The 56,550-nt window shown below is 68.4% G+C and carries 51 protein-coding genes (2 of these 51 cut by a window edge); 36 read left to right on the forward strand and 15 right to left on the reverse strand.

Annotation, left to right across the window (positions count from 1 at the left end):
* Positions 1–327, forward strand: the 3' portion of a protein-coding gene (locus AC1DNF_RS06125; RefSeq protein WP_478147657.1) for a penicillin-binding protein 1A. Its footprint begins 2,079 nt before the window's first position; only the last 327 of its 2,406 coding nucleotides appear in the window; its start codon lies off the left edge, out of view; it ends in the stop codon at positions 325–327.
* Here the strand turns inward: AC1DNF_RS06125 and cyaY are convergent.
* Positions 324–656 (reverse strand): iron donor protein CyaY, encoded by a 333-nt coding sequence (cyaY, locus tag AC1DNF_RS06130; protein ID WP_478147658.1) that lies wholly within the window; start codon positions 654–656, stop codon positions 324–326. The two genes, AC1DNF_RS06125 and cyaY, sit on opposite strands and share 4 nt — an antisense overlap.
* Positions 657–668: 12 nt before the next feature.
* Between cyaY and lptM the strand changes: the two genes are divergently transcribed.
* Together lptM and lysA are read left to right on the forward strand one after the other, a co-directional pair.
* Positions 669–965, forward strand: a complete 297-nt coding sequence (gene lptM / locus AC1DNF_RS06135) for an LPS translocon maturation chaperone LptM (RefSeq protein WP_478147659.1) — start codon at positions 669–671, stop codon at positions 963–965.
* Positions 962–2,245, forward strand: coding sequence for a diaminopimelate decarboxylase (gene lysA, locus AC1DNF_RS06140; protein WP_478147660.1), 1,284 nt, complete (start codon positions 962–964; stop codon positions 2,243–2,245). Before lptM ends, lysA begins: the two co-directional genes overlap by 4 nt.
* Positions 2,246–2,260: 15 nt before the next feature.
* Here the strand turns inward: lysA and AC1DNF_RS06145 are convergent, their stop codons facing one another.
* The 5 genes from AC1DNF_RS06145 to AC1DNF_RS06165 all read right to left on the reverse strand — a co-directional run bounded on the left by AC1DNF_RS06145 (position 2,261) and on the right by AC1DNF_RS06165 (position 8,282).
* Positions 2,261–2,905: a protein-methionine-sulfoxide reductase heme-binding subunit MsrQ gene (locus AC1DNF_RS06145; protein WP_478147661.1), complete on the reverse strand. Its 645-nt coding sequence runs from the start codon at positions 2,903–2,905 to the stop codon at positions 2,261–2,263.
* A gap of 7 nt (positions 2,906–2,912) precedes the next feature.
* Positions 2,913–3,923 carry a protein-methionine-sulfoxide reductase catalytic subunit MsrP gene (gene msrP, locus AC1DNF_RS06150; RefSeq protein WP_478147662.1) on the reverse strand — a complete coding sequence of 337 codons (1,011 nt, stop codon included), beginning with the start codon at positions 3,921–3,923 and terminating at the stop codon, positions 2,913–2,915.
* A gap of 123 nt (positions 3,924–4,046) precedes the next feature.
* Complete coding sequence (ccsB, locus tag AC1DNF_RS06155; protein ID WP_478147663.1) at positions 4,047–5,363, reverse strand: c-type cytochrome biogenesis protein CcsB; 1,317 nt, start codon at positions 5,361–5,363, stop codon at positions 4,047–4,049.
* Positions 5,360–7,501, reverse strand: a complete 2,142-nt coding sequence (locus tag AC1DNF_RS06160) for a cytochrome c biogenesis protein ResB (protein WP_478147664.1) — start codon at positions 7,499–7,501, stop codon at positions 5,360–5,362. Before AC1DNF_RS06160 ends, ccsB begins: the two co-directional genes overlap by 4 nt.
* 106 nt (positions 7,502–7,607) lie before the next feature.
* Positions 7,608–8,282, reverse strand: coding sequence for a c-type cytochrome (locus AC1DNF_RS06165; protein ID WP_478147665.1), 675 nt, complete (start codon positions 8,280–8,282; stop codon positions 7,608–7,610).
* Positions 8,283–8,352: 70 nt separating this feature from the next.
* On the opposite strand from AC1DNF_RS06165, the gene yihA reads away from it, so the two are divergent.
* Both yihA and AC1DNF_RS06175 read left to right on the forward strand, forming a co-directional pair.
* Positions 8,353–9,096, forward strand: coding sequence for a ribosome biogenesis GTP-binding protein YihA/YsxC (yihA, locus tag AC1DNF_RS06170; RefSeq protein ID WP_478147666.1), 744 nt, complete (start codon positions 8,353–8,355; stop codon positions 9,094–9,096).
* Between the two features lie 60 nt (positions 9,097–9,156).
* Positions 9,157–10,089: an alpha/beta fold hydrolase gene (locus AC1DNF_RS06175; protein WP_478147667.1), complete on the forward strand. Its 933-nt coding sequence runs from the start codon at positions 9,157–9,159 to the stop codon at positions 10,087–10,089.
* Between the two features lie 34 nt (positions 10,090–10,123).
* Here AC1DNF_RS06175 and AC1DNF_RS06180 read toward each other — a convergent pair whose 3' ends face one another.
* Both AC1DNF_RS06180 and AC1DNF_RS06185 read right to left on the reverse strand, forming a co-directional pair.
* Positions 10,124–11,014 (reverse strand): LpxL/LpxP family acyltransferase, encoded by an 891-nt coding sequence (locus tag AC1DNF_RS06180; protein ID WP_478147668.1) that lies wholly within the window; start codon positions 11,012–11,014, stop codon positions 10,124–10,126.
* A complete protein-coding gene (locus AC1DNF_RS06185) occupies positions 11,011–11,913 on the reverse strand; it encodes a lysophospholipid acyltransferase family protein (RefSeq protein ID WP_478147791.1) in 903 nt (300 codons plus the stop codon). The genes AC1DNF_RS06180 and AC1DNF_RS06185 overlap by 4 nt, the downstream gene beginning before the upstream one ends.
* Positions 11,914–12,071: 158 nt before the next feature.
* On the opposite strand from AC1DNF_RS06185, the gene metK reads away from it, so the two are divergent.
* On the forward strand, positions 12,072–13,253 hold the full coding sequence (gene metK, locus AC1DNF_RS06190) for a methionine adenosyltransferase (RefSeq protein WP_478147669.1): 1,182 nt from the start codon (positions 12,072–12,074) through the stop codon (positions 13,251–13,253).
* Here metK and AC1DNF_RS06195 read toward each other — a convergent pair whose 3' ends face one another.
* Positions 13,254–15,371 (reverse strand): TonB-dependent receptor domain-containing protein, encoded by a 2,118-nt coding sequence (locus tag AC1DNF_RS06195; protein ID WP_478147670.1) that lies wholly within the window; start codon positions 15,369–15,371, stop codon positions 13,254–13,256.
* Between the two features lie 174 nt (positions 15,372–15,545).
* Between AC1DNF_RS06195 and AC1DNF_RS06200 the strand changes: the two genes are divergently transcribed.
* The gene (locus tag AC1DNF_RS06200) at positions 15,546–17,135 is read left to right on the forward strand and encodes a phospholipase D family protein (RefSeq protein ID WP_478147671.1); all 1,590 of its coding nucleotides are present in this window, start codon (positions 15,546–15,548) and stop codon (positions 17,133–17,135) included.
* Between the two features lie 59 nt (positions 17,136–17,194).
* Here the strand turns inward: AC1DNF_RS06200 and AC1DNF_RS06205 are convergent, their stop codons facing one another.
* Positions 17,195–17,929, reverse strand: coding sequence for a response regulator (locus AC1DNF_RS06205; protein ID WP_478147672.1), 735 nt, complete (start codon positions 17,927–17,929; stop codon positions 17,195–17,197).
* A 93-nt stretch (positions 17,930–18,022) separates the two neighbouring features.
* Between AC1DNF_RS06205 and AC1DNF_RS06210 the strand changes: the two genes are divergently transcribed.
* The 5 genes from AC1DNF_RS06210 (at position 18,023) to AC1DNF_RS06230 (ending at position 23,654) form a co-directional block, all read left to right on the forward strand.
* Positions 18,023–18,451 carry a hypothetical protein gene (locus AC1DNF_RS06210; protein WP_478147673.1) on the forward strand — a complete coding sequence of 143 codons (429 nt, stop codon included), beginning with the start codon at positions 18,023–18,025 and terminating at the stop codon, positions 18,449–18,451.
* A 1-nt stretch (position 18,452) separates the two neighbouring features.
* Positions 18,453–20,963 (forward strand): ATP-binding protein, encoded by a 2,511-nt coding sequence (locus tag AC1DNF_RS06215; protein ID WP_478147674.1) that lies wholly within the window; start codon positions 18,453–18,455, stop codon positions 20,961–20,963.
* Between the two features lie 160 nt (positions 20,964–21,123).
* Positions 21,124–21,570 (forward strand): DUF305 domain-containing protein, encoded by a 447-nt coding sequence (locus AC1DNF_RS06220; RefSeq protein WP_478147675.1) that lies wholly within the window; start codon positions 21,124–21,126, stop codon positions 21,568–21,570.
* A gap of 7 nt (positions 21,571–21,577) precedes the next feature.
* Positions 21,578–23,047, forward strand: a complete 1,470-nt coding sequence (locus tag AC1DNF_RS06225; RefSeq protein ID WP_478147676.1) for a YncE family protein — start codon at positions 21,578–21,580, stop codon at positions 23,045–23,047.
* A 22-nt stretch (positions 23,048–23,069) separates the two neighbouring features.
* Positions 23,070–23,654 (forward strand): hypothetical protein, encoded by a 585-nt coding sequence (locus tag AC1DNF_RS06230; RefSeq protein ID WP_478147677.1) that lies wholly within the window; start codon positions 23,070–23,072, stop codon positions 23,652–23,654.
* 25 nt (positions 23,655–23,679) lie between these two features.
* Here the strand turns inward: AC1DNF_RS06230 and AC1DNF_RS06235 are convergent, their stop codons facing one another.
* Entirely contained in the window at positions 23,680–24,942 is a 1,263-nt protein-coding gene (locus tag AC1DNF_RS06235; RefSeq protein ID WP_478147678.1) for an MFS transporter, read from the reverse strand.
* 152 nt (positions 24,943–25,094) lie between these two features.
* Between AC1DNF_RS06235 and AC1DNF_RS06240 the strand changes: the two genes are divergently transcribed.
* The 3 genes from AC1DNF_RS06240 (at position 25,095) to AC1DNF_RS06250 (ending at position 29,680) form a co-directional block, all read left to right on the forward strand.
* A complete protein-coding gene (locus tag AC1DNF_RS06240; protein ID WP_478147679.1) occupies positions 25,095–25,913 on the forward strand; it encodes a M90 family metallopeptidase in 819 nt (272 codons plus the stop codon).
* A gap of 145 nt (positions 25,914–26,058) precedes the next feature.
* Positions 26,059–26,985 carry a histone deacetylase family protein gene (locus AC1DNF_RS06245; protein WP_478147680.1) on the forward strand — a complete coding sequence of 309 codons (927 nt, stop codon included), beginning with the start codon at positions 26,059–26,061 and terminating at the stop codon, positions 26,983–26,985.
* Positions 26,986–26,989: 4 nt separating this feature from the next.
* The gene (locus AC1DNF_RS06250) at positions 26,990–29,680 is read left to right on the forward strand and encodes a bifunctional acetate--CoA ligase family protein/GNAT family N-acetyltransferase (protein WP_478147792.1); all 2,691 of its coding nucleotides are present in this window, start codon (positions 26,990–26,992) and stop codon (positions 29,678–29,680) included.
* Between the two features lie 41 nt (positions 29,681–29,721).
* Here AC1DNF_RS06250 and AC1DNF_RS06255 read toward each other — a convergent pair whose 3' ends face one another.
* The 3 genes from AC1DNF_RS06255 to AC1DNF_RS06265 form a co-directional block, all read right to left on the reverse strand.
* Positions 29,722–30,135: an Hsp20/alpha crystallin family protein gene (locus AC1DNF_RS06255; RefSeq protein WP_478147681.1), complete on the reverse strand. Its 414-nt coding sequence runs from the start codon at positions 30,133–30,135 to the stop codon at positions 29,722–29,724.
* 17 nt (positions 30,136–30,152) lie between these two features.
* Complete coding sequence (locus tag AC1DNF_RS06260; RefSeq protein ID WP_478147682.1) at positions 30,153–30,602, reverse strand: Hsp20/alpha crystallin family protein; 450 nt, start codon at positions 30,600–30,602, stop codon at positions 30,153–30,155.
* A 94-nt stretch (positions 30,603–30,696) separates the two neighbouring features.
* Positions 30,697–31,620: a LysR family transcriptional regulator gene (locus AC1DNF_RS06265; protein WP_478147683.1), complete on the reverse strand. Its 924-nt coding sequence runs from the start codon at positions 31,618–31,620 to the stop codon at positions 30,697–30,699.
* A gap of 138 nt (positions 31,621–31,758) precedes the next feature.
* On the opposite strand from AC1DNF_RS06265, the gene AC1DNF_RS06270 reads away from it, so the two are divergent.
* The 14 genes from AC1DNF_RS06270 to AC1DNF_RS06335 all read left to right on the forward strand — a co-directional run bounded on the left by AC1DNF_RS06270 (position 31,759) and on the right by AC1DNF_RS06335 (position 49,385).
* The gene (locus AC1DNF_RS06270; RefSeq protein WP_478147684.1) at positions 31,759–32,952 is read left to right on the forward strand and encodes a mandelate racemase/muconate lactonizing enzyme family protein; all 1,194 of its coding nucleotides are present in this window, start codon (positions 31,759–31,761) and stop codon (positions 32,950–32,952) included.
* Between the two features lie 43 nt (positions 32,953–32,995).
* Positions 32,996–33,982, forward strand: a complete 987-nt coding sequence (locus AC1DNF_RS06275) for a Bug family tripartite tricarboxylate transporter substrate binding protein (RefSeq protein WP_478147685.1) — start codon at positions 32,996–32,998, stop codon at positions 33,980–33,982.
* Between the two features lie 20 nt (positions 33,983–34,002).
* Positions 34,003–35,457 (forward strand): aldehyde dehydrogenase family protein, encoded by a 1,455-nt coding sequence (locus AC1DNF_RS06280; RefSeq protein WP_478147686.1) that lies wholly within the window; start codon positions 34,003–34,005, stop codon positions 35,455–35,457.
* Positions 35,458–35,518: 61 nt separating this feature from the next.
* Positions 35,519–36,496, forward strand: coding sequence for a tripartite tricarboxylate transporter substrate binding protein (locus tag AC1DNF_RS06285; RefSeq protein WP_478147687.1), 978 nt, complete (start codon positions 35,519–35,521; stop codon positions 36,494–36,496).
* Positions 36,497–36,507: 11 nt separating this feature from the next.
* A complete protein-coding gene (locus AC1DNF_RS06290) occupies positions 36,508–39,513 on the forward strand; it encodes a xanthine dehydrogenase family protein molybdopterin-binding subunit (RefSeq protein ID WP_478147688.1) in 3,006 nt (1,001 codons plus the stop codon).
* Entirely contained in the window at positions 39,510–40,340 is an 831-nt protein-coding gene (locus AC1DNF_RS06295; RefSeq protein WP_478147689.1) for an FAD binding domain-containing protein, read from the forward strand. The genes AC1DNF_RS06290 and AC1DNF_RS06295 overlap by 4 nt, the downstream gene beginning before the upstream one ends.
* Positions 40,337–40,852 carry a (2Fe-2S)-binding protein gene (locus AC1DNF_RS06300; RefSeq protein WP_478147690.1) on the forward strand — a complete coding sequence of 172 codons (516 nt, stop codon included), beginning with the start codon at positions 40,337–40,339 and terminating at the stop codon, positions 40,850–40,852. Before AC1DNF_RS06295 ends, AC1DNF_RS06300 begins: the two co-directional genes overlap by 4 nt.
* 1 nt (position 40,853) lies before the next feature.
* Positions 40,854–42,494, forward strand: coding sequence for an AMP-binding protein (locus tag AC1DNF_RS06305; RefSeq protein ID WP_478147691.1), 1,641 nt, complete (start codon positions 40,854–40,856; stop codon positions 42,492–42,494).
* A 118-nt stretch (positions 42,495–42,612) separates the two neighbouring features.
* Positions 42,613–44,064 (forward strand): UbiD family decarboxylase, encoded by a 1,452-nt coding sequence (locus AC1DNF_RS06310; protein ID WP_478147692.1) that lies wholly within the window; start codon positions 42,613–42,615, stop codon positions 44,062–44,064.
* Positions 44,061–44,657 (forward strand): UbiX family flavin prenyltransferase, encoded by a 597-nt coding sequence (locus AC1DNF_RS06315; protein ID WP_478147693.1) that lies wholly within the window; start codon positions 44,061–44,063, stop codon positions 44,655–44,657. Before AC1DNF_RS06310 ends, AC1DNF_RS06315 begins: the two co-directional genes overlap by 4 nt.
* Before the next feature lie 33 nt (positions 44,658–44,690).
* Positions 44,691–45,497, forward strand: coding sequence for an enoyl-CoA hydratase/isomerase family protein (locus AC1DNF_RS06320; protein ID WP_478147694.1), 807 nt, complete (start codon positions 44,691–44,693; stop codon positions 45,495–45,497).
* 7 nt (positions 45,498–45,504) lie between these two features.
* Positions 45,505–46,668, forward strand: a complete 1,164-nt coding sequence (locus AC1DNF_RS06325; RefSeq protein WP_478147695.1) for an alpha-hydroxy acid oxidase — start codon at positions 45,505–45,507, stop codon at positions 46,666–46,668.
* Positions 46,669–46,719: 51 nt separating this feature from the next.
* Positions 46,720–48,399, forward strand: a complete 1,680-nt coding sequence (locus AC1DNF_RS06330) for a thiamine pyrophosphate-binding protein (RefSeq protein WP_478147696.1) — start codon at positions 46,720–46,722, stop codon at positions 48,397–48,399.
* Positions 48,400–48,563: 164 nt separating this feature from the next.
* Positions 48,564–49,385: an alpha/beta fold hydrolase gene (locus AC1DNF_RS06335; protein ID WP_478147697.1), complete on the forward strand. Its 822-nt coding sequence runs from the start codon at positions 48,564–48,566 to the stop codon at positions 49,383–49,385.
* 30 nt (positions 49,386–49,415) lie between these two features.
* Here AC1DNF_RS06335 and AC1DNF_RS06340 read toward each other — a convergent pair whose 3' ends face one another.
* Complete coding sequence (locus AC1DNF_RS06340; RefSeq protein ID WP_478147698.1) at positions 49,416–50,279, reverse strand: IclR family transcriptional regulator; 864 nt, start codon at positions 50,277–50,279, stop codon at positions 49,416–49,418.
* Between the two features lie 192 nt (positions 50,280–50,471).
* Here AC1DNF_RS06340 and AC1DNF_RS06345 point away from each other — a divergent pair, with 192 nt between their 5' ends.
* The 7 genes in view from AC1DNF_RS06345 to AC1DNF_RS06375 are tightly spaced (at most 35 nt apart) and all read left to right on the forward strand, a layout consistent with a single transcriptional unit that may run on beyond the window.
* Positions 50,472–51,626 carry an ABC transporter substrate-binding protein gene (locus AC1DNF_RS06345; protein ID WP_478147699.1) on the forward strand — a complete coding sequence of 385 codons (1,155 nt, stop codon included), beginning with the start codon at positions 50,472–50,474 and terminating at the stop codon, positions 51,624–51,626.
* A 35-nt stretch (positions 51,627–51,661) separates the two neighbouring features.
* Complete coding sequence (locus AC1DNF_RS06350; protein ID WP_478147700.1) at positions 51,662–52,585, forward strand: branched-chain amino acid ABC transporter permease; 924 nt, start codon at positions 51,662–51,664, stop codon at positions 52,583–52,585.
* 29 nt (positions 52,586–52,614) lie between these two features.
* Entirely contained in the window at positions 52,615–53,469 is an 855-nt protein-coding gene (locus AC1DNF_RS06355) for a branched-chain amino acid ABC transporter permease (RefSeq protein WP_478147701.1), read from the forward strand.
* 13 nt (positions 53,470–53,482) lie between these two features.
* A complete protein-coding gene (locus AC1DNF_RS06360; RefSeq protein ID WP_478147702.1) occupies positions 53,483–54,244 on the forward strand; it encodes an ABC transporter ATP-binding protein in 762 nt (253 codons plus the stop codon).
* 33 nt (positions 54,245–54,277) lie between these two features.
* Complete coding sequence (locus AC1DNF_RS06365) at positions 54,278–54,961, forward strand: ABC transporter ATP-binding protein (RefSeq protein WP_478147703.1); 684 nt, start codon at positions 54,278–54,280, stop codon at positions 54,959–54,961.
* Positions 54,946–56,388: an MmgE/PrpD family protein gene (locus AC1DNF_RS06370; protein ID WP_478147704.1), complete on the forward strand. Its 1,443-nt coding sequence runs from the start codon at positions 54,946–54,948 to the stop codon at positions 56,386–56,388. Before AC1DNF_RS06365 ends, AC1DNF_RS06370 begins: the two co-directional genes overlap by 16 nt.
* 35 nt (positions 56,389–56,423) lie before the next feature.
* Positions 56,424–56,550 carry the beginning of an FAD-dependent oxidoreductase gene (locus AC1DNF_RS06375; RefSeq protein ID WP_478147705.1) on the forward strand. 1,295 nt of this gene lie beyond the right edge of the window, so the window shows 127 of its 1,422 coding nt (coding positions 1–127); its start codon is at positions 56,424–56,426; the stop codon falls past the right edge of the window.

Genomic DNA, 56,550 nt, shown 5'->3' on the forward strand with positions numbered 1-56,550 from the left:
ATGACCGCGGTCGCCTGGATGGGCTACGACACGCCGCGCAAGCTCGGCGATCGCGAAACCGGCGGCGGGCTGAGCCTGCCGATATGGGTTGCCTACATGGAAACCGCGATCAAGGGAGTACCGGTGGCCGAGATCCCCGTACCCGCAGGCGTCGTCAACGTCGGCGGCGAGGTGTACTACGACGACTACGCGCCTGGACGCGGCGTTGCCAGCCTTGGCCTCGATTCATCGCCGCCGCAGCCTGTCGAGGCGATCACCGGCGTACCCATCAGTCCGACGCCGCCGCCGGAAGAGCGCAGCAAGATCCTCGACCTCTTCCGCAACTAGTCAGCCGCGAACGCCAAGGCCTGTCCCGCCTGGGCCGTCGCTTCGCGCGACAGGTTGAGGAAGAACTCTTCGCCGGTCTTCGTGTCCACCCAGCCCTGGCCGTCATATCGGTAGTGGTAGCCGCCGGAGCGCGCCGCAAGCCAGATCTCGTGCAGCGGCGGCTGCAGGTTGACGATCAACTGACTGCCGTTGCGAAAGCTGATCGTGATCATGCCGCCCACGCGCTGATTGTCGATATCGACGTCGGTCGCGTCGTTGATACGGTCGCACGCCCGTTCGATCGCTGCAAGCGCCGCTTCCGCACGGTCCATGTACTCTGGGTCGGTCATTACAATTTCACCATGTTGAATGTTCGCCAAATTCTAGTGAGCGCCGTTGGCCTCGCGCTCGTAGGGGTCGGTTTGACCGCATGCGGCCTGAAGGGTCCGCTGCGTTTACCGACCGAACCCGCCGCGAGAAATCGCGCGACTCTGCCCGAGTTGCTGACGCCAGGATCGAACCGGACGGATCCCCCCACCCCGGCGCCGGCCTCGACCAGCGCGCCGTCACCGACTCCGACTCCGACTCCGACTCCGACTCCGACTCCGACTCCGGCAGCAACCAGCGATGCGCCCGCAGCGACAGGAGGGATGAAGTGACGACCTCCGCGATCCTCCCTGGCCACCCCCACATCGCACGCAAGGACGGCGAGTTGCGCGTCGAAGGACTGTCGCTCTCGGCATTGGCGCATGAATACGGCACGCCCCTGTTCGTCTATTCGAAGCAATGGATGCTCGATGCTCTGGGCGCCTATCAGCGTGGGTTCGAGGGCCGCGACGCCATGGTCTGCTATGCGATCAAGGCGAACTCCTCGCTCGGCGTGCTGCGCGTCTTCGCGGAGGCGGGATGCGGGTTCGACATCGTGTCTGGCGGTGAACTCACGCGCGTCCTGCTCGCCGGAGCCGACCCTTCAAAGGTGATCTTCTCCGGCGTCGGCAAGACCCGCGCCGAGATGCGACAGGCGCTTGCCGCCGGCATCGGATGCTTCAACGTCGAAAGCGAAGCCGAGATCGACGTACTCAACGCCGTCGCAATCGAAGAGGGCCGGCGTGCGGCAATCAGTGTCCGCATCAATCCCAACGTCGACCCCAAGACACATCCGTACATCTCGACCGGCCTCAAGGGCAACAAGTTCGGCGTGGCGCACGATCGGGCAGTCGCCATCTACCAGCATGCCGCATCACTCGAAGGCCTGCAGGTCATCGGCATCGACTGCCACATCGGCTCCCAGATCACCGAGGCGTCTCCCTACCTAGAGGCATTGGAGCGTGTGCTCGACCTGGTCGAGGCGATCGAGAAGGCCGGGATTCCATTGCACCATCTCGACTTCGGCGGCGGCCTAGGCATCGACTACAACGGCGACACCCCACCCAAGGCGGATGTGCTCTGGTGGCAGCTGCTCGATCGCCTCGATGCCCGAGGCTTCGGCCAGCGCAGGCTCATCGTCGAGCCCGGCCGCTCCCTGATCGGCAATGCGGGCGTGTGCGTGACCGAGGTGCTGTACACCAAGCCGGGCGAAGACAAGAACTTCTGCATCGTCGATGCGGCGATGAATGATCTTCCCCGGCCGGCCATGTACCAGGCCTTTCACCAGATCGTCCCCGTGGCCGCAACTCACGGCCAGACCGTGAGCTACGACGTGGTCGGGCCGATCTGCGAGAGCGGCGACTGGATCGGCCGCGACCGAGCCCTGGATGTGCGGGCCGGAGACCTGCTCGCCGTACTCTCGGCCGGTGCGTACTGCATGGCCATGGCGAGCAACTACAACACCCGCGACCGGGCCGCAGAAGTGCTCGTGAGCGGCGAGCGTGCCACGCTCATCCGTCGCCGCGAAACCATCGACGACCAGCTGCGCAGCGAGCGATTCAGCAACGACTGAACCCGTGTGACGCGCTCACTTCGTGAGTTGCGTCCGCACGGCGCGCGCGGGCTGCAGGCCCTTCTTCTTGCCCGCGGAGTTCCAGATGCGCCATCCAAGGAGCACAGCGATGATCGCGGCATAGAGGAACACCTCCGCGAAGTTGTTCTTGCCCGCACGCATCCAGAAGAAGTGCAGCAAGCCCAGGCCGGCGATCACGTAGACGAGCTTGTGGAGCATCTGCCAGCGCTTCGCCCCCAGCGCCTTGATGGCGCGATTGAACGAAGTCGCGGCAAGGGGCGTGAGCAGCACGAATGCAGAGAAGCCCACCAGGATGAATGGCCGTTTGGCAATGTCCTTGGCGATTTCCGCGATGTCGAAGTCCATGTCGAACCAGCTGTAGCTCAGCAAGTGGACGACCACATAGAAATAGGCGAACAAGCCAAGCATCCTGCGATAGCGCGCGAGCGCATTGGTGTTGCTGATCACCCGCAACGGCGTGACGGCGAGGACGATGCAGATGAAGCGCAGCGTCCAGTCACCGGTCGAACGGATCAGATACTCCGCCGGGTTGGCGCCCAGGCCGTCGGTGAATGCGCCGTAGACCAGCCATGCAAACGGCAGCAGGCACAGCACGAACACCACCGGCTTGACGGCCGGGTGCATCAGGAACTTGTTCACGACGGGCTCAGTAGTTCTTCTTCAAGTCCATGCCCGCATAGAGCTGGCCGACCTGCGCTTCGTAGCCGTTGAACATCAAGGTCTTGGCGCGCTTGGCGAACAAGCCGCCGCCATCGCCGATGCGGCGCTCCGTCGCCTGGCTCCAGCGCGGATGGTCGACGTTCGGATTCACGTTGGAATAGAACCCGTACTCCTGCGCGGCAGCCTTGTTCCAGGCAGTACCCGGCTCCTTCTCCACGAAGCGGATCTTGACGATCGATTTGGCACTCTTGAAGCCGTACTTCCACGGCACCACGACGCGCACCGGCGCGCCGTTCTGATTGGGCAGGACCTCGCCGTACATCCCGAATGTCAGCAGCGTGAGCGGATGCATGGCCTCGTCCATGCGCAGACCTTCGGTGTAGGGCCAGTCGAGGATGCGCGAACCGACGAAGGGCATGGTCTTGGGATCCGCCAGCGTCACGAACTCCACGTACTTGGCGCTGCCCTGTGGCTCGACCTTCTTGATGAGTTCGGATAGCGAATAGCCCACCCACGGGATGACCATCGACCAGCCTTCGACGCAACGCAGCCTGTAGATGCGCTCTTCCTGCGCGCTGAGCTTGATCAGGTCTTCGATGCCGTACTTGCCCGGCTTCTTGACCAGACCCTCCACCTCGACGGTCCATGGGCTGGTCTTCAGCGTGCCCGCATTCTTGACCGGGTCTCCCTTGTCGGTACCGAATTCATAGTAGTTGTTGTAGCTGGTGGCGTCCTTATATTCGGTGAGCTTCTCCATGGTCTGCGCACCAGGAACCGCGGACTTGGCTCCCTTCAACGGCGCCAGCTTGCCAGGTGCGGCGGCCTGGGCCTGGGCGTCACGCGCCGCCCACGAAGCCATCGCCGCACCCGCGACGCCGCTGGCAAGCAATTTGAGCATGTCGCGGCGGCCTTCGTAGGCGGCGCGCGGCGTGATCTCGCTCGAAAGGGGGTGAAGGAAGCCACTCTTAAAGAGATGCTGGCGGGAATGAATCGACATGGTTCTTGCCTTTCGCCTGGATGCGTTGCTCAGATGAGTTCGTCGCCAACGCTGATTCGGTTACGCACCAGGAACGCGTGCGGTTTCAATATTCCCGCAACCACCCCACCAGAAAACCCGAAGCTACAAGGTTCCGTAGCTGTGCAACCCGCTCAGGAACATGTTGACGCCAAGAAAAGCGAAGGTGGTCACGGCCAGACCACCAAGGGCCCACCACGCAGCCACGGTGCCCCGCAGGCCCTTGACGAGCCGCATGTGCAGCCAGGCCGCATAGTTGAGCCAGACGATGAGCGCCCAGGTTTCCTTGGGGTCCCAGCTCCAGTAGCCGCCCCAGGCATCAGCAGCCCAGAGGGCGCCGAGAACGGTCGCGATGGTGAAGAATGCGAAGCCCACCGTGATGGACTTGTACATCACATCGTCCAGAACCTCATTGGCGGGCAGGCGCGCGGCGATGCGCTTGCGCCCCAGCAGGATACCCGCCGCAATCAGCGCCGAAATCCCCGCATAGACGACCCAGTAGCTCCCGCCTGCTTCCTGCACGCGCTGGCGGAAGGCCACCGGCACAAAGCACAGCGCTATGCCCAACAGCCACATCGGCGTGAGCTTGTACCAGCGCGTCTCGGTCGCCTGCTCCTTGATGAGGTAGGCAAAGGCGACCATCGCCGCGAGCGAGAAGGTGCCGTAACCGATGAAGTTCGCGGGCACATGCAGCTTCATCCACCAGCTTTGCAAGGCGGGCACCAACGGCTGGATCTCCTGGGCGTCGCGCACCAAGGTGTACCAGAGCAGGAAGCCGACCGCGGCGCTGACCATCAGCATCACGAAGGCGCCGAGGGCACGCGTGCCGTAGCGCGATTCGAAATAGAGATAGAAGGTGGTGGTCAGCCAGCTGAAGAGGACGAAGACTTCGTAGAGATTGCTGACGGGGATGTGCCCGATATCGGGTCCGAGCAGGTGGCTTTCATACCAGCGAACCATCGTGCCGATGAGTGCCATCGTGACGGCCGCCCAGGCAAGCCGCGAGCCGATGAGGTCCATGGCGTCGGCCTGCTTGCCGCCGAAGAAGCCGAACCAGTAGAACAGCGTGCTCATGAAGATGAGCACGCTCATCCAGAGAATGGCTGACTGGCTCGACAGGAAGTACTTCAGCTGGAAGACAGTGTCGGCGCGCGCCAGATCACCCTGGTAGGAAGCGATCCCGAGCAAGGCCGCGCAGGCAACGACGATCGCCAGCACGCGCAGGGGCCGCCAGAACCAGCCGAGCCAGATCGCCGCGGGCATTGCCACCGTGAGGATGGTCTTCTCGTAGTAGTCCATCGACCCCGCATAGCGCGAGAAGGCGAAGACCCCTCCGGCCAGAACGAGCACGGCGAACACCCAATCGAAGGTATTGCGACGCTGGCGCCAGCTGTCGTTGAGCGTGAGGGTGGTGGTGTTCATGAGGCCCTATCCTTGCTGATGGCGAGCAACTTGTCTTTCAGGTGCTCGAATTCGCGGTCGCTGTCGATGGTCTTGCGATTGACCGAGAAGGCCATGGTGGCTGCGGTGCTGTCGGAGAGACTGTCGTCCTTCGCGAGCCAGATCCAAAGCCTGCGTTCACGCACGTAGAGCATTGCAAAAATGCCTGTGATCAGCAACAGGCAGCCGAGATAGACCACGCTCTTGCCAGGCGCTCGCGCAACCTGGAACACGCTGGCCTGGACCTGCTTGAAGTCCGTCAGCATCATGGCCACTGGCGCGGGGTAGAAATGGGCGTCGCTGATGGCGAGCACCGCCTGGGTAAGGAAGCCCTGTGATTTCTCGTCGGCGGGCAGATCAGCCAGGCCTGCCTTTTCGCGGCTCAGGTTCAGCACATCGAACAGCACATCGTTGAGGATGCGCACCAGAACCGCCCCGGCGCGCTCGCGTTCGGACTCGGGCACGTTCGCCTCCATGAACTCGGCGATGGCCTGCCAGCCGCCCGCGGTCACCGCATCGGCCTTGGCGCGCTCGGTGCCGGCGAACAGCGCGAGCGCGCGCGTGGCGGAAGTGCGCAGCTGGTCGGCCAATTGCGGCCGCAAGGGGTCAGCGGCGCGCGCGATATAGCGCTCGATGGCTTGCGCACGTATTGCGTCGTCGGCCAGGGCCGCGCGCATGCGCACGAATCCTTCCATCGACCCCTGGTCATCGGCGGGAACACGCAGATAGCGGAAGGGATCTTCCGGACGTTCCCGCACCCCCAGCAGGAAGACCGGCTGCCCGTCTCCCATGTCGACCGGGACCATGTAGTTCTGATATTCGCGCGCCTGTCCCGCCGCATCGCGCAGCTTGTAGCCGATGCTGGGGCCGATGTTGCGCAGCGTCTTCGGCTTGTCGGTCTTGTTGGCCGCACCCAGCCGCGACTCGAGCCCGGCGCGCAGGTCGACCTTGCGCACGTCGGCACCGCTGCTCATTGCGCCTTTGCCCTCGTCGCCGAAGTTCTCGACGTTGATCACGCGCAGCGCGGAGTATTCGAGTGTGAGCCGCTGCGAGCCGTTGGTGATTTCCGAGCTGCCGCCGATGGTGCCGTCGAGCTCGAAGGGCTTCGCCGCCGAGGCCATCGGAACAGCCTTCAGCTTCACGCTGGAGCCGCCGTCATCGAAGCTCGACTGGTAGATTTCGACGCCCCTGTAGCTGAACGGATGATTCACCTCGATGCGCGCCGGAATCTCCTTGCCGGTTTCCCGATCGTGCAGCACCACTTCGCTCGCGAACAGCTTGGGCATGCCGGTCGAGTAGTAGTCGACGATGAACTTCTTGAGTTCGATCGAGAACGGCAGATCCTGCAGCAGCACGCCATCGGCCTGGTTCAGTATCGCGACGCTCGATTGTCCGCCTTCGGGCACCAGGATGTTGCCGCGAAAGGTCGGGTTGTTCGGCGACAGCCGATACTGTGCCGGGACGTCCGCAATCATCCCACCCCCGGTGTAGATGCTCTTGCCGTTGAACCAGGTCTGGGCGCGCACCACCAGGTCGCCGTCCAGCAGGCCGCCGAGGCAGACCAGCACGATCGCGCTGTGCGCCGCGATGTATCCGAGCTTGTGAGCCCCTCCCGCGCGCGCCGCCACCATCCACCCGTCACCGTCGCGATGCTGGAGCTTGACCTTCCAGCCGCCGGTCGCCAGCAACTGGCCGATGCGATTGGCGGCGGTATCGGGCCTTTCATGGAGCACGGCTTCGGCGCGCTGCCCAAAAGCACGCAGGCTCTGCACCCGTATGCCTTCCTTGAAGGTCTTCAGGTCGCTGAAGATGCGCGGCGTGTTGCGCGCGATGCACAGCGACGTGCTGATCACGAGAAAGCCGAGGATCAGCAGAAACCACCAGGCGCTATAGATCGAATCGAGCCGGGCCGCGCGAAACACCTCCGCCCAGAACGGCCCGAACTGGTTGATGTAGTTGTTGATCGGCTCGTGCTGCTTCAGCACGGTCCCGATGATCGAGGCAATGCAGATGACCGTGAGCAACGCGATGGCGAACCGCATTGATGAAAACAGCTCCACCGCCGCGCGGACCACCTGGGGACCGCGCCGGACTCGAAGACCGTGAGTGGAAACTGACATGAATGGCGAACCGTTGGAAAGCAAAAAGGCGGGCCATCCTCGCTGGATCGGCCCGCCCTGTTTGGGGTTTTTTATCGGCGGTTAGTTCAAGCTCAACCGCTCGGATTCAGCGCAAACCGGCAATGTAGTCGGCCACGGCCTTGATTTCGCGGTCATTGAGCTTGGCTGCGACGCCTGTCATCGGGATGCTGTTCAGGCGCACGCCGTCACGAAACGCGACGAGCTGCGCGGAGGTGTAGTCGGCGTGCTGCCCGCCGAGTCGCGGATACTGCGCCGGTATGCCGGCACCGTCCGGGCTGTGGCAGCCTGCGCAGGCCGGGATCTGCCGGTCGGCGATGCCGCCGCGGTAGATCTTCTCGCCGAGCGCGACCAGGTCCTTCTCCTTCGAGAAGCCGGTCTTGGCCTTCTTCGAACCGACGAACCAGGCGATGTTGCGCATGTCCTCGTCGGAGAGGGCGGAAGCCATCGGCTTCATGATGGCGCTCTTGCGCTTGCCGGACTTGAAGTCCTGCAATTGCTTGAGGATGTATTCGGGGTGCTGCTGCGCCAGCTTGGGATTGGTCGCGATGGACGAATTGCCATCAGCGCTGTGGCAGGACGCACAGCTCTGGCTGTTGGCCGGCGTCGCATTGAAGACCGTGTCGCCCTTGGCAGGGTCGGGCTTGGCAGGCTTGGCGGGCGCGGCGGCGGCCGGCGCCCCCGCATGCTCGTCAGCCGCGAAACTGGCACTGGCGGCGACGCCCAAGAGGGCTGCAAGCAGAAAATGGGCAAACAACTTCATATCGGGGGCTTGGATTTATGGCGCAAAACCCCGCGATTCTACAATGGCGCCCCGTTCCGAAAGCTCATCGATGACCACCCCGCCGCGCAAGCAGGCCGCACACTCCTCCCGCCCGGCCCCTGTCGTCGACGCCGCCGCCGCTGAACGCGCCCGCGTGGCGCGGGGCTGGCTGCACACCGCCCACTTCCTCACGAGCGCACCCCAGCTGGAACACCTTCCGGCCTTCGACCTCCCCGAGATCGCCTTCGTCGGGCGATCGAACGCGGGCAAGTCGACCGCCATCAACACGCTGACGCAGCAGACACGGCTCGCCTTCGCCTCCAAGACGCCGGGCCGCACCCAGCACATCAATCTGTTCGGCGTCGGCAAGCAGAAGACCGACGACGCCGTGCTGGCCGACCTGCCCGGCTACGGATACGCGGCCGTGCCGAAAGAGGCCAAGCTGCGCTGGCAGCGCGTGATGGGCAACTACCTGATGACACGCGAGAACCTGCGCGGGGTGGTGCTGATGTGCGACCCGCGCCACGGCCTCACGGAACTCGACGACATCCTGCTCGAGGTCATCAGGCCGCGGGTGGAACAGGGCCTCAAGTTCCTGGTGCTGTTGACCAAGTCCGACAAGCTCACGCGTTCGGACGGTGCAAAGGCCCTGTCGATTGCGCGACTGCAGGCCGGCGGCGGTGAGGTCAAACTCTTCTCGGCCCTGAAACAGCAGGGCGTCGACGAGGCGGCCGAACTGCTGTGGCGCTGGGCGCATCCCGAGGACGCGCAGCCTGCGAAGACTCCCGAACAGCCGGCCGACGAAGAGCAGTAGAAGAAACGACAGGCAAGGCGGCGCCCCGCCGCCCCGAAGAACGATCGAAGGAGACAAGCCGTGATCGAGACTTTCGCCCGCACGCTGCCCAACGGCACCACCCTCAGTTGCCGCGCCGCCGGCGAGCCGGGCCGGCCCTTGATGGTGTTCCTGCATGGCTTCCCCGAAGCCGCGTTCATCTGGGACGAACTGCTTGAGCACTTCGCGAAGGCCGAGCACGGCGCCTATCGCTGCGTCGCGCCGAACCTGCGCGGCTTCGAGAAATCCAGTTCACCCACTGAAGTGTCTGCCTACCGCGCGCACCTGCTCCTGCAGGATGTCGCCCAACTCGCCGCCAGCGAGAACGCCCAGGGCCGCATCGAGGCCTTGATCGCGCACGACTGGGGCGGCGCCTTCGGCTGGGGCTACGCCAACCAGCATGCGGACAAGCTGGGCAAGCTGGGCAAGCTGGGCAAGCTGGTCATCATCAACTCGCCGCATCCGGGCACCTTCGCGCGAGAGTTGCGGAACAATCCCGCGCAGCAGGCGGCGAGCGCCTATATGAACTTCCTGGCCAAGCCGGGCGCCGAAGCCCTCCTGGCCGCGGACGACTTCAAGCGCATGTGGACCTTCTTCACGCTGATGAAGGCGGGGCCCGACGGCTTCGGCTGGTTGACCGACGAGGTCAAGGCCAAGTACCGCGAAGTGTGGAACGCCGGCCTCACCGGCGCATGCAACCTCTACCGCGTGACGCCCATGAAGCCGGCGCTGCCTGGCCAACCGGCGCCCGAGATTCCGACCTTGCCGCGCGAGCGGCTCACGGTCGACGCGCCCACCTTCGTGCTGTGGGCGCTCGATGATGCGGCGCTGCTCCCGGGCCTGCTCGAAGGTCTGGAAGACTACGTGCCGAAGCTCGAAATCAAGACGGTCGCCGGCGCCACGCACTGGCTGGTGCATGAGCAGCCCCGGTTCGTCGCAAGCGAGATCGAGGCCTTCCTGAAGCGAGCTCGCTAGGGCCGGCTGCGAGGGGGCGGCGCAGCCCGCCGCTTCAGTACACCGGCGGCTCGCCCTCGGGGCGCGTCTTGAAGCGGCGGTGGACCCAGTAATACTGCGAAGGCATCGCGTCGATGTAGCCCTGCAGGCGCTCATTCATCAAGGCGGCGTCCGCCACCGCGTCCTCGCTGGGGAAGTTCTCCCAGGCCGGCAGCACCTCGATCTCGTAGCCATCTTTCGTCAGCTTCGACAAGACCGGCACCACCTTGGCCCGCCCGATGCGGGCGAAGCGCGACAACGACGGTAGCGTGGCCGCAGGGACCCCGTAGAACGGCACGAAGACCGTCTGTTCGCGCCCGAAATCCATGTCGGGCAGCAAGATCAGCAGACCGCCTTTGCGCAGCCCCGCGACGATCGGCTTGACATTGTCAGTCCGGCTCAGCGTCGTCAGATTGCCATTGTCGAAGCGCGTGCGGCCCTCGCGGATCCACGCGTCCACCATCGGATCACGCTGGGTGGTGTAGATCGTGGTCGTGGGTCGCGCAGTGCGCATGGTCACGGCGGTGCCCGCCGCATCGAGGCCGTAGAAATGCGGAACGAACAGGATCATCGGCTCATGGCCGTGGGCGATTTCCTCGATCTCGCGGGTCGCGCCGTAGACCTTGAGCCGTCGGGCCACGAGTGCCCGTGGCGCATGCCAGAGCCAGCCACGGTCCAGCCACGACTGCCCCACATAGACGAAGGTCGCTCGCGCGATGCGGCGCCGCTCGGCCGGCGACTTGTCCGGAAAACACATGGCCAGATTGGCGTCGACCACGCGCCGCCGCGAAACCGCCACGACATGCAGCACGCGACCGAGCACGACACCGAAGCCGCGCACCAGCGGCAGCGGCACGTGCGCCAGCACGCGCATGAGGCCGATCCCGAGCCTGGAGGTAAGGCTCATGTCACAGCCCTTGCCGGTGCGTCGCCGCGAGGCTGCTTGTAACGCGCATAGTCCCAGACGTACTGGCCCGGCAGTCGGCGGATCAGGCTCTCGATGCCTTCGTTCATGGCCCTTGCGGCAGCTTCAGGCGTGGCCTTCGGATCGTTCAATGCCGTACCGTCGAAAGGCTCGATGTGGATCACATAGCCCTTGCCGCGCGGCAACCGCTCGCACAGGCTGAGAAACACCCGCGCCCCGGTCTGCTGGGCGAGACGCGACAACAGCGTCATCGTGTAGGCCGGCCGGCCGAAGAACGGAGCCCAGACTCCCTGCCCCAGGGGCGGCACCTGGTCGGGCATGATCCCCGTATAGCCGCCCGCGCGCAGCGCGCGTATCAGGCCACGCACCCCGGCCACGCTGGTCGGCAAGGTCTGGAGGCCGACGCGGTCGCGCGACCCGACGATCAGCTCCGCCATCCACTTCTTGCGGGCAGGCCTGAACAAGGCCGTGATCGGGCCGTAGGACGTGAAATAGCGCTCTCCAAGCGCCTGCGCCAGGATCTCCCAGCACCCGAGGTGCGGCGAGATGATGATCACGCCCTTGCGCGCCGCCAGGGCCGCCTCGAACGCCTCGGCGCCCTCCCAGCGAACGATGCGCGGCAGCACGCTCTCGCCATGCGGCCGCGCCCACAACCAGGGGAGTTCGGCCGCCATGGCGCCGGCGGCGGCGATGGCCGGCCGGTATTGGGCCGGGGTGAAGCCGGCGCTCTCGGCATTCTCCTTGAAGCGCCTGCGGTAATCCGGCGCCAGCCACCAGACCAGCCAACCCAGGCATCCCCCGACCGCATGCATCACAGGCAGCGGCGCACGGGCAAGCAAACGGAACAGAGCAATCATCGATACATGGAGGAGTTCAACCAGGACGCGCGCGCAGGGTAGCGCGGCTCGAATAGAATGCAAATTGTCGCTGAGTTATGGAACTACTTGCAGGGCGACATTAAACATGACTGCTAAAGCGTTCGCCAAGACTCCAAGCGGGTTGGCAACGCGCCAATTGACCAGCACGGAGTTTTAACGACATGGCGAACGACTTTCTCTTCACTTCCGAATCCGTTTCCGAAGGCCACCCCGACAAGGTTGCCGACCAGATCTCCGACGCGATCCTGGACGCGATCTTTGCGCAGGATCCCCGCTCCCGCGTGGCCGCCGAGACGCTGACCAACACCGGCCTCGTGGTGCTCGCCGGCGAGATCACGACCAACGCGCATGTCGACTACATCCAGGTCGCGCGCGACACCATCAAGCGCATCGGCTACGACAACACCGAATACGGCATCGACTACAAGGGGTGCGCGGTGATGGTCTGCTACGACAAGCAGTCCAACGACATCGCCCAGGGCGTGGATCACGCCAGCGACGACCACCTCAACACCGGCGCCGGCGACCAGGGCCTGATGTTCGGCTACGCATGCGACGAAACGCCCGAGCTGATGCCCGCGCCCATCTACTACGCACACCGCCTCGTCGAGCGCCAGGCCCAGTTGCGCAAGGACGGCCGTCTGCCCTTCCTGCGCCCGGACGCCAAGAGCCAGGTCACGATGCGCTATGTGGACGGCAAGCCGCACAGCATCGACACCGTCGTGCTCTCCACGCAACACCACCCCGACCAGAGCGAGACGCCGACCCGGATGAAAGCCTCGTTCACCGAGGCCATCATCGAGGAAATCATCAAGCCGGTGCTGCCCAAGGAATGGCTCAAGGAAACCAAGTACCTGATCAACCCGACGGGCCGCTTCGTCATCGGCGGTCCGCAGGGTGACTGCGGGCTCACGGGCCGCAAGATCATCGTCGACACCTACGGCGGCGCCTGCCCCCACGGCGGCGGCGCGTTCTCGGGCAAGGACCCGAGCAAGGTGGACCGCTCGGCAGCCTACGCGGCACGCTACGTGGCCAAGAACATCGTCGCGGCCGGGCTCGCTCGCCAGTGCCAGATCCAGGTCGCCTACGCGATCGGCGTCGCGCGGCCGATGAACGTGACCGTCTACACCGAAGGCACGGGCGTGATCCCCGACGACCAGATCGCCAGGCTGGTGAATGAGCAGTTCGACCTGCGGCCCAAGGGCATCATCCAGATGCTCGACCTGCTGCGTCCGATCTACCAGAAGACGGCCGCCTATGGCCACTTCGGCCGCGAAGAGCCTGAATTCACCTGGGAAAGCACGGCCAACGCCGCCAAGCTGCGCGCTGCCGCCGGCCTCTGATCAGAAGCGATACGCCCCGCCCACGCCGACTGTCCAGTTCCGGCCGGGGGCGGGTTCGTAGAAGCGGCCGTTGCTCTCGTTGACGATCACCGAGCCGACATAGCGCCGGTCGAAGAGATTGTCCACGCGCGCGAAGGCATTGAACTCCCAGCGCTCCCAACGCTTGACGTAGGCGGTGTGCAGCGCGGCCACCGCGTAACCTGGCGCGCTGACAGTGTTGAGGTCGTTGGCCTCGATGCTTCCGAGCGCGCGCAGTTCGGCCCCGGCACGCCAGCCCTCGGGCGGCACCCAGCCCAGAGCCATGAACAAGGCCTGCCGGGCGATACCCGGGATGCGGTTGCCCACCGGCACGGTATTGGCCAAGGTGCAGGGCGAAGAAGGCGAACAGAAGGTGTCGCGGTATTTCGCATCCAGCCACGTGTAGGCCAGTTCGGTGCGCCAGTGGCCCGCGCTCTCGTGCTGCCATCCCAGTTCGAAGCCATCGCGCCGCGTACGGCCGGCATTCTGGAAGGTGGCGCGCCCATTGCTGTTGGTGTCGGTCACGATTTCGTCGCGCGTGCGGGTCTGGAACAAGGCCGCGGTGAGCAATCCTCCGGCCAGCCGCGCCTTGGCACCGGCCTCCACGCTCGTATTGACCGACGGTTGCAGCGCGAAATTGAGCCCGCCGATGCCGTCCGGGCGGTAGGAGAGCTCATTGAGCGTCGGCGTCTCGAAACCGCGGCCCGCCGAGGCATAGAGCGCCAGGTCGCGCGTGGCCTCGTAGCGCAGCGAGGCCACGGGCAGCGTCTTGCTGTAGCGCGCACTGCCGCTGTCGTCGCCGTTCGCGCCCACGATGTAGTGGTCCTCCGAGCTGAAGCGCACGGAGCTGCGCCGCGCACCCGCCTCCAGCGTCCAGCGATCGGCCAGGCGCCAGGTGCCCTGCGCGTAGGGGTCCAGGTCGCGCACGTCATTGCGCTCGTTGCGCCGCAGCGCACCCTGCACGCCCAGCACGGGCGCGGCGAGCGAGCCGGTGTAATTCAGGAAGCCCGTGCGGCGCTCGCGCAGGTCATCGTAGGCGAGGCCGGTGACGAGTTCGAAGGGTCGGTCGGCCAGCTGGAAGCGCGTGCTCCATCGCAGGTCGACGCCGCCATAGTCCCTGACCAGCCCGATCACCCCGCCGGCACTCAACGGGCTTTGCTGCGCCGACGGCGGGATCGACTGGAACTGCGTGGTCTTGCGTTCTCCGCCGTAGATCATCAGGGCAAGCGCGTTGTCGGCATTGATGCGGCGCTCGTACAGCAGCCCAGCCTGCGTCTGGTCGACCGTCTTGCGCGTGTCGAACTGCGCGGCGAGCGGGGCGCTGCGCGGGTCGAGCGCGTATTGCCCGGCCGTCAGGCCCAGCGGGTCCTGCGCGCGGATGCGCACGCTGTTGACGACCAGCGACAACTTGTTGCCGTCGTCCAGCTGGATGCCCAGCTTGCCGTTGACGATGTCGCGCCGCGCCGCGCTGTGCTCGCGCCAGCCATCGGTTTCGAAGTGGTTCCCGCTCAGCAGGTAGTCGACCGCGCCCGAGGAGCCGCCCAGCTTGGCGCCCGTCCGGGAGGTGCCGAAACTGCCGCCCGCCGCCGAAAGGCCCAGCTTGGGGTCGCCCTCCCCGTCCTCGGTGAAGACCTGCAGCACGCCGCCCGACGAATTGCCATAGAGCGCGGAGAAGGGGCCACGGAGGATCTCGACGTGGTCCACCGACGCGATGTCGATGTTGGAGGTCTGGCCCTGCCCGTCGGGCAGCGTGGCGGGAATGCCGTCGACATAGAGCCGCACACCGCGCAGCCCGAAAGTCGAACGGGCGCCGAAACCGCGCACGGAGATCTGCAGGTCCTGCGCGAAGTTGTAGCGGTTCTGAATCTGCAAGCCCGGCACTGCCCCCAGGCTTTCGGAGAGCTGCACGCCCAGCCGGCTGTCGCGCATATCCGGACCCTCGACCCGGTCCACCGACCCAGGAACATCGAAGACCGGCGCCACCCCGCTGGGCGTGGAGACCGTGATCTCCGTCAGCGTGGGTGCGTCCCTGGCATCCTGCGCATGAGCGGCGAACGAAGCGGCGAGCAGCAGGCAGACCAGGGCGGCGGAGGTTCTCATCGCGGCGATTCTGCGACGACCCGTCGGGCGGCTGTGGCGGGCAAGACCCTATGGCGTCCGGGACGCTTCAGGCCGTATGAGTGTGCTTGTCGACACTGCATGGGTCAGCGGCGCGCGGCTACCATCGGGCGCGCCTCCAGCTTCATCGCGTGTCCCGCTGCCGCCAACCAACCGATGCCCGATCTTCGCCATCCTCTTCTTTCGCTGCTGCGCCGCGTTGCGATCGGTCTTGCCTGCTTCACGGCGGGCTGCGCCAGCGTGCCCCTGCCCGCGCCCGTGCCCGAAGCGCCGGTGCTCGCGATCCCGGCATCTTCGCAAACGGAACTGGGCCGGATCGCCGCGCAGTCCATCCCCGTCCCGGATGGCCTTTCGGCGCTGCGGCCGATGCCGCAGGCCAGCTTTGCGCTGGATGCCAGGCTCGAACTGATCCGCCGCGCGCAGGCATCGCTGGACCTGCAGACCTATCAGCTGGGCAAGGACCAGACCGGCCTCCTGATCCTGCGGGAACTGCGCGACGCCGCCCGGCGCGGCGTGCGTGTGCGCCTGCTGCTCGACGACTTCTATACGACCGGACTCGACCCGCTGCTCCTCGCGCTGGCCGCCGAACCGAATGTCGAAGTCCGCCTCTTCAACCCCTTCATGAACGGGCGCGAGCACGGCGCGACGCGATGGCTGGACTTCTTCACCGATTTCCACCGACTCAACCACCGGATGCACAACAAGCTCTTCATCGCGGACGGCGCCATCGCGATCGCGGGCGGGCGCAACCTGGCGGACGAGTACTTCCTGCGCAGCGAGAGCGCGAACTTCATCGACTTCGAGCTGCTGATGGCCGGGCCCGTGGTCCCACAGTCGGCGGCCGTCTTCGACAGCTACTGGAACAGCGACGTGGTCTACCGCCTGCAGCGAATCACGTACTCGGCGGCCCCCCCGGCCCAGCTGGCGTCGGACTTCGAACGCGCCACCTCCGCGGCCCATGCACCCCGCCCCGAGGCGCCGGCGGAGAGCGACATCCTCGGCGAACCGCGCCTGGCCGACCAGCTCGCGAGCGGCCAGCTGCACTGGATCAGGGCGCAGGCCGATGCCGTGGCCGACAGCCCGAACAAGGCGCTCGGCACGCGCAAGCCCGGCACCGAGACGCTGGCGCAGCGCTTCTACGGCATGACCTCCATGGCGAAATCGCAGGTGCTGGTCGTATCGCCCTACTTCATCCCCGGCGACCAGGGCATGGAACGCATCCGCGCCGCGCGCGAGCGCGGCATCCGCATCACCGTCGTCACCAACTCCCTCGCCGACAGCGACGAGCCGCTGGTCAACGTCAACTACAACAACTACCGGGTCGCGCTGCTCCAGCTCGGCGTGGAACTGCTGGAAGTCAGCACCCAGCAGCTCAAGCGCAACCACCAGCTGCGCCGCCTGCTGCGGCAGGCCCGCGGGCGCCTGCACGCCAAGCTGGCGCTGATCGACCGCGAATGGGTGCTGCTCGGCTCCATGAACCTGGACCCCCGCTCGGAGCGGCTCAACACCGAATTCGGCGTGCGCGTGCACAGCTTCGAGCTCGCGCAGGCCGTGATCTATGCCTACCTTCTCGACGACCTGGAAGGCGTCTACCGCGTGGTCCTCAAACCCGACGGGAAGAACGTGCAATGGGTGGGAACAGGCGACGAGACCAATGAAATGCTGGACGACGAGCCCGACTCCAGCCTGCTGACGCGGCTTCAGCTGCTGCTGTTCTCCTGGTTCGTACCGACCGACCAGCTCTGACGGGCCGGCGCCCCTTCACGCCAGGTTTCATCTGAAATGGGCGCGCCTGGCCTCGCCGCTCATTTCAGCATGTCGACCTGCGTCTCGAACACATAACCCGCCCCGCGCTCCGTGCGAATGAACCGGGGCTGCGAGGGATCGTCCTCGATCTTGCGCCGCAGCCGCAGGATCTGGACGTCGATCGACCGGTCGTAGACCTCGGCCCCATGGAGCCGCGACAGCTCCAGCAGCTGGTCTCTCGACAGCACGCGCTGCGGCGCCTCGCACAAGGCCAGCAGGAGATTGAACTCGCCATTGCTCAACTCCACCCGCCGTCCATCGGGCGCCGTCAGCCGGCGCGCCAGCAGGTTGAGTTCCCAGCCTGCGAACCGATACGCCCTGCACCTGGCCTCGCGCACCTGCGCCTCGCTCTCGCGCTTCACCTGATACCGCCGCAGGACGGCGCGGATGCGCGCGAGCAGCTCCCGGTTGCTGAAGGGCTTGGTCACGTAGTCGTCCGCCGCGATCTCCAGGCCCATCACGCGGTCGGCCTCGTCACGCTTGCCGGTCAGGATGATGACCGGGATCTCGCTGCCCTCGCGCAGGTGGCGTGCCAGCTGCATGCCGTCCTCGCCGTTCAGGCGAAGATCGAGCACCACCAGATCCACCACATGCGCCTGCAGGGCCTGTGCCATTTCCGAGCCGGAGGCCGCCGTGGTCACCCGCAGTTCGTTTTCCGCGAGGTACTCGGCCAGCAGCTCGCGGATGGCCGGATCGTCGTCGACGACAAGGAGGTGCGGTTGGCTGGACGTCATATGGGCCCGAAGGTTAATGCAACCGGGCGCGCCGCCGCAACACATCCGCATTACAGGTGAAACGCGCCGCGATCCCTCCGAAATCACCCGGGCATGCGGGGTCGCTCCAATGAAGACCAGCGGCAGGAAGGTGCCGCCCGCCAACCTGCAAAACAACCCATGCCGACAATAGTGGTGATAGAAGAAGACCTCGCGATTCGCGCGCTGATCTCCGAGTGGCTCGCGGACGAGGGGTACTTCGTGCGTGCGCTGCCTGCGGCCGGCGAATCGCGCGGGGCTGACGTTGACCTCGTCATCGTCAATGTTCTCAATCTCCGCGCCCAGGGCGCGGACAGGGTTCGCGAGGTGAAGGCGATGTATCCGCAATCGGCGTTGATCGGCATATCGACACAATTGAAACGCAGCCTCCCCAGCGACTCCGACCCTGCCCGCGCGCTGGGCGTGAGCCGCCTCGTGGCCAAGCCCTGCACCCGGGAAGAACTCCTGGAAGCCGTGACCGGCGCGATCGCGGCCCCTCACTGACATGAAATCGAGCGAGCGGCTGCGCCGCCTGATCATCGCGGGCGGCGTTCTTCTCATCGCGGCCTTCGCCGGCTCGGCGGCCTACGACGGCTGGCGCCTGCACCAGCAGATCATGTCGGCCAACGAACGCGAACTCGGCAATCTGGCCAACGCGCTGGCCGCGCAGGGTGCCCGCAGCCTGCAGGCGGTGAATGTCCTGCTGCGCGACACCGCCACCTGGTACCAGCTCTCCGGGGCGCAGCTGCCCCCGGAGGCCATCGAAGCCGCGCTCGCCTCCCGGACCGTCGGCGTTTCCCAGGTGAGCGTGCTGACGGTCGTCGATGCCAGCGGCAGGCAGCGCTACCGCTCGCGCGAGACCGGCCAGGCGCTGGCGGATGTCTCCGATCGCCCCTACTTCCTGGCGCAGCGCGACAACGCGGACGCCGGCTTGTACATCAATGAACCGATCGTCACGCGCACCGAGCGCATTCCCGGGCTGGTCGTCTCCCGCCGTCTCGAAACGCCCGACGGCACGTTCGGCGGCGTCGTGACTGCGATCGTCACCCTGCAGCAGCTCCAGGCCATGTATTCGGCCATCCAGCTCGGCAAGGGCAGCGCCCTGCTGATGACGCTGAAAGACGGAACCATCATCATGCGGCAACCGGCCGTCCCCGGCGCCCAGGAGCCGATGAAGCTTCCCGAACTGGCGGCCCTTCAGGGCGGACCGCTTGTCGCCAGGGTCGTCAGCCCGATGGACCACCGGCCCAAACTCGTCGCCACGGTCGGCGTGGGCAACCAGCCGCTGCTGCTCGCCGTCACGCGCGACGAGGAAGTGGCCTTGCGTCCCTGGTACGACGAGATGTGGAGCGGCGGCATCCGGACGCTGCTGCTGTCCATCCTGATCGTCCTCACCATCGCCGCGGTCCTGCGCCAGCTGCGCCGCCTCGAACGCGGGGAACAGGCGCTGCGGCAGAGCGAGGAACGCTATGCCATGGCCATGGAGGCCGCGAACGAGGGGCACGCCGAGTGGAACATCCCGCAGGACACCGTCTTCGCATCCGACAAGTGGCGCGCCCTGCACGGCATCGAGACCAAGGCACCGGTCGCATCGTTCTCGGACCTCATGCGCCACACCACGCTCCACCCGGATGACGCCCCGGCGGTGAAGACGGCCGTGGACGACCATCTGGCCGGACGCACGCCCGCGATCGAGCTCGAATACCGGGTGCGCCATCCGGACGGCGAGTGGCGCTGGATCCACGCCCGCGGCCGCTGCCTGCTCGACGGCAAGGGCGCGCCGGTGCGGCTGTTCTGCGCGGCGACCGACGTCAGCGCGCGCAAGGAGGCGGAAAGCTACAAGGCGGGCCTCGAGGCGCGGCTCGCGCAAACCCAGCGGCTGGAGGCGCTCGGCACGCTGGCGGGCGGCATCGCGCACGACTTCAACAACATCCTGGGCGCGATCCTCGGCTTCGGCGAGATGGCCCAGCAGCACGCGCAGGCCGGCAGCGCCCTGCGCCGGCACATCGACCGCGTGATGCAAGGCGGCGCGCGGGCGCGGCTGCTCGTGCGGCGGATTCTCGACTTCAGCCGCAGCGGCATCGTCGAGCGGGTGCCGGTGGGCATGCAGGGGATCGTCGAGGAGGCGATTGCCATGCTGGCACCCTCGCTGCCTTCCGGCCTGCGCGTGGCGGCTCGCCTGGAGGCCGCCGATGCGGCCGTGATGGGCGACGCGACCCAGCTCTACCAGGTCGTGATGAATCTCTGCACGAACGCCGTGCAGGCCATGGGCGACGCCGGCACCCTCGAACTCAGCTTGCAGCGCGTCGATCTGCCGCATCCGAAGTCGCTTCTGCAGGGCGACCTGGGCGCCGGTGCCCATGTCTGCCTGCAGGTGGAAGACACGGGCGGCGGCATCGCGCCCGAGGTATTGCGGCGCATGTTCGACCCCTTCTTCACCACCAAGAAGGTGGGTGAAGGCACGGGACTCGGGCTGTCGGTGGTGCACGGCATCGTGTCCGACCTGGGGGGTGCGATCGACGTGGTCACACGCCAGGGTCGGGGAACCGCGGTCTCTGTCTGGCTGCCCGTGGCCGGCGGATCGGCACCCTTGCAGCCCCGCGCGACAGCGGACTGGCCGCGCGGCCATGGCGAAGTCGTCATGGTCGTCGACGACGAAAGGCCACTCATCGAGCTCGCCGAAGAGATCCTGGCCGGCCTGGGCTACGAACCGGTCGGCTTCGCTTCGAGCGAGAGCGCCTTGCGCGCCTTCGAGGCCGACCCGAGGCGCTTCGACGCCGTGCTCACGGACGAGATGCTGCCCGGCATGCCCGGCAGCGAATTCGCGCGAAGGCTGCTCTCGGTGCGGCCCGCCCTGCCCGTGATCCTGATGAGCGGCAATGTCGGCGCGGCCCTCGAAGAACGCGTGCGCAAACTCGGCGGGGTCGCGCTGCTGCACAAGCCGCTGGGGCTGCGGGAACTGGCCGAGTGCCTGGCCGGTGCTCTCGAAAAGAACCGCTCCGAACTCGGCGCCTAGGCGCCGCCGCTCGATGCGGCCGTGCCGGATTTCAACTGCAATCGACGACGTTGCATCGGTATCCGATGCGAGGCGCCGCGCAATCCATGCGCAACGCCATCGGCCGACATTGACGACTGCGACAGGCGCCCCGCCCCGCAAGCTTCAACCAGGAGAACCCATGCGTCTCAAGATACCGCCCCGCTGGCAGCGCGGCATGCCGCTGGCCGTGATCGCCATTGCCACGGCCGCCGGCGGCGGCACGCTCACCGCGTCCGCCGATTCCATTCATGCGGCGTTCGCCGCCGAGAACGATGCGGCCATGTCGAAGATGATGGCCGGCATGGCGGTCAAGCCGTCCGGCGACGTCGACCGCGACTTCGCCGCGATGATGATTCCGCACCACCAGGGCGCGATCGACATGGCGCAGGCGGAACTGCGCTACGGCACCAACGAGCAGCTTCGGCGCATCGCGCAGGAAATCATCGTCGACCAGTTGCAGGAGATCGCCGCCATGCGGCTCGCGGTCGATCAACCGCTGCCGCCCTCCGCAGCCGCGCCGACCCAGGCCGGATTTCCCGCGTCCGCGTCGATGACGCCGCACGCGATGCACATGCACAACCAGTGAGCACGCCATGACCCGAACCTCTTTCTCGAACGTCCTGCGCTGCGCCGCCATGCTGGCGGTCGCCCCCTTCGCCGGAGCCGGCCAGGCACCCGCCGCCGCTGCCGCCGCCGACATCGCAGTCAGCCACCGAGACCGCGTCTATGCGGCCGAGCAGTTCTCCAACACCGTCTCAGTGACCGATCCGGTCGACAACAGGCTGCTGGGCGTGATCCGCCTGGGCGACCCCGCGCCCGGCAACTTCAGCCCCCTCTACAAGGGCCAGGTGCTGGTGCACGGCATGGGCTTCTCGCCCGACCACCGCACACTCGCCGTGGTCTCCATCGGCTCCAACGCCGTGAGCTTCATCGACACGGCGACCAACGCGGTCAAGCACACCACCTACGTCGGCCGCTCTCCGCACGAGGCCTTCTTCACCCCCGACGGCAAGGAGCTGTGGGTCACCGTGCGCGGCGAGAACTACGTGTCGGTGATCGACGCCGCCACCTTCGAGGAGAAGACCCGCATCCTCACGCCCGGCGGCCCCGGCATGCAGATCTTCTCGCCCGACGGCAAGTATGGCTATGTCTGTTCCTCCTTCAATCCCGAGACGGTCGTGATCGACACCGCGACGAAACAGACCGTCGGCCACGTCAGGCAGGACAGCCCCTTCTGCCCCAACATCGCCGCCACGCCCGACGGCCGGCAGGTCTGGATGACGCTCAAGGACGTGGGCCGCACCATGGTGTTCGACGCCAGGCCGCCCTTCGCGGTCATCAAGTCCTTCGACACCGGTCCGATCACCAACCACGTCAACTTCGCCGCCACGCCACAGGGCACCCTCGCCTATGTCACGGTGGGCGGGCTGAACCAGGTGAAGGTCTTCCGCACGGACGACTTCTCCCAGGTCGCGACCATCCCGGTGGGCAAGCTGCCCCACGGCGTCTGGCCCTCGGGCGATGGCTCGCGCATCTACGTGGGGCTGGAGAACGCCGATGCGCTGGTCGCGATCGACACCGCCACCAACACCGTGATCGGCCATGTGCCGATCGGGCAGGCGCCGCAGGCGATCAACTACGTGCCCGATGCCGTGCCCGAAGGGGACGGCCTGCAGGGGCTGCAGCCGCTGGGCATCGCAGGCCAGGTCGCGCATCTGACGCTGGCGCCGGTCGTGAACGCAAAGGCATCGAGCGCTCCCGACGCACCGACCAGCGTCTCGCTGTTCGACCAGGGCCTGCTGCAAGTGGCGCAGGCGTCGGCGACCGGCCTGATGCCGAAGATGCCCTACGTGCTCGCCCTGGCCGGCAAGCCCGACGGCAGCGGGACGCTGGAGCCCCTCGCCAACTTCATGACCAACCCTGCCGGCTCGGCCATCGTGAACGCGATCGGCCCGATCCGCCAGGTCGTGCAGGACAGCAAGACCGTGGACCGGCGCTACCTGGTGATCGCGCCGCAGATGGCGGGCAAGCCCGGCAAGCCGGTTCAGTTGCAGGCGCCGTAGCCACCGCGCCATACTCGCCGCCATGACCTCGGAGGGGTTCGAGCCGCGCTTGCGCATCCTGTTCGCGGGCCATCTCGTCGATGCGCCCGGCCGCGCGTCGCCGCGCTTTCCGGAGCGCGCGACCGGCGCGGCGGCCTTGCGCATCGGCCAGGCGCTCGCGATGCTCGATGCGGGGCCCGCCGACCTCGGCCTGACCCAGGGCGGCGCCGGCGGCGACCTGCTGTTCGCACAATGCGCCCTGGCGCGCGGCATGGAAGTCCAATTGCTGCAGCCCTTCGAGGAGCCGCGCTTCGTGGCAGCGTCGGTGGCCTCGCGAGGGCCTCGCTGGCTGGCGCTCTACCAGGAGCTCAGGGCGCGGCTTCCGCCCGGGCGGCCGATCCTGGCGGCCCCCGCGATGCTCGGCGCATTGAAGGCGGGCGAGGATGCGTGGGAACGCTGCAATCGATGGCTGATCGACTTCGCGCTGGCAGGCGGTGCCGCGCGCATGGTGCTGATGGCTCTGTGGGACGGCGCAGCCGCAGAGGGTCCGGGCGGAACGGCGCACATGGTCGAGCTCGTCGAGCAACGGGGTGGGCGCATCGTCTGGATCGACACGCGCACGCTCTGATCCACGCCGGCGTCGCGCGAACCATTCATCGCGCGGCCGGACGATCGCTCCGCGGGCCCTTGGCCCGCCAGTTCCATACCGCGCCACCGGCCAGAAGAACGCAGGTGCCCAGGAACACCGCGCGCATTCCGAAGTGCCCGCCGACGAATCCGCCCAGCAGAGGCCCGGCCACCTGGCCGGCGTACTGCGCGGAGATCGAATAGCCCAGCATGCTGCCCGCCGTGCGCTCCGGCACGCTGTGCCGGATCACGCTCGCGATGCAGGGCAGCAGTCCGCCGAGGGACAAACCCATCAGGAAGCGCAGCACGACGAGCTGCCAGCCGGAGGTGACGAAGGCCTGCGGCACCAGCAACACGGCGGACACCGCCAGGCACCCGACGATCACGTTCCAATGGCCGATCCGGTCGGCCAGCCTGCCCAGGCGCGCGGCGGAAAGAATGCTGCCGAGCGCGGCGGCCGACATCACCAGCCCCGCCATCAAGGTCACGTGCGCCGGATCGGCCACCAGCTGCGCGACGTAGACGGTAATGATCGGCTCGACCGACATGTTCGCCAGCATGAGCAGCATCCCCGTCAGCAGCATCGCAACCACCGGACGCTTGTCGGGCAGGGAAGCCCAGGCCCCTCTGGCCTTGCCGCCCTTGGGCTGGGCGACGCGCTTTTCCTCGCGAATCAGGAAGACCGTCGCCAGGAAAGCCACGAAGATGACGGCGCCCGCGGCGAGAAAGGTCGATCGGATGCCGATCAGCGGCGGCAGGGCGCCGCCGATGAGCGGGCCGACGAGGTTCCCCGCCATGATGGCCGACGACATCGTGCCCAGGGCCCAGCCGGAGCGATCCTTGGGCGTCTGCGTGGCAATCAGCACCATCGAGCCGGATGCATAGCCGCCGAGCAGCCCCGCCAGCAGGCGAAGGCCGACGAGCTGCCAGACGTCGTGCGCCATGCCGATCAGCGCCATGGCGAGCGCCATCCCCAGGCTGGCGCGGACGAGCATCAGCTTGCGGCCGTAGAGGTCCGCGAGGCGGCCCCACAGCGGGGCCACCAGCGCCGCCGTGAAGAAGGTCGCCCCGTACGCCACGCCGGACCATTGCACGATGGCCGCGTGCTCGCTGACGCCCAGTTCCTCGACGTAGAGCGGCAGGAAGGGCAGCAGCAGTGTCATCGCCACGATCGTGGTGAAGGAGCCGGCCATGCACACGACCAGGTTGCGCTTCCAGTGCGGCGAGCCCGCGGCTTGCGCGAGCGCGGCGGGCGCGGGTGGCGGGGGAACGGAGACGGAGGATGCCATGCGCCATTGTGTTTCGCGCCTGCGGGAATGACCCATGCCTGTTCGCGGGGACCCCCATCGTTGCGGCCGGTAACAGGCATCGCCGTTGAAAAGACCGATCCCGCACCTACCTGCGACTATCGATTGAAACTTCGCGTCCACCGCGACATGCCATGCCCTTGTGGATCCTGCCGGTCCTGACGCTGCTGCTCGTGACCTGGCTGTTGCGCGAGCCCCTCTTCGTCGGCATGCGCCGAAGGCGAGTGCAGCGGCAGCCCTTTCCCGCCGAATGGCGTCGCATCCTGCGCCGCCGCCTGCCCTATTTCCGGACCATGCCGGCCGACCTGCAACTGCAGCTCAAGAAGCGCATCCAGGTCTTCCTGGCGGAGAAGGCATTCATCGGCTGCGCCGGCCAGGTCATCACCGACGAGGTGCGGGTGACCATCGCCGCGCAGGCCTGCCTGCTCATCCTCAACCGTCCCACCGGCTACTTCCGCGAGCTGCGGCAGATCCTGGTGTACCCGGGCGCCTTCATCGTCGACAAGGTTCGCACGGACGGCACGGGCGTGCTGCAGGACCAGCGTCAGGTCCTGGCGGGCGAGTCGTGGTCCTCGGGACAGGTGATCCTGTCGTGGCAGGACACCGTCGACGGCGCCGCCGTGGCGGACGACGGCCGCAACGTGGTGATTCACGAGTTCGCCCACCAGCTCGACCAGGAGAACGGCCGCGCCAACGGCGCGCCGGCGCTGGGCGGCAGCGCCAGCCGGGCCCGGTGGGCGAAGGTGCTGGGGGAAGAATTCGCCGCGCTGCGCCAGCGCGTGGACGATGACCGCCCCTCGTTGCTGCGCGACTATGGCGCCAGCGACCCGGCCGAGTTCTTCGCGGTCGCCTCCGAAGTGTTCTTCGAGCAGCCAGGGCGGCTCGCCGCCGAGCACGCCGCTCTTTACCGGGAACTCAGCGCCTTCTTTCGGATAGATCCGCTCAGCTGGTAGCACGCCGGCTGCGCCGGATCGCCCGCGCGCGAAGGCAGCGGCATGGCGCCGCCTTGACGCAGGTCATGGGTGCATCCCTCGCGGCTTCCTAGACTCCGTGCAGGCGTCCGGCCGCGATGGCCCGGAACGCCGAAGGAGACTGCACTTGCTGACGGCCTACATCACCCATCCCGACTGCGTGCGCCATGAAATGGGCGAGGGCCACCCGGAATGCCCGGAACGACTCGCCGCCATCCACGACCGGCTCCTGATCGCCGGCCTGCTCGACTACATGGCGCCGTACGACGCGCCGCTCGCCACCGAGGCACAGCTCGCCCGCGCGCACTCGCTGTCCTACGTGCAGAACCTCATCGCCTCGTCGCCCGCCGAAGGCTATCGCCCCATCGACCCGGACACGTGCATGAACCGCCATACCGTGCAGGCCGCGCGGCGCGCGGCGGGTGCCCTGGTCCTGGCCACCGACCTGGTCATCGCGGGCAAGGCGCCCGCGGCCTTCTGCTGCGTGCGGCCGCCGGGCCACCACGCGCAACGCGACGCGGCCATGGGATTCTGCTTCTTCAACAACGTCGCGGTGGGGATTCGGCATGCAACGGACTTCCACGGTCTCGAGCGCGTGGCATTGATCGACTTCGACGTGCACCACGGCAACGGCAGCGCGGACATCTTCCGTGAGGACGAGCGGGTGCTGATGTGCTCGATCTTCGAGATCGGGATCTATCCCTTCTCGGGCGAGGACGACAACGCGCCGAACATGATCAACGTGGGCCTGCCCTCGCGCTCGGGGAGCGAGGCGTTTCGCGCGGCGGTCACCGAGCGCTGGCTGCCGGCGCTCGAGGCGGCCAGGCCCGAGCTGATCTACATCTCCGCCGGCTTCGACGGCCACCGGGAGGACGACATGGGCAACCTCGGCCTGGTCGAGGCCGACTACAGCTGGGTCACCCGGCAGATCATGGCCGTCGCCCAGCGGCACTGCCGGGGCCGGGTCATTTCCTGCCTGGAGGGCGGCTATGCGCTGGATGCCCTGGCGCGCAGCGCCGCCGCCCACGTCAAGGTGCTGATGGGTGCAGACTAGCCGCATGGACAAGCACTACCTCACCCCGCTGCTCGCGCCCGAATCGATCATCGCCTTCCTGGGCCAGGAGGACCGGCCCGACGGGCCGGGCGAGCGAGCCCGGACCGTGCGCGAAGCGCTTCGTGCCCAACGCTTCAGCGGAACGCTGCAGTTCCTCGACGTCCGCACCAGCGGCACGCTGGCCGACCTGGCGCAGACCCGCGCCGACCTGGCCATCATCGCGCTGCCGCCGGCCGAACTGGCCGCGGCCCTGGAACTCACCGGCCGCATCCGCTGCCGCGCGGCGCTGCTCGTCTCCAACGGCATCGGCGCCGACCAGGCCATCCTGCTGCGCAGGATCGCGCAGCGCGAGGGCATCCATCTGCTCGGGCCGAACTCCCTGGGCTTCCAGCGCCCGTCCCTGAATCTCAACGCAAGCGCCGCGGGCCCGCTCGCCCAGTCGGGCTCGCTCGCGCTCGTGTCGCAGTCCGGCGCGCTCACCGCCTCGATGCTGGACTGGGCGCGGCAAAATGCCGTCGGATTTTCCAGCGTGGTCTCGCTCGGGCCCCACACCCTCGTCGACATCGCGCAGGTGCTGGACTTCTACGCCCACGACGCCGCGACCCACAGCATCATTGTCTATTTCGAAGGCATCACGAACGCGCGCCAGTTCATGAGCGCGCTGCGTTCCGCCGCCCACGCCAAGCCGGTCGTGGTGCTGAAGGCGGGCCGCAAGCCCGCCGGCAACGAGGCCGCGCACACGCACAGCGCGTCCATCGTGGGCAGCGACGACGTGTTCGACGCCGCCCTGCGCCGTGCCGGCGCCGTGCGCGTGCGCTCCTTCGTCGAACTCTTCTCGGCGGCAAAGTGCCTGGCCTCGCGCTACCGTCCCGTCGGCAAGCGCCTGGCCATCGTCACCAACGGCGGCGGCCCGGGCGTGCTCGCGGCAGACTGGATCAACGAGATCGGCCTGCAGCTGGGCAAGCTGTCGCCCGCTTCGCGCGACGCCCTGCAACCCAAGGTCCCGGCACTCGCGTCGCTCACCGACCTGATCGACCTCTCGGAGGACGCGACGCCCTCGCACTATCGCGCGGCGCTCGATGCGGCGTCGGCCGATCGCGAGGTCGACGGCGTCCTGGCCATCTTCTCGCCCAAGCCCGGCGGCGACCCGGTCGCCCACGCCCGCGCGCTCGCGGAGATTCCGCGTCCCATGAGCAAGCCGCTGCTGTCGTGCTGGATGGGCGATGCATCGGTCGGGGCCGCGCGCGCGGTGCTCGCGGAGGCGGCGATTCCCAGCTTCCGGACGCCGGAAGCAGCCGTCGGTGCCTTCGGCAACATCGCGGCCTTCTATCAGAACCAGCAGTTGCTGCAGCAGACGCCCCCGCCGCTGTCCGCGCTGGCCAAGCCCGACATCGAAGGCGCCCGCCTGGTCATCGAGAGCGTGCTGGCGGAACGGCGCAAGGTGCTCACGGAGATGGAGTCGAAGACGCTGCTGTCGGCCTTTCACGTCCCCATCACCCGCACCCTGCTCGCCCGCAGCCCGAACGAGGCCATGATGATCGCCACGCAACTGGGATTTCCCGTGGCGCTCAAGATCGACTCTCCCGACATCACCCACAAGTCCGATGTCGAAGGCGTGGCGCTGAACGTCATGAACGGCGCGGGCGTGCGCGACACCTACCTGGACATGGTGGAAAGAGTGACCCGCCTCGCGCCCGGAGCGCGCATCAACGGCGTGACCGTGCAGAAGATGGCCCGCGCCCGCAAAGGGCGGGAAATCTACGTCGGCCTCGTGACCGACGAGCCCTTCGGTCCGGTCATCGTGTTCGGCGCCGGCGGCACCATGATCGAACTGTTGAACGACCGCGCGATGGAACTCCCACCGCTCAACCAGTTCCTGGCGCGCCGCCTGATCGAGCGCTCGCGCGTCTTCGAGACCCTGGGCGAGCAGCGCGGCGCCGGCGCCGTGAACATGGAAACACTCGAGCACGTCCTGCTGCGCATCTCCGAGATGGTCTGCGAGCTGCCCGAGCTGCGCGAGATGGACATCAACCCGATCATCGTCGACGAATCGGGCGCCGTGGCGGTGGATGCGCGCATCGTTGTCGACAGCGCATCGCAGGCCGCCATCGGCGACGGACGCGGCTACCAGCACCTGGCGATCCTGCCCTACCCGGCGCGCTACCAGCGCGAATGGCCGCTGGCGGGCGGCGGCACCTACACCGTGCGGCCCGTCCATCCCGAGGACGCCCAGATGCTGCAGACGCTGGTGCAGCAACTCTCGCCCGAGAGCCGCTGGTTTCGCTTCGTGTCTCGCTTCCGCGAGCTTCCCCCGTCGATGCTGTCGCGCTTCACCCTCATCGACTATGACCGCGAGATGGCGCTGGTCGCCGTCGTCAGGGAGCGCGTGGTCGCCGACGATGCGACGAGTTCCGAGGTCGAACGCATCGTTGGCGTTTCGCGCTACATCACGAATCCGGATCGGGCCAGCTGCGAGTTCTCGCTGGTGATCGCCGACGACTACAGCGGCAAGGGCCTCGGCTCGCGCCTGATGGAAAGCATCATCGATGTGGCGCGCGACAAGGGCCTGTCCGAGATCGAGGGGCTGGTGCTGGCCAACAACACCGAAATGCTGAAGCTGATGACGCGCCTGGGCTTCTCGATCAAGCCCTTCGACGAGGATCGTGACTTCAAGCTCGTGAGCTGCACCTTGTAGCGGCGCGCGCGCCGGAGCGGCTCCCGCCGCCCCGGCACCGGTCAGGCCGCGTTGACGGCAATGCGGCGCGGCTTCGCGTGCTCGGCCTTCGGGATGCTCAGCTTCAATACGCCATTGGCAAGTTCGGCGGACACCCGTTCGGTGTCGAGCTCCTTGCTGAGCGTGAAGGTCCGGCGGAAGCGCCCGAGTCCGACCTCGGTATGGCTCGACTGCAGGCCCTCGGGCAGCTGCAGCGAGAGTTCCGCGTCGACCGTGAGCGTGCCGGCCTCCAGCTGGAGGTGCAGGTTCTCCCTCGAAACACCGGGCAGGTCGGCATAGAGCGTGATGCCGTTCGAGTCCTCGACCACGTCGACCGGCGGCATCAGCGCGGGCTCGTCATAGCGGGCCGCACTCGACGGCTGCCGTTGGGAAACAGCCGTGGAAGCACTGCTCTCCTGCTTGCGAACGTCGTTCATTGGGGGGCCTCCTTTCCTTACTGGATCGAGATACGGCGCGGCTGTGCCGAGGCGCGCCGTTGAACGGTGATGTGCAGCACGCCGTCGCGGTACCTGGCGTCGACGGCATCCGGATCGGCGTCGTCCGGCAGGGTGAGAACCCGCGTGAACGCGCCGGAGAAACGCTCGTTGATGTGCACCGTGGCCTGCCTGCCGCTCTCCCTTGCGGGTTCGGGCAGGGGGGACGGCCGATCGCCGGAGATCGTCAATACACCCCGGTCGAGTTCGATCTCGAGCGTGGCCGGGTCCAGGCCCGGGGCAAAGGCATAGATCTCGACCGTCTGCGGCGTGCCGCCGACATTCAGGGCGGGAAAGCCGCCGCGGCCGAGACCTCGGATGCTGGGAGACAGATCGAGCGCCTGCTGCATCTCGCGCTGCAGGCGATCCATCTCGGCGAACACGTCGCGCGGGAAAAAGGATCGATACATGGCGAATGACCTCCATTCGGGTTGAACAGAGCGCCGGAGGCGTCTCCGGCGCTTCCGAAACCCGAGCTAGGGCCGGCCGGAGGAATTTCAAGGCTCAAGGCGCCTCGCCTTCAGCCGACCCGCCCCCCTCACCCAGCCCCCGGATGTGTCGAACCAGCGTGGCGATGAAGGCCGACGCGGCAGGGCTCGGCGGGTGTCGGGGGTGCGTCACGCACACGATCTGGCGCGTGAGCCGCGGGGAGCTGACGGCATGGCCGCGCAATGCGGCGTCGCCGAGCTGGCTTCTCACCGCCACTCGCGGCAGCAGCGTGCAGAAGTCGCTTTCGTGCACCAGCTTCAGGATGGCGCTGATGGAGTCGATCTCGACCGAGGCGGACAGCTCCACATCCTCGGCCTGGCCGAAGCTCTCGATGATGCCGCGAAGGCCGTGTTGCCGCGTCGGCAGCACCAGCTTCAGTTGGCTCAGTTGGCCGAAGGGAACCGTCTCGGGCAAGACCGCATGTCGCGGTCCGACGACGAGCAGCAGGTCTTCCTCGACGATGGGCTCCGAATTGAGCGCGAGCGGCCGGCGCGGCTTGTTGATGACGGCGGCGTCCAGCTGGCCGACCGACACCGCTTCGGTCAGCGTCCCGCTGAAGCCGTCGGTGAGCGACAGCTCGACCTGCGGATGCTGCGCCGAGAATTCCAGCAGCGCGTCCACCAGCACGCCCTGCGCGATGGTCGCGATCATGCCGACGCGCACCTGGCCGGTCAGCTCGCCGCCGGTCTGCATGATCTGCTCGCGCGCCCGCGAAAAGTCGCCCAGCACGGGAAGGAACAGCCGATACATGCGGCGCCCTTCGGCCGTCGCTTGCATGCCTTGCTGGCTTCGCACGAACAACTGCAGGCCGATCTCCTCCTCCAGCTTCGCGATCTGCATGCTGAGCGCCGGCTGCACGATGTTCAGGCGCCGCGCGGCGCGGGTCACCGAGCCTTCTTCGTAGAGACAGACGAAGTACTGGATCTGCCGGAATTCCATGGGCGTCGCTCCTGTGATTCGATAGTCATCAGTCCATCTGATGAAGCACATAATTTAATATTAATTGACCTGATGCCTGGCAGTTTCTAGACTTTTCCCCAGACGGCCACCTTCGTGCCGCAATCGGAGACAAGTCAGATGCCCTCATCGCCCGCGCTGCCCGCGGCGGCCACAGCCGCCGCCACTGCCGGCTGCGCCATCGCCGACATCCAGGCCTGGGCGACCTCCTTTCCCGTGCCGGCCGCGCACAGCGTGCGCCTGGGCGTCGGCCGCACGCTCAAGCGCGACGCGGTGGTCGTCAAGGTGAGGACCGAGGACGGCCTGGTCGGCTGGGGCGAATCGCACCACGGCCGTGCGCATTCGAGCATTGCGCACTTCGTGACGCATGCGCTCAGGCCGATGGTGATGGGCATGGACGCGACCGACGTCAACGGCATCTGGCAGCGGATCTACACGCGCCAGCTGGCAAGCCACGGCATCGGCGCGGGTTGCGCCATCGCCATGAGCGGCATCGACATGGCGCTGTGGGACATCCGCGGCAAGGCGACCGGCTGGCCGCTGTACAGGCTGCTGGGCGGCGCGTCGAAGCCGATCCCCGCCTATGCCGGCGGCGTGGCGCTGGGCTGGCAGGACCCTTCGGCACTCGTCGACGAAGCGGCGGCCCATGTCGAGGCCGGCTACAAGGCGCTGAAGCTGCGGCTGGGCGACACGGTCGAGCGCGACGTGGCGCGCGTGGCCGCCGTGCGCAAGGCCTTCGGCGACGACATCGAGATCCTGACCGACGTGAACGCCGCCTACACGCTGGCCGATGCGCGGCTCGCCATGCCGCGGCTGGATGCGCTGAACGTCGGCTGGCTCGAGGAGCCGTTCCCGGCGCACGACTACCGCAGCTACGAACTGGCGCGCGCCTATGGCCGCGTGCCCTTCGCCGCCGGCGAGAACCACTACACGCGCTTCGAATTCACCCGCCTGGTCGACGACCGCGTGGTGTCGATCCTGCAGCCCGACCTGTCGAAGACCGGCGGCATCACCGAGACGATGCGCATCGCGGCGCTGGCCTCGGCCCACAAGCTGCCGATCCATCCGCACTCGTCGATGACGGGCATCAACATGGCCGCGACGCTGCACGTGCTCGCCGCCATCGAGGGCCATGGCTACTTCGAGGCCGACGTCTCGCGCGGCAACCTGTTCCGCGACGCCCTGGTCGCCACGCCCTTCGCCATCGGCGCCGACGGCTGCGTCCGGCCCCCGGAGGCGCCGGGCATCGGCGTGGAGGTCGACGAAGCCTTCCTGGACGCGCACCCGGCCATCGAGGGGCCGGCCTACGCCTGAGCGCGCATCCATTTCGCCACAAGACATTTTCCGGAGACGAACCATGCAGACATCCCCGCGCCGCCGAGCGCTCCTGGCGGCTTCCCTTTGCGGCGCTTTCGCACTGGCGGCGGGCCCCGCGCAGGCGCAGGACAGCTATCCGTCCAAGCCGATCCGCATCGTCGTGCCCTACCCCAGCGGCGGCTTCAACGACACGCTGGGCCGGATGGCCGCGACCAAGCTGTCGATCGCGTGGAAGCAGCCGGTGATCGTCGAGAACAAGCCCGGCGGCGGCACGGTGATCGGCACGCACGCCGCGGCGACCGCGCCGGCCGACGGCTACACGGTGCTGGTCGTCCAGTTCCCCTTCGCGGCCAACCCCTGGCTCTACAAGGACCTGCCCTACGACACGGCCAAGGCCTTCGCGCCGGTGGTGCTGGCGGGCCGCTCCCCGATGCTGATCGTGTCCAACGCCGCCGGCCCGCTGCGCACACTGGGCGAAGTGTTGGCCGCCGCCAAGGCCAGGCCGGGCGCGCTCAACTACGGCTCGTCGGGCGCGGGCTCGTCCAACCACCTGGCGATGGCGCTGTTCGAGAGCGTGTCGGGCACGCGCATGACGCAGGTCCCCTACAAGGGCAGCACGCCGCTGCTGACCGACCTGGCCGGCGGCCAGATCGACCTTGCCATCGACCTGCTGCCGCACGCGCTGCCCTTCATCCAGTCCGGCAAGGTGCGGCCGCTGGCCATCGCCAGCACCCGGCGCTCGCCGCTGATGCCCGAGCTGCCCACCGCCGCGGAAGCGGGCGTGCCGGGCTACGAGGTCACGTCCTGGCATGGCTTCGTGGTGCCGGCCGGCACGCCGCAGCCGGTGATCGACAAGCTCAACCGCGAGCTCAACGCCATCTTCGCCATGGACGACGTCAAGAAGATCTTCGCGCAGCAAGGCGTGGTGCCGGACGGCGGCACGCCCGCGCAGTTCAAGACCTTCATCGATTCGCAGATGGCGCTGTGGAAGAAGGTCGTGACCGACGGCCACATCACCGCCGAATGACGCACCCATCACCTCAACCCATGAGCGAACTCCAAGCCCTGAATCTCATCCACGGCGAGTGGCAGCCCGCGCAATCCGGCGCCTGGGGCACCCGCCACGACCCGGCCGACGGCAGCCCGCTGGGACGCCACGCCGCCTCCGGGCGCGCCGACGCCGACGCCGCCATCGCCGCCGCGCGCCGCGCCTTCGACCAGCCGGGCTGGTCGCAGAACCCGCGCCTGCGGCAGATGGTGATGCTGCGCTGGGCCGACCGCGTGGAGGCGCGCGCGGACGAACTCGCACGCCTGCTCACGCGGGAAAACGGCAAGGTCCTCGCGCAATCGCGCGGCGAGATCGGCGCCGCCGTCTCCGAGATCCGCTACTACGCCGGCCTCACGCGCCACATGCCCGGGCACGTGTTCGAGGTCGAGCCCGGCGCCTTCTCCACGCTGCTGAAGGAAGCGGCCGGCGTGGCCGGGATCATCGTGCCGTGGAACGCGCCGGCGGTGCTGCTGATCCGCTCGCTCACGCCGGCGCTCGCCGCCGGCTGCACCACCGTCGTCAAGCCCGCGCCGCAGACCGCGCTCGTCACCGCCGCGCTCATCGCCGAACTGCACGCGGTCGAGGGCCTGCCGCCGGGCGTGGTCAACCTGGTGAGCGAGGACGGCCACGAGGTCGCGGCGCGGCTGGTCGAGTCCGCCGACGTCGACGTCATCAGCTTCACCGGTTCCAACGCGACCGGCCAGCGCATCATGGCCGCGGCCGCGCCGAGCATGAAGAAGCTGTCGCTCGAACTCGGCGGCAAGTCGGCCTGCCTGGTCTTCGAGGACGCCGACGTGCAGGCCGTGGCGCCCGCGCTCGCCGCCGCCGCCACCATCATCAGCGGCCAGCAGTGCACCGCCGCACGCCGGGTGCTGGTGCACGCGAAGCACTACGACGCGATGAAGCTCGCCCTGACCGCCGCCCTGCGGGCGCTCAAGGTCGCGCCCGGCATGTCCGAAGGCGCGCACATCGGGCCGATGATCGACGACGCTTCCGCGCGCAGCGTGGGCCAGCGCATCGACGACGCCATGGCCGCCGCCGACGAGGTGCTGCTGCGCGGCGGCCGCGGCACCGGCGCGCTGGCAGGGGGCGCCTTTCTCACGCCGACGCTGGTCGCGCACCGCGACACCCGTGCCTTCTTCATCCAGGAAGAGATCTTCGGTCCGCTGCTGGTGCTCGAGCGCTTCGAGGACGAAGCCGAGGCGGTGGCCCGTGCCAACCATTCCGAGTTCGGCCTGTCGGCCAGCGTGTGGACGCGCGACGGGGCACGTGCGATGCGCGTCGCCCGCGCGCTGCGCAACGGCACGGTATGGATCAACGACCACAACAAGCTCTTCGCCGAGGCGGAGACCGGCGGCTACCGCCGCAGCGGCCTGGGCCGCCTGCACGGCTACGACGCGCTGATCGACTTCCAGGAGATCAAGCACATCTACCAGCAGGTCGGCACGCTCTGAGACAGCGCGCGCCCACGCACGCCCGCACGCCCACATCGACGACATCCGGAACCGAGACACCATGCACAAGAAAGCCTTCCTTCATTGCCTCGCCGCCGCGGCGCTGGCGCTCGCCCTGCCGGTTGCCGGGGCCCAGCCGGCCGGCTATCCGGACAGGCCGATGCGCATCATCGTGCCTTACACGCCCGGCGGCTTCAACGACACGATGGCACGCGTCTTCGCGCGCAAGCTGCAGGACGCCTGGGGCCAGCCGACCGTGGTCGAGAACAGGCCCGGCGCGGGGACCGTGCTCGGCACCGATGCCGGCGCCAAGGCGGCGCCGGACGGCTACACGCTGGTGGTGGTCGGCTTCCCGCTGGTGGTCAACCAGTACGTCTACCCCAAGCTGCCCTACGACACGAAGAAGGCCTTCGCGCCCATCATCCTCGGCGGGCAGACGCCCAACCTGCTGCTGGTGCGCGCCGACTCCCCCATCCGGTCGATGGCCGACCTCATCGCCACCGCCAAGGCCAGGCCCGGGACCCTGAACTACGCCTCGGCCGGCAACGGCACCTCGCTGCACCTCGCGATGGAGTACTTCAAGAGCGTGACCGGCACGGACATGAACCAGATCCCGTACAAGGGCAGCGCGCCGATGGTGGCCGACCTGCTCGGCGGCCAGGTCGATGTGATGTTCGACAACCTGCCCAATGCCCTGCCCCACGTGAAGGCCGGCAAGATGCGCGCGCTGGCCGTGACCACGCCCAGGCGCCTGGCCGCCGTGCCCGACGTGCCCACGGTGGCCGAGCAGGGCTATCCCGGCTTCGAGGTGGCGGTGTGGTACGGCCTGGCCGCGCCCAAGGGCACGCCCCAGCCGATCCTCGACAAGCTCAACGCCGAACTGCAGAAGGCGCTCAGGTCGGACGACGTGAAGACCATCTTCGCGGCGCAGGGCGTCGAGGTGCTGGGCGGTTCGGTGGCGGACTTCGAGAAGTTCTTCCAGGCCCAGGACGCCAAGTGGGCGCCCGTGATCCGCAAGGCCGGCATCAAGGCCGAGTGAACCCCGTGCTCATGAGCGTGCCTCCCCTCGCCGACGCGCCCGCGCGTCCCCACCTCGGCCGGCCGGCCCGGCGCGTGGAAGACCGCGCGCTGCTCACCGGCCGCGGCCGCTATGGCGACGACGCGCCCGTGCGCGCCGACACGCTGCACGCGGCGGTGCTTCGCTCGCCGCATGCGCATGCCCGGCTGCTGGCCGTGCGCACGGCGCGCGCAGAGGCCTTGCCCGGCGTGCGCGCGGTGCTGACCGGCGCCGACGTGCAGCGCTGGTCCAAGCCCTTCATCGTCGGCGTCAAGCAGCCGATGGAACTCTGGGCCCTGGCGACCGACAAGGTGCGCTACGCCGGCGAGCCGGTCGCCGTGGTGGTGGCCGAGAGCCGCTACCTGGCCGAGGACGCGCTCGACCTGATCGAGGCCGACTACGAGCCCCTGCCCGCGGTGGTCGACATCGAATCGGCCGCCGCCGACGACGCGCCCGTGCTGCACGAGCGCGTGGGCAGCAACGTGGTGAGCGATCGCGGTTTCCGCTACGGCGACCCCGACGCCGCCTTCGCCGCCGCGCCCCACCGCGTGGCCCTCAGCGTGCACTACCCGCGCAACTCCTGCACCCCGATCGAGACCGCTGTGGTCATCGCCGAATTCCTGTCGGAGCAGGACGGCTACGACATCCAGTCCAATTTCATGGGCCCCTTCTCGCTGCACACGGTGATGGCGATGGCACTCAAGGTGCCCGGCAACCGGCTGCGGCACCGCACCTTCGCCGACTCGGGCGGCAGCTTCGGCGTCAAGCAGGCGGTGATGGCGCCGGCCGTGCTGATGTGCCTGGCCGCGCGCAAGGCGGGCGCGCCGGTGAAGTGGGTCGAGGACCGGCTGGAACACCTGAGCGCCGCGACCTCCGCCACCGGGCGGCTGTGCCACGCCGAGGCCGCGGTCGAGGCGGACGGCCGCATCACCGCGCTGTCGCTCGATCAGTTCGACGACTGCGGCGGCTACCTGCGCGCGCCCGAGCCCGCCACCTTCTACCGCATGCACGGCTGCCTGACCGGCGCCTACGCCATCGAGCACCTGCGCGTGCGCAACCGCGTCGTGCTCACCAACAAGACACCGACCGGCCTGGTGCGCGGCTTCGGCGGGCCGCAGGTCTATTTCGCGCTTGAGCGGCTGGTGCAGCGCATCGCTGTCGAGCTGCGGCTCGACCCGCTCGACGTGTACCGCCGCAACTTCATCCCGCGCGACGCCTTCCCGTACCGCGCCGCCGCAGGGGCGCTGATCGATTCCGGCGACTACCAGGCCGCGCTCGCCATGGCGGTGCGCGACGGCGGTCTGGCCGAACTGCGCCGGCGCCAGGCGGCGGCGCGCGCCGAAGGCCGGCTCTACGGCATCGGCTTCGCGGCGATTGTCGAGCCCTCGGTGTCGAACATGGGCTACATCACCACCGTCATGCCGCGCGAGCAGCGCGCCAAGGCCGGCCCCAAGAACGGCGCCATCGCCGCCGCCACCGTGGGCATCGACCCGCTGGGCGGCCTCGGCGTGGTGATCGCCTCTTCGCCCGCCGGCCAGGGCCACCGCACGGTGTCGGCGCAGGTCGTGGCCGACGTCTTCGGGGTCGACCCGTCGGAGGTCTCGGTCAACGTCGAGTTCGACACCCAGAAGGACGCCTGGTCGGTCGCGGCCGGCAACTACTCGAGCCGCTTCGCCGGCGCCGTGGCCGGCACGCTGCACCTGGCCGCCACCCGCCTGCGCGACAAGCTGGCGCGCATCGCCGCGGCGACCTTCGACTGCGAGCCGGGCGAGGTGGTGTTCGCCGGCGGCAAGGTGTTCCCGAAGAGCGCGCCGGAACGCGGCCTGGTCTTCTCCCGCTTCGCGGCCAACCCGCACTGGGCCCCCGCGATGCTGCCGCCGGGCGTGGAGCCCGGCCTGCGCGAGACCGCATTCTGGTCGCCGCCGCAGCTGAGCGCACCCGACGAGGAAGACCGCGTCAACACCTCGGCCGCCTACGGCTTCGCCTTCGACATCTGCGCGGTGGAAGTCGACCGCGACACGGGCCGCGTGCGCATCGATCGCTACGTCACCACGCACGACGCCGGCACGCTCCTCAACCCCGCGCTGGCCGACGGCCAGATCCGCGGCGCCTTCGCCCAAGGCCTGGGCGCGGCGCTGATGGAGGAGTTCCGCTACGGCGCCGACGGCAGCTTCCAGTCGGGCACCTTCGCCGACTACCTGGTGCCGACCACCTGCGAGGTGCCCGACCCGCTCATCCTGCACATGGAAACGCCCAGCCCCTTTACGCCGCTGGGCGCCAAGGGCCTGGGCGAAGGCAACAACATGAGCACGCCGCCGTGCATCGCCAACGCGGTGGCCGACGCGCTGGGACGCGCCGACATCGTGCTGCCGCTCACGCCTTCGCGCGTGATGAGTCTGATCGGCATGCAAGACCCGCCGCCCTCGCGCGCCAGCGCCGCCGCGGCGATGCCGGCAACGGCCGCGGCCGCCGGAAAGAACGCCAAGGGCAAGGCGCTGTCGGCCCGGGGCGAGATCCTGCTGCCCGCCCCGCCCGAGGCGGTGTTCGCGGTGCTGCTCGACCCCGCGGCGCTGGCCCGCGTCATCCCCGGCTGCCACGCACTGGAGGCGATCGGCCCGAACCGCTACCGCGCCGACGTGACGGTGGGCGTGGGCATGATCAAGGCACGCTACGCGGCCGAGCTTGCGCTCAGCGAGATCGAGGCGCCGCACCGCCTGCGTCTCGCCGGCGCGGGCCTGTCGAGCGTGGGCGCCGCCAAGGGCAGCGGCCTGGTGTCCCTGACGCCGAAGGACGGCGGCACGCTGCTGCGCTACGACTACGAGGCCGAAGTCTCGGGCAAGGTCGCCGCGGTCGGTGGCCGCATGCTCGAAGGCGCGGCCAGGATCGTGCTCAAGCAGCTGTTCGAGCAGCTGGGCCGGCAGGCCGGCGGCCAGGGCGACGCAGTGGCGCGGACTTCATGGTGGCGTCGACTGCTGCGCGCATGGGGAGGCGCGCGATGAAGCCCGCCGCCTTCGACTACCTGCGCGCCGACACCGCCGACGAGGCCGTGCAGCACCTTCGCGCCCTGGGCGCCGACGCGCGCATCCTGGCCGGCGGGCAATCGCTGATGGCCGTGCTCAACATGCGCCTTGCCCAGCCCAGCGCGCTCATCGACATCTCGCGCACCGCCGAGCTCGACTACGTGCGCGCCGAGGGCGGCATGCTGGCCGTCGGCGCCGCGGCCACGCAGGGCAGCGTCGAGTGGCGCCGGACCCTCGCGCAGGAGGTGCCGCTGCTGGCGCAGGCCTTCCCTTTCATCTCGCACTTCCAGGTCCGCAACCGGGGCACGGTGTGCGGTTCGGTCGCGCATGCCGATCCGAGCGCCGAGATTCCGCTGGTGCTGCTGGCGCTCGGCGGCGAGGTGGTGCTGCGCAGCGCGTCGAAGCGCCGCACGCTGGCGGCCGCCGACTTCTTCCAGGGCATGCTGATGACGGCGCGCGCGCCGGACGAACTGCTGACCGAAGTGCGCTTCCCGCTCGCCACCAACGGCCAGCGCAGCGCCTTCACCGAGTTCTCGGCGCGGCACGGCGACTTCGCCATCGTCTCGGTCGCCGCGGTGGCCGACGCGCGCGGCCTGCGCCTCGCGGTGGGCGGCGTGGCCGACCGACCGCGCCTTGCGCAATGGCCGGCCGGACTGCGCGGCGCCGAGCTCGAGAGCGCCCTCAACGATTTCGCCTGGGAGCTGGAAGCGCAGGACGACGCGCACGCCAGCGCCACCTTCCGCCGCCACCTGGTGCGCCGGCTCGGCGCGCGCGTGCTCGCCCAGGTCATGGAGAACCCCGCATGAAACAGATCGGCCGCGACAGCCTGCACACCGTGCGGCTGCAACTCAACGGCAGCGCGCGCAGCGCGCCATGCACGCCGCGCATGCTGCTGTCGGACTTCCTGCGCGAAGGCCTGGGCGCCACCGGCACGCACGTGGGCTGCGAGCATGGGGTGTGCGGCGCCTGCACGGTGCAGATCGACGGCATCGCCGGCCGTTCGTGCATGACGCTCGCGGTGCAGGCCGAGGGCCGCGACGTCGCCACGGTCGAGGGCCTGTGCGACGCCGACGGCCCGATGTCGGACCTCCAGGAGGCCTTCAGGCGGCATCACGCGCTGCAGTGCGGCTTCTGCACCGCCGGCATCCTGATGTCCTGCGACGACTACCTGCGCCGCCGACCCGACCCGAGCGAGGCCGAGGTGCGGGAGATGCTCTCCGGCCACCTCTGCCGCTGCACCGGCTACACGCCCATCGTGCAGGCCGTGCTGGAGACGGCCGCCCTGCGCCGCAACCCACCCCTTCCCACGGAAAGCTGACATGCTCGATCTCGCAACCACATTCCTTCAAAGCGTGGAGCGCAGCCCGAACGCGCTCGCGCTGGTGGACGACGACGTCCGCCTGAGCTATGCGCAATGGCGCGAGCAGGTGGCGCGCGCCGCCGCCGGCCTGGCGAAGCTGGGCCTCGCGCGCGGCGACCGCCTGCTGTCGGTGCTGCAGAACCGCCACGAGGCGGCCACGCTGCACTGGGCCTGCCAGTTCGCCGGCGTGGTCATCGTGCCGCTCAACTGGCGCGCCAAGCCGGAGGAGATCGACTACTGCCTGGCGGATGCGGGCGCGAAGGCGCTGTTCTTCGAGGCGGCGAGCGAGGCCGCCACGCAGTACAGCGGCGGCGCGCGCGCCGTGCCGCGCATCGGCATCGGCCCGCTCGAAGGCGGCGATGCGACGATGACCTGGAGCGCGCTGCTGGAGGGCGAAGCCGCGCCGCTGGAGAGCAGCGCCGAGGCCGGCGACGTGTCGCTGATGCTCTACACCTCGGGCACCACCGGCAAGCCCAAGGGCGTGCCGCGCCGCCACAGCCACGAGCGCGCCGCCGCGCTGGCCCACGTCGCGCAGAACCTGTACCGGCGCGGCGAACGCACGCTGGGCGTGATGCCGCTCTATCACACCATGGGCGTGCGCTCGCTGCTGGCGATGGCGCTGGTCGACGGCACCTTCGTCTGCATGCCGCGCTTCGACACCCAGGGCGCGCTGGCGCTGATCGCGCGCGAGCGCATCACCTGCCTCTACCTGGTGCCCACGCTCTACCACGACATGCTCGCGCAGCGGCAGCGCGCGGGCGGCGGCGAAGGCCCGGGCGAGGACATCGCCTCGGTGACCAAGCTGGGCTTTGCCGGCGCACCGATGCATGACGCGCTGCTGCGGCGCCTGACGCGCGCCTTCCGGCCCGAGCTCTTCGTCAATCACTACGGTTCGTCGGAGGTCTACACCGTCTCGATCGACCAGGACGCCACACGAAAGCCCGGCAGCGCCGGCCGTGCCGGCCTCAACACGCGCCTGCGCGTCGTGCGGCTCGATGCAACGAGCGCGGACGACCGGGTCGGCCCCGACGAGGAAGGCGAGATCATCGCGGACCTGCGCGGCGACGAGGCCTTCGAGGGCTACTGGAACCGCCCCGACGCCGACGCCAAGGCGTTGCGCCACGGCTGGTACCACACCGGCGACATCGGCTACTTCGACGACGACGGCGACCTCTACGTCACCGGCCGCGTCGACGACATGATCATCAGCGGCGGCGAGAACATCTCGCCGGCCGACATCGAGTCGGTGATCTCGCTGTGCCCCGGCGTGGGCGAAGTCGCGGTGGCCGGCCTCGCGGACGAGCGCTGGGGCCAGCGCGTGGTGGCCTTCGTCACGCGCAGCGGCGACGAGGCCGGGCTCGACGCGCAGACGCTGGACGCCCACTGCCGCAGTTCCGACCTGCCCAATTTCAAGCGGCCGCGCGAGTACGTCTTCGTCGCGGAGATCCCGAGATCGCCGGTCGGCAAAATCCTGCGCCGCAAGCTGGTCGCCGGAGAGTACCTGGCTGCCCCCCAGGCTTGCCCACTTCGTGTGGCCGCCCACCCCCTTTCAGGGGGCAACACCGGCGGACCGGCGCAGCCGGATCCGCGGTGTTCCTGAAATATGCGGCTGACCTCCCAGGCTTGCCCACTTCGCGTGGCGCCTACCCCCTTTCAGAGGCAACACCGGCGGACCGGCGCAGCCGGATCTGCGGTGACATTGTTGACACGGAGCTTTCATGAAATCGACTGACGCTGCGGCGACTCCCTTTACCGATCTGCGGAGCTGGCTCGCGCACCTGAGCGACACCGGCCGCATGGCCGTCATCCGCGAGGGCACGCCGCTGGCGCATCGGCTGGCGGCCATCGCCAAGCGGCTCGACGGCAAACAGGCCGCCTACTTCCCGAAGCCGGGCGGGCACGAGGTGCCGGTGGTGTCGGGCTTCATGTCGCGCCGCGCCTGGATCGCCGAGGCGATGGGCGTGCCGGAATCCGGCCTGCTGCAGCGCTTTCGCGAAGCCGCCGAACATCCCCTGGCCTGGCGCGAGGTGCCGCGCGCCGAGGCGGCCTGCCAGCAGGTGGTGCACCGCGAACGCGATGTGCGCGAGGTGCTGCCGGTGCCGACGCACAGCGAACACGACAACGGGCCCTACATCACGGCCGGCCTGGTCATCGCGCGCAATCCGAAGACCGGCGTGCAGAACGTTTCGATCAACCGCATCCAGGTGCACTCGAAGGAGCGCATGGCGATCCTCATGCTGCCGCGCCACCTCTGGGCCTTCTACAAGGAGGCCGAGGCGCGCAACGAGGCGCTGGACGTGGCGGTGGTCATCGGCGTCGATCCGCTCACGCTGCTGGCCTCGCAGGCCATCGCGCCGATCGACTGCGACGAGCTGGAGATCGCGGGCGCCCTGCACGGCGCGCCCTTGAAGGTGGTCAAGTGCCTGGGCAGCGAGGTGCGCGTGCCGGCCGACAGCGAGATCGTGATCGAGGGCCGCATCCTGCCCGGCGTGCGCGAGGCCGAGGGACCCTTCGGCGAATTCCCCAAGTACTACAGCGCGCGCGAGCATCGCGAAGTCATCGAGGTCGGCGCCATCACGCACCGGCGCGACCCGATCTATCACACCATCGTGCCGGCGGAGATGGAGCACCTGCTGCTCGGCTCGATCCCGCGCGAGGCGACGCTGCTGGCGCACCTGCAGCGCAGCTTCCCCAACGTCCTGGACGTGCACCTGGCCATCGGCGGCGTCGGCCGCTACCACCTCCACGTCAAGATCCGGAAGACACACGAGGGCCAGCCCAAGAACGTGATCTGCGCGGCCTTCGGCGCCCACTACGACATCAAGCAGGTGATCGTGGTCGACGACGACGTGGAGGTGCACGATCCGCTGCAGGTCGAATGGGCCGTGGCCACGCGCTTCCAGGCCGACCGCGACCTGGTCGTGATCGCGGGCGCGCAGGGCTCGGTGCTGGATCCGTCCACCACCGTCGGCCAGGACTTCAGCGACGGCGCCCCGCCCGCCCATCTGCAGGGCCTCAGCGCCAAGATGGGCCTGGACGCGACCAGGCCCGTGGTCTACCACGAGCATGTGTTCACCAAGGTGCGCGTGCCGGGCGAGGGCGAGGTCGATCTCGCGACGGAGATCGACACCCGGGCTCGCATCGACTTCCTCCCCGGAGCGGCGCGATGAGCCAGAGGAAGCGGCTCATCGTCGCCATCACCGGCGCGAGCGGCACGATCTACGGCGTGCGCCTGCTGCAGCTGCTGCGCGCCATGCCCGACTGGGAGACGCACCTGGTGATGTCCTCGTCGGGCGCGCTCACCGCCTCGCAGGAAATCGACATGAAGCGCACCGACATCGAAGCCCTGGCCGACGTGGTGCACAACGTGAAGGACATCGGCGCGGCCGTCTCCAGCGGCTCCTTCCGCACGGCGGGCATGGTGATCGCGCCCTGCTCGATGAAGACACTGGCCAGCGTCGCGCACGGCCTGGCCGACAACCTGGTCAGCCGCGCCGCCGACGTGATCCTGAAGGAGCGCCGCCGCCTCGTCCTGATGGCGCGCGAGACGCCCTTCAACCTGGCCCATCTGCGCAACATGACCGCCGTCACCGAAATGGGCGGCATCGTGTTCCCGCCCGTGCCCGCGTTCTATGCGCGCCCGAACTCGATCGAGGCGATGGTCGACCACACCGTCGGCCGCGTGCTCGATCTCTTCGACATCGAGCACCACGACCTCGTTTCCCGCTGGGAAGGGCTGCAGCGCCCGAGCTTCAGCGCCTGACCCCCCAATCATCTTTCGCACCCCGAGGACACCATGACCCCACTCGCCCACCCCGCCCAGACCCTGCTCGAGAATCTCGACGGCTTCCGCGTCGAGATCGACCCGGCCCGCGAACGCGCCGACATCGTGCTGCGGCGCCCGCCCTTCAACATCATCTCGATGCCGCAGCGCGACCAGCTGCGCCTGGTGTTCGAGTCGCTCGACGAGAACCCGGCCGTGCGCGTGATCGTGCTGCGCGCCGAGGGCGAGCACTTCTCCAGCGGCGGCGACATCAAGGGCTTCCTGGAGGCGTCGCCGGAGCACGTGTCGAAGCTGGCCTGGAACATCGCCGCGCCGGCACGCTGCAGCAAGCCGGTGATCGCGGCCAACCGCGGCTACTGCTTCGGCGTCGGCTTCGAGATCTCGCTGGCCTGCGACTTCCGCATCGTCACCGAGACCACACGCTATGCCCTGCCGGAACAGAAGCTCGGGCAGATCCCCGGCTCCGGCGGATCGGCGCGGCTGCAGAAGATGGTCGGCATCACGCGCACCAAGGACATCGTGATGCGCTCGCGCCGCATTCCCGGCAAGCAGGCCTTCGAATGGGGCGTGGCCACCGAATGCGTGGCGGACGGCGAACTCGAAGCCGCGACCGACCGCCTGGTCGACGAGCTGCGCGCCTTCTCGCCGCTGGCGCAGCGCACCGCCAAGAAGCTGCTGAACGACACCGAGGACTCCACCCTCGCGGTGGCCATCGAACTCGAAGGCCATTGCTACAGCCGACTGCGCAGCTCCGACGACTTCCGCGAAGGCGTCGAGGCCTTCCACGGCAAGCGCAATCCTTCGTTCAAGGGCAGCTGAGCGGCCGATGCGGGCCGAGCGCGCCCTTTCCATCGCCGATCTTGCCGAGCTCGCGCGACGCCGTCTGCCAGCCAGCATCCACGGCTATGTCAGCGGCGGATCGGAAGACCAGACGTCGCTCGACGCCAATCGGGCCGCTTTCCGGCGCTGGCGCTTCCTGACGCGTCCGCTGGTCGACGTGTCGGAGCGCTCGCAGTCCATCACGCTCTTCGGCAGGACCTATGCCTCACCCGTGGGCATCGCGCCGATGGGCGTGTCGGGCCTGTGCTGCTTCGACGGCGACGTGGCACTGGCGCGCGCCGCGGCGCGGGCCGAGGTGCCCTCGGTGCTGAGCGCCGCGTCGACCATTGCGCTGGAGCGCGTCATGCGCGAGGCACCCGGCACCTGGTACCAGGCCTACCTGCCGGCGCGGCAGGCGGTGATCGACCCGCTGCTCGATCGGCTGAAGGCCGCGGGCGTGGGCATGCTGGTGATCACGGTCGACGTGCAGATCGCCTCGGTGCGCGAGAACGAGCTGCGCAACGGCTTCAGCATCCCGCTGCGCTTCACGCCGCGCCTGATGGCCGGCGGGCTGATGCGCCCGCGCTGGATGGTCGAGACCTTCGCGCGCACGCTGTGGAAGCAGGGCGTGCCGCGCTTCGAGAACTTCAGCGCGACGCGTGGCGGCCGCATCATCACCGCGGCCCCGGGCGATCATCGCGCCGGGCGCGCGGCCATGACCTGGGACGAGGTCGCGCGCATCCGCGAACGCTGGCCGGGCCGGCTGCTGGTCAAGGGCATCCTGCGGCCCGAGGATGCGCGCGCAGCGCAGCGCATCGGCGCCGACGGCATCTTCGTGTCGAACCACGGCGGCCGGCAGCTCGACGGCGCGGTCGCGCCGCTGGACGTGCTGCCTTCCATCGTCGCCGCGGCGCCGGGCCTCACGGTGCTGCTCGACGGCGGCGTGCGACGCGGGACCGACGTGCTCAAGGCGCTGGCCCTGGGCGCCCACGGCGTCTTCGTCGGACGTCCGGCGATGTACGGCCTCGCGGCGGGCGGCGAGGCCGGCGCGGCACACACGCTGGCCCTGCTGCGGCGCGAGATCGACGGCGACCTGGCACTGCTCGGCTGCCCCGACGTGCGGCAGCTCGGCCCCGACTGGCTGGTGCGCGACGACCGGCTGCCGCTCTAGGGCGCCGCGCGCTTCCGCTTCCGTTCCTTCCTTTCTTCCCGCAGATTCGCCATGACAACCCATACCCTCCCCGCACGCAGCGGCGGCCAGATCCTGGTCGACGCACTGCGCATCCACGGCACCGACACCGCCTACTGCGTGCCCGGCGAAAGCTTCCTTGCCGTGATCGATGCGCTGTACCACGCGCGCGAGGCGATCCGACTCATCGTCTGCCGCCAGGAAGGCGGCGCGGCACACATGGCCGAGGCGCACGGCAAGCTGACTGGCGAGCCGGGCATCTGCTTCGTCACGCGCGGGCCGGGCTCGACCAACGCGAGCATCGCCATCCACACCGCGCGACAAGACTCGACGCCGCTGATCGTCTTCATCGGCCAGGTCGGGCGCGAGGCGATGGGTCGCGAGGCCTGGCAGGAGATCGACTACCGCCACATGTTCGGCCACATCGCGAAGTGGGTCGACCAGGTCGACGATGCGCGCCGGCTGCCCGAATTCGTCAGCCGCGCCTTCCACGTCGCGACCTCGGGCCGACCCGGTCCGGTGGTGTTGGCGCTGCCCGAGGACATGCTGGCCGAGCGCGTGCCGGTGGCCGACGCGCCACGCTACCGCCGCAGCGCCTCGGCGCCGACGCAGGAAGCCATGGAGGGATTGGCCGCCGAGCTGCGGCGTGCCGAACGGCCGCTGGTGGTGCTGGGCGGCGGCGGCTGGACGCGCGAGGCCAGCGCCGACATCACCGCCTTCGCCGCGAGCTTCGACCTGCCCGTGGCCTGCGCCTTCCGCCGGCAGGACCTGATCGACAACCACGACGAGCGCTACATCGGCGAGGCCGGCCTGGGCATGGACCCGCGCATCGCGCAGCGGGTGCGCGATGCGGACCTGCTCATCGCCATCGGCGCGCGGCTCGGCGAGACCACGACGCAAGGCTACGCGCTGCTCGACGTGCCGCGCCCGAAGCAGCGGCTCGTGCACGTGCACGCCGATCCGCAGGAGCTCGGACATGTCTACCAGGCCGACGTGCCGGTGAACGCGTCGATGCCCGCCTTCGCGCGCGCGGCCCGGGCATTGAAGCCCGCCGGCCCCGCGCGCTGGAGCGACTGGACGCGCGCGGCGCGCGGCGACCAGCTCGACCACATCCGCCCGCCCGCCGCCATGCCCGGCGAACTCGACCTGGGCCAGGTCATGGTGCACCTGCGCGAGACGCTGCCGGCCGACACCATCGTCAGCAACGGCGCGGGCAACTACACGCTGTGGGTGCAGCGCTTCTGGCGCTATCGCGGGATGCGCACGCAGCTCGCGCCCACCAGCGGCACCATGGGCTACGGCCTGCCCGCCGCGATCGCCGCCAAGCTGGTGCACCCGGAGCGCGTCGCGCTCTGCTTCGCGGGCGACGGCTGCTTCCTGATGAACGGGCAGGAGCTCGCGACCGCCGTGCAGTACGGCCTCCATGTGATCGTCATCGTCGTCAACAACGGCATGTACGGCAGCATCCGCATGCACCAGGAGCGGCACTACCCGGGCAACGTGTGGGGCACGGCACTGGACAATCCCGATTTCGCCGCGCTGGCACGCGCCTACGGCGCGCACGGTGAGACGGTGACGCGCACGGCCGACTTCGCCGCGGCGCTGGCGCGCGCCCGCGAGGCCGGCAGGCCGGCCTTGATCGAGCTGCGGGTCAGCCCGGAGGCGCTGTCGCCGAGGCTGACCGTCGGCATGCTCCGCCACGCCGCCCTTTGAGCGGCGCAGTGCGATATTCTGACGACGCGCGCCATGCGGGCGGGCGCTGGCCGAAAGCCTCGCCCGGACGCTCGATTGCAGGTGAAACAGTCCGCGGCCGGCTGCAATGCCCACGCAATGCGCGCACCCGACAGTAGAGGCTCCACTCACGCAAAGGAAACGCCATGAGCAGCATCACGACCTCCGACGGCACCGGGATCTACTACAAGGACTGGGGCAGCGGCCAGCCGATCGTCTTCAGTCACGGCTGGCCCCTGTCCTCCGACGCCTTCGAAGACCAGATGTTCTTCCTGGCCTCGCATGGCTTCCGCTGCATCGCCCATGACCGCCGGGGCCACGGCCGCTCGAGCCAACCCTGGCGAGGCAACGACATGGACACCTATGCCGACGACCTGGCGGCGCTGGTGAAGCAGCTCGACCTGAAGGACGCGATCCACGTCGGCCACTCGACCGGGGGCGGCGAGGTTGCGCGCTACATCGGGCGCCATGGCACCGGGCGTGTTGCCAAGGCGGTGCTGATCGGGGCCGTGCCGCCGCTGATGCTCAAGACCGCCGCCAATCCCGGGGGCACGCCGCTCGAGGCCTTCGACCAGATCCGCGCCAACGTGCTGGCCGACCGCTCGCAGTTCTGGAAGGACCTGAGCATGCCCTTCTACGGCTACAACCGGCCGGGCGCCAAGGTGTCCGAAGGCGTGCGCGAGTCCTTCTGGCTGCAGGGCATGGCGGCCGGCATGCCGGCCTCGTATTTCTGCGTCAAGGCGTTCTCCGAGACCGACCTGACCGAGGACCTGAAGAAGTTCGACGTGCCGACGCTGATCCTGCATGGCGATGACGACCAAATCGTGCCAATCGCCGATTCGGCCCTGCTTTCCGCCAAGCTCGTGAAGGGCGCGACCCTGAAGGTCTACAAGGGTGCGCCGCACGGACTGTGCACGACGCGCAAGGACGAAGTCAACGCCGACCTGCTGGCCTTCGCCAAGGGCTGAGGACCGGGGCGCGGGCGCTGCCGCCATCGTTCATTCAAGCGCGTTCAGCAACGCATGCGCCTGGCGTCCGAGCTGCCAGCGCTCATAGGCATCGCTGCTGAGCTGCGCCGAGAGCTCCGCGGCGCATGCCTGTAGCACCTCGACTTGACGGCGTCGCGGAGGATTGGGAATGTTCTGTATCGATCCCACGATCGACAGCGCCCCGGCCAGCACGTCGCCATTGCGAAAGATCGGCACGGCGATGGTGTTCACCCCGAGCATCACCTCGTTGTCGCAGACTTCGTAGAACTGGGCCTGGATCAGGCGCAGGCGCTGGCGGATGACCGCGGGGTCGATCATCGACTCCGGCGTCTCGGGCGCCAGCGGGCCGGCCAGCAATTCTTCCTGCAGGGCCGGCGGAGAGAAGGCAAGTGTCAACCGACCCAGCGCCGAGCAGTGCGGCAGCGGCCGATTGCCCGGCTTCACGCTGATGCAGATGCGTGCATAGATGTTGTCCATGTTGGCGATGACCATGGGCCGCCCGTTGATGGGCACCGCCAGCACGGCTGTCTCCTTGAGTTCATCGCGCACCTGCAGCAGGTAGGGCTCCGCCCGGCTGCGCAGGTCGAACTGCGTGCCGGCGGCCTCGCCCAACTGGAACACGCGCCAGCCGAGCCGATAGCGCTCGGTGGCCTGGTCCTGCTCGATCAGCCCCATCTCGCGCAGCGTGGACAGATGCCGGTGCACGCGCGGCTTCGTCTCGCCCAGGGCGTCGGCCAGTTCGGTCACGCCCATGGCGCGCTGGCCCAGGGCCAGCTCGTCAAGGATGCGGACCGCCACCTTGACGGCCTCGACCGAATTGAGCTTCTTGTCGCCCGGCGCAGGCACGGTGTCGGGAGCGGTATTGGTTTGCATCGAGCGCGAATTCTGCGTCATCCCTCGTCCTTCGGTATGGCACCTCCATGGGGCGCCTGTGCACCAACAGAGATATCAGATTTCGACTAGCGTTACGAAAATCAGATTGATATTTTATGCGATATCTAATATCGTCTGTCGTAACAACACGGCCGCAGGCCCGAACTTTTTCTGAACCGAAGGACTTTCCTCATGAAACACGTGCGTCGTCGTCTTGTTCTGTCCACCCTCCTGCTGGCTTGCGCGCTGGGGGCTCAGGCCCAGACAGCCCCCGCGAAGACCCCCCTGAAGTTCGGCCTGGCCATGCCGCTGACCGGTTCGCAGGCGCTCTTCGGCGCCGATCAGGCCAAGGCCGCCCAGTGGGCCGTCGAGGACATCAATGCCAAGGGCGGCATCGACGGCCACCCGCTGGAAATGGTGCTGCTCGATACCCAGGCCGATCCGCGCCTGGGCATCAACGCCGTAAACCGACTCATCAACGTCGACAAGGTCCCGGTGTTCGTGACCGCGTGGAGTGCGGTCGTGAAGTCCGTGGCCCCGATTGCCAACCGCAGCCAGGTGCTCGAGTTGAGCGTGGGCGCGAACTCGCCCGAAATCGCCAAGCTGGGCGACTACGTCTACACCACCTATCCGCTGGCTGACGTCGACGTGCGGGCTCAGGCGCGCTATGCCCGCGAGACGCTCAAGAAGCAGACGGCCGCCGTGCTCTACATCCACAACGACAGCGGCGTGGAAGGCGCGCGCATCTACCGCGACGCCTTCGAGCAAGCCGGCGGTAAGGTCGTGGCCTACGAGGCCTACGATGCCCAGGCCACGGACTACACCGGAGCCCTGCTCAAGCTGCGCTCGGCCAACCCGGACATCATTCACATCCAGGGCCTGGTGTCCGACTTGCCGCAGGTGGTCGCGCAGCTGCGCCAGCTGGGCCTGAAGCAGCCCATCTCCACTTACTCCGCGGGCTACAACCCCAAGGTGGTGGAACAACTGGGTGCGGCGGCCGAAGGGATGCTCGTCTCCGCCCTGGCACCGTCCGCGGAACAGAACCCGAACATCGCCGCCTTCGTCGAGCGGTGGAAGAAGACCGAGAAGCGCATACCCAACGGCCTGCCTTACACGCAGTACCTGTACGACGCCCCCTTCCTGGTCGGCCAGCTCTACGCGCACCTGCTAAAGACCCAGCAGCCGCTGACCGGCGAGAACATGAAGAAGGCCCTGGTCGATCTGGGCAAGTTCGATCTGCCGATGACGGGCCTCCTGGAGATCACCAAGGACCATCGCGTGAACAAGCCGGTGTACCTCTATGAGGTGAAGGGCGGGCAGTTCACGCCTGTGGCCACCCTCAAGTAACAGCCGGCGATCACCAGGCAAGGACGCTTCATTCCATGGTCGACATCCAGACACTGCTCCAGATCCTCTGGACCGGCCTCGCCACCGCGACCTACGGCGTGCTGCTGGCCGCGGCGTTCTCCCTGATCCTGAAAGTGGTCAAGGTGTGGAACTTCGCGCAGGCCGGCATGATGGGCATCGCGTACTACACCATGTACCTGGTGATCGCGCGCCTCGGCTGGCCGGTGCCGGCAGGCATCGCCGCCGGACTTGCCGCGACGATCGCCGCCGCGCTCGCCATGGAGGTGTACGGCCTGCAGACCTTCCGGCGGCGTCATTCGCCTTCGCTGACCTACTTCATCTTCACGCTGGTCGTCTCCGAGTTCGTGCAGTACTTGCTGGCCATGGTGTTCGGCACCGAGCCGGTGTCCCTTGCCGCCACGCTGATGTCCGGGTCGACCACGGTCGGCGGCATCGTGGTGAGCCGCTGGGACATCACGGCGCTGGGCACTGCGGCCACGATGATGGCCGCGCTCTATGTGCTGCTGAAGATGACCCGCTACGGCAAGTTCATGGTCGCGGTCGCCGACAACGCGCATCTCTCCCGGCTCTACGGCATCAATGTGCGGCCGATCTACGCGCTCACCTTCGTCGCCGCATCGGTGCTGGTGTGCGCCGCGATGTACCTCTTCGGCACCCGCGCCTCGATGGTCCCGAACACGCCGCTGGAGATGATGCTGTTCGCCGTGATCGCCGCGCTGCTCGGCGGCATGGGCAATGTGTTCGGAGCGGCCTGGGCGGCACTGTTCCTCGCCCTGCTGCGGGCCTTCAGCATCCTGATCATTCCGTCCGCGTGGCAGGGGCTGATCCTCTACGCACTGCTGTTCATCACGATCCTTCTCTTTCCCAACGGCGTCAAGCTGCGCCTACCGCGCCGACCCAGGCGCGCACTCGCCGCACTGCCCGCCGCCAGCGCCTGAATCGCCCGAACCGCACACCTCGCAATCCCATGGAATACATCATCTCGCTGCTGGTGCTCATCGGCCTCTACGTCATCCTCAGCACCAGTTTCAACCTGATCATCGGCTTCGGGGGACTGATCAGCATCGCGCATCCGATCTTCTTCGCTCTGGGCGCCTACACGGTGGGCGTGCTCAGCGTCCAGTTCGAGCTCAATCCCGTGCTGGCGGTCGCCGCCGGCGGCGCGGTGGCGCTGCTGGCGTCCTTCATGCTGTCGCTGCCCTCGCTGCGCATCTCCGGAGACTACCTGCTGATCACCAGCATCGGCTTCCAGCTCGGATTGATCGAGATCATCAAGAACCTCGACTTCCTCGGCGGCGCCAGCGGGCTGAGCGGCATTCCGAACATCGTGCAGGAGCACCGCAGCGCCGTGTTCGCCGCAGTGTCGCTGGGACTGGCGCTGGCCAGCGTGCTGCTGGTGCGGTGGCTCGTGCGCGGCCCCTATGGGCGCGCGATCCAGGCCATGCGAGACGACGAACTCGCCTTCTCGGCATTGGGCCGCAACGCGATGAACATCAAGATGACGATCTTCGCGCTGGGCTCGGGCATGGCCGGCGTGGCCGGCGGCATCTATGCCTACTACTACCAGTACCTGACGCCGGACCAGTTCCAGATCCTGCAGTCGGCCATGATCCTGACGATGGTGGTCGTGGGCGGCATGGGCTCCGTCTACGGCCCGATCGTGGGCGCGGTGCTGCTGATCGTGCTGCCCGAAGCCATCACCTTCCTGAGCCTGCCCTCCGAGATCATGGGCCCGCTGCAAGGCGTGATCTTCACGCTGCTGGTGATCGTCTTCCTCTTCCTGCGGCCCCAGGGACTGGTTGCGCCGGCCCGCGCGCGCTGAAGGGATGCCCGTCATGACGAAGACCGTGCTGTCCCTGACGAACGTCTGCAAGAAATTCGGCGGCGTGGTGGTTGCGGACCACATCGACCTCGACCTGCATGCCGGTGAAGTGATGGGATTGATCGGCCCCAACGGCGCCGGCAAGACCACACTGTTCAACCTGATCTCGGGCGTGGTCATGCCCGACGACGGCGAGATCGCGCTCGAAGGCCGCGTGCTGCAGTCGCTGCCGCTCTATCGCCGTGCCCGCATCGGCGTGGCGCGCACGTGGCAGCACATGAGGCTCTTCAGCTCCATGTCGGTGCTCGAGAACATGATGGTCGGCCCGTCCCGCTATCCCGGCGAGTTCCTTCTGCGCCTGGTGTTCGCGGGGAAGTCGGTGCGCGAGGCCGAGCGCGTGACGCGCGAACACGCCATGAGCGTGTTGCACCGCATGGGCATGGAAGCGCTCGCCGGTACCAGCGTGGAAGACATCACTTTCGGCCAGCAGAAACTGGTCGGCCTGGCGCGCGCACTGATGAGCGACGGGCCCTGCCTGCTGCTCGACGAGCCGATGGGCGGCGTCGAGGGCAGCGCCTACGAGACCATGCGCAGCATCGTGCGCGAAGAGGCGCAGCGCGGCCGGGCGGTTTGCGTGGTGGAGCACAACGTCTCCTTCATCCGCGATCTCTGCAGCAGCGCCGTGTTCATGGTGCAGGGCCGGATCCTGGAACGAGGCGACGTCGCGACCCTCCTGGAGAGCAAGGCCTTGGCCGAGCTCTATTTCGGCAAGTAGCCGCGTCGCCCTGCCCCGCCAAGACATACGACCATGCTTCAACTACAAGCCATCAACGCCCACTACGGGAAGCTGCACGTGCTGCACGACTTCTCATTGACGATCGCCGACGGCGAGCGCGTGGGCATCTTCGGCCACAACGGCGCCGGCAAGACCACGTTGCTGCGCGCCTGCGTCGGAGATCTAGAGGAATGCTCCGGCAAGGTCCGCTACCGCGACCACGCCATCGAGCAGGGCGAGGTGCACCGCAACGTCGGCTTCGGCATGGGCTTCGTGCCGCAGGGACACAACGTGTTCCGCGAGCTCACGGTCGCCGAGAACCTGGAGATCGCCGGCCTGCGCCATGCGCAGGCGGCGCTCGCCGAAGTGCACGAGGTCTTCCCGCTCCTGCGCGAGCGCAGCGCCCAGATCGCCAGTTCGCTCAGCGGCGGCCAGCAGCAGATGCTGGCGCTCGGCATGGCGCTGATGACGCGCCCGTCCATCCTGCTGCTGGACGAACCGACGATCGGCCTTGCGCCCGTGATCGTGCGCGATGTGCTGCAGAGCGTGACGCGCATCAATCGCACACGCGGCACGACGCTGGTGATCGTCGAACAGAACGTGCAGGCCACGCTGGAGAGCGTGGATCGGGCCGTGGTCATCAAGTCCGGCCGCATCATCTTCGACGGCGCCAGCCAGGAGCTGCTCGAACAGGAGAGTCTGTGGGAACTGTTTTGAGCAGCGGCGCCCAAGCCGCCCGGGCATCCGCGGACGCCGCTCTCGCGTTCGAGACCTACCTTCGCTGGGCCGGCCAGGTCGAGTGGGCCGACCTGCCCGCCACGGCGCGGCAACGTACCGTGCTGGTCCTGGCCGACGACATGGCCGCCACCTTCAGCGCACTGCGCGAGCCACAGGTGGTGCAGGCCCACGCGCGCTTGCGGGCCTCGGCCGGCATGGGCGGAAAGTCCTCGCTGCTCGTGCCCGGCAGACCGCAACTCTCCGTCGCCCAGGCCGCCATGGGCAACGGCCTGGCCATGGGCTGGAACGAGCTCGACGAGGGCTTCCGCAAGGCCGTCTGCCATGCCGGCCTCTATGTGCTGCCAGCCCTGCTGGCGGTCGCCGAAGCCGAAGGCGCAACGCTGCAAGACCTGCTTCGCGCGCTGGCGCTGGGCTACGAGACCGCCGCGCGCGTGGCGCGCGCCTGGCGCCTTCCTGTCATGAAGATCCATCCGCATGCACTGCTCGCACCGCTGGGCGCGACGGCGGGCGTCGGCTTCCTGCGCCGGCTGCCATTCGACGAGTTGCTGAGTGCCGTCGCCGGCGCCGCGACCATGGGCATGGTCGGTCCGTACAACCATGCGCTGCGGGGCGTGCTCGCCAGAAACACCTGGGCGCCGCAGGCGGCCGTGGCGGGGCTGAACGCACTCGAATGGGCGCACTGCGGCATCGGCGGCGCGGCATCGGGTCCGCACGAGGTGTACGCCCTTGCCCTGGGCGCGGAGACCGACCTCTCGGTGCTGGCGCCCCACGCCGACGAAGGGTGGGCCGTCGAGTCCGGCTACCACAAGCTGAATGCCTGCTGCCAGTACGCGCATTCCACCATCGAGGCGATCCAGTCGCTGCTGCAAGACAACCCCGGCCTGCGCGGCGGCGCCGCTCTGGCGCGCGTCGAGATCGAAGCGCATCCCCTGGCTTTCGGCCTGGATGAGCGGCGGCCGACGACCACGCTCGGCGCGAAGTTCTCTGTGCCGCATGCCGCGGCCGCGGCGCTGGTGCATGGCGATGGCGGCATCGCCTCCTTCGACGCCGCCTCACTGCACGACGAGCGCATCGCCCGCCTGCGGGAGCTGATCCGGCTGCGGCCCTTCGAGGGTGTGCGCGCCTGGCCCGAGGACAGGCCGGCACGCGTCACCGTGACCGCCTTCGACGGCACGAGCCTGAGCGCGGAATGCTGGAGCGCGCGCGGCGGCCCCGACCAGCCATTCGAGGAAGCCGAACTGTGGGACAAGCTGGCCGCACTGAGCGCGGCGCATGCGCCGGCCTTCACCGGCACGATGCGCCGGGTCGCCCAGGCGGCGGCCGGTGCCGCGGAGACGGCCGCGCTGCGGCGGCCCTGGCGCGAATGGCTCGACGACTGCCTGCCCCAGAAGGACAGCGCGGACTGATGCACGACCCGAAACCGAATGGAAGACAACAACCCATGATCCAAGCGCTTGTACAGCTGGCCGGCGACACGCCCCGGTGGGACCTGGAGGTCGACGTGCTCGTCGTGGGCGCCGGTGCCTGCGGATTGGCCGCGGCCATCGCCGCCCACGACGCGGGCGCCC

The sequence above is a fragment of the Variovorax sp. 01T432 genome (assembly GCF_056398605.1).

What these genes read in the sequence shown, in the direction of transcription:
- AC1DNF_RS06180 (WP_478147668.1), bottom strand. Translation starts at nt 11,014, where the DNA reads ATGAGCCTTACCTCCAGGCTCGGGATCGGCCTCATGCGCGTGCTGGCG.
- AC1DNF_RS06365 (WP_478147703.1), top strand. Translation starts at nt 54,278, where the DNA reads ATGCTTCAACTACAAGCCATCAACGCCCACTACGGGAAGCTGCACGTG.
- AC1DNF_RS06230 (WP_478147677.1), top strand. Translation starts at nt 23,070, where the DNA reads ATGACCTCGGAGGGGTTCGAGCCGCGCTTGCGCATCCTGTTCGCGGGC.
- AC1DNF_RS06350 (WP_478147700.1), top strand. Translation starts at nt 51,662, where the DNA reads ATGGTCGACATCCAGACACTGCTCCAGATCCTCTGGACCGGCCTCGCC.
- AC1DNF_RS06195 (WP_478147670.1), bottom strand. Translation starts at nt 15,371, where the DNA reads ATGAGAACCTCCGCCGCCCTGGTCTGCCTGCTGCTCGCCGCTTCGTTC.
- AC1DNF_RS06320 (WP_478147694.1), top strand. Translation starts at nt 44,691, where the DNA reads ATGACCCCACTCGCCCACCCCGCCCAGACCCTGCTCGAGAATCTCGAC.
- AC1DNF_RS06220 (WP_478147675.1), top strand. Translation starts at nt 21,124, where the DNA reads ATGCGTCTCAAGATACCGCCCCGCTGGCAGCGCGGCATGCCGCTGGCC.
- AC1DNF_RS06235 (WP_478147678.1), bottom strand. Translation starts at nt 24,942, where the DNA reads ATGGCATCCTCCGTCTCCGTTCCCCCGCCACCCGCGCCCGCCGCGCTC.
- AC1DNF_RS06305 (WP_478147691.1), top strand. Translation starts at nt 40,854, where the DNA reads ATGCTCGATCTCGCAACCACATTCCTTCAAAGCGTGGAGCGCAGCCCG.
- ccsB (WP_478147663.1), bottom strand. Translation starts at nt 5,363, where the DNA reads ATGAACACCACCACCCTCACGCTCAACGACAGCTGGCGCCAGCGTCGC.
- cyaY (WP_478147658.1), bottom strand. Translation starts at nt 656, where the DNA reads ATGACCGACCCAGAGTACATGGACCGTGCGGAAGCGGCGCTTGCAGCG.
- AC1DNF_RS06205 (WP_478147672.1), bottom strand. Translation starts at nt 17,929, where the DNA reads ATGACGTCCAGCCAACCGCACCTCCTTGTCGTCGACGACGATCCGGCC.
- AC1DNF_RS06280 (WP_478147686.1), top strand. Translation starts at nt 34,003, where the DNA reads ATGAGCGAACTCCAAGCCCTGAATCTCATCCACGGCGAGTGGCAGCCC.
- AC1DNF_RS06260 (WP_478147682.1), bottom strand. Translation starts at nt 30,602, where the DNA reads ATGTATCGATCCTTTTTCCCGCGCGACGTGTTCGCCGAGATGGATCGC.
- AC1DNF_RS06295 (WP_478147689.1), top strand. Translation starts at nt 39,510, where the DNA reads ATGAAGCCCGCCGCCTTCGACTACCTGCGCGCCGACACCGCCGACGAG.
- AC1DNF_RS06160 (WP_478147664.1), bottom strand. Translation starts at nt 7,501, where the DNA reads ATGTCAGTTTCCACTCACGGTCTTCGAGTCCGGCGCGGTCCCCAGGTG.
- AC1DNF_RS06325 (WP_478147695.1), top strand. Translation starts at nt 45,505, where the DNA reads ATGCGGGCCGAGCGCGCCCTTTCCATCGCCGATCTTGCCGAGCTCGCG.
- AC1DNF_RS06335 (WP_478147697.1), top strand. Translation starts at nt 48,564, where the DNA reads ATGAGCAGCATCACGACCTCCGACGGCACCGGGATCTACTACAAGGAC.
- AC1DNF_RS06275 (WP_478147685.1), top strand. Translation starts at nt 32,996, where the DNA reads ATGCAGACATCCCCGCGCCGCCGAGCGCTCCTGGCGGCTTCCCTTTGC.
- AC1DNF_RS06300 (WP_478147690.1), top strand. Translation starts at nt 40,337, where the DNA reads ATGAAACAGATCGGCCGCGACAGCCTGCACACCGTGCGGCTGCAACTC.
- AC1DNF_RS06215 (WP_478147674.1), top strand. Translation starts at nt 18,453, where the DNA reads ATGAAATCGAGCGAGCGGCTGCGCCGCCTGATCATCGCGGGCGGCGTT.
- AC1DNF_RS06240 (WP_478147679.1), top strand. Translation starts at nt 25,095, where the DNA reads ATGCCCTTGTGGATCCTGCCGGTCCTGACGCTGCTGCTCGTGACCTGG.
- metK (WP_478147669.1), top strand. Translation starts at nt 12,072, where the DNA reads ATGGCGAACGACTTTCTCTTCACTTCCGAATCCGTTTCCGAAGGCCAC.
- yihA (WP_478147666.1), top strand. Translation starts at nt 8,353, where the DNA reads ATGACCACCCCGCCGCGCAAGCAGGCCGCACACTCCTCCCGCCCGGCC.
- AC1DNF_RS06165 (WP_478147665.1), bottom strand. Translation starts at nt 8,282, where the DNA reads ATGAAGTTGTTTGCCCATTTTCTGCTTGCAGCCCTCTTGGGCGTCGCC.
- AC1DNF_RS06355 (WP_478147701.1), top strand. Translation starts at nt 52,615, where the DNA reads ATGGAATACATCATCTCGCTGCTGGTGCTCATCGGCCTCTACGTCATC.
- AC1DNF_RS06270 (WP_478147684.1), top strand. Translation starts at nt 31,759, where the DNA reads ATGCCCTCATCGCCCGCGCTGCCCGCGGCGGCCACAGCCGCCGCCACT.
- AC1DNF_RS06250 (WP_478147792.1), top strand. Translation starts at nt 26,990, where the DNA reads ATGGACAAGCACTACCTCACCCCGCTGCTCGCGCCCGAATCGATCATC.
- AC1DNF_RS06225 (WP_478147676.1), top strand. Translation starts at nt 21,578, where the DNA reads ATGACCCGAACCTCTTTCTCGAACGTCCTGCGCTGCGCCGCCATGCTG.
- msrP (WP_478147662.1), bottom strand. Translation starts at nt 3,923, where the DNA reads ATGTCGATTCATTCCCGCCAGCATCTCTTTAAGAGTGGCTTCCTTCAC.
- AC1DNF_RS06255 (WP_478147681.1), bottom strand. Translation starts at nt 30,135, where the DNA reads ATGAACGACGTTCGCAAGCAGGAGAGCAGTGCTTCCACGGCTGTTTCC.
- AC1DNF_RS06210 (WP_478147673.1), top strand. Translation starts at nt 18,023, where the DNA reads ATGCGGGGTCGCTCCAATGAAGACCAGCGGCAGGAAGGTGCCGCCCGC.
- AC1DNF_RS06315 (WP_478147693.1), top strand. Translation starts at nt 44,061, where the DNA reads ATGAGCCAGAGGAAGCGGCTCATCGTCGCCATCACCGGCGCGAGCGGC.
- AC1DNF_RS06310 (WP_478147692.1), top strand. Translation starts at nt 42,613, where the DNA reads ATGAAATCGACTGACGCTGCGGCGACTCCCTTTACCGATCTGCGGAGC.
- AC1DNF_RS06360 (WP_478147702.1), top strand. Translation starts at nt 53,483, where the DNA reads ATGACGAAGACCGTGCTGTCCCTGACGAACGTCTGCAAGAAATTCGGC.
- AC1DNF_RS06200 (WP_478147671.1), top strand. Translation starts at nt 15,546, where the DNA reads ATGCCCGATCTTCGCCATCCTCTTCTTTCGCTGCTGCGCCGCGTTGCG.
- AC1DNF_RS06340 (WP_478147698.1), bottom strand. Translation starts at nt 50,279, where the DNA reads ATGCAAACCAATACCGCTCCCGACACCGTGCCTGCGCCGGGCGACAAG.
- AC1DNF_RS06330 (WP_478147696.1), top strand. Translation starts at nt 46,720, where the DNA reads ATGACAACCCATACCCTCCCCGCACGCAGCGGCGGCCAGATCCTGGTC.
- lptM (WP_478147659.1), top strand. Translation starts at nt 669, where the DNA reads ATGTTGAATGTTCGCCAAATTCTAGTGAGCGCCGTTGGCCTCGCGCTC.
- AC1DNF_RS06290 (WP_478147688.1), top strand. Translation starts at nt 36,508, where the DNA reads ATGAGCGTGCCTCCCCTCGCCGACGCGCCCGCGCGTCCCCACCTCGGC.
- AC1DNF_RS06345 (WP_478147699.1), top strand. Translation starts at nt 50,472, where the DNA reads ATGAAACACGTGCGTCGTCGTCTTGTTCTGTCCACCCTCCTGCTGGCT.
- AC1DNF_RS06285 (WP_478147687.1), top strand. Translation starts at nt 35,519, where the DNA reads ATGCACAAGAAAGCCTTCCTTCATTGCCTCGCCGCCGCGGCGCTGGCG.
- AC1DNF_RS06265 (WP_478147683.1), bottom strand. Translation starts at nt 31,620, where the DNA reads ATGGAATTCCGGCAGATCCAGTACTTCGTCTGTCTCTACGAAGAAGGC.